This window comes from Curtobacterium flaccumfaciens (genome assembly GCF_004361695.1).
GTDB lineage: Bacteria > Actinomycetota > Actinomycetes > Actinomycetales > Microbacteriaceae > Curtobacterium > Curtobacterium flaccumfaciens_B.
Genome location: NZ_SNVW01000006.1, coordinates 54,966 through 110,865, shown reverse-complemented (window position 1 = coordinate 110,865; position 55,900 = coordinate 54,966). Strand labels below are relative to the sequence as shown.

The following is a 55,900-nucleotide window of genomic DNA, read 5'->3' as shown; positions in this document are numbered from 1 at the left end:
GTCCTCCTCGGACTGGTTGCAGTATCGGTCGGACGACGGATCGTCCGGCGCCCGGAGCGGATGCCCCGTGCCTCGGTGCCGATGGGCGCGAGCCCTGGCGGAACCGGAGTCGAACGTACCAGCCACCTGGGACGAAACCCGCCGACTCGCCCGGATTTCCGGGGTTGTCGGGGTACCAGTGGGGCAGAAGTGACCGATGTGACGAAGATGTCCCCCGAAACGGACCGGGAACCACGAACGCCCCGTCACCACTGGGGTGACGGGGCGTTCGGTGGAGTGGTGCTTACCAGGAGCTCTTCGTGATGCCCGGCAGCTCGCCACGGTGGGCCATGTCGCGGAAGCGGACACGGCTGATGCCGAACTCACCGAGGTGGCCACGGGGGCGGCCGTCGATGGCGTCACGGTTGCGGTAGCGGACCGGCGACGCGTCGCGCGGAAGCTTCTGCAGACCGACACGGGCGGCCTCACGCGACTCGTCGGTGCCGTTCGGGTCCACGAGGGCCTTCTTCAGCTCGAGACGACGCTCGGCGTAGCGCGCGATGATGACGGCACGCTGGTTGTTCTTCGCGATCTTGCTCTTCTTCGCCATGCTTAGCGCTCCTCACGGAAGTCGACGTGCTTGCGGATCACCGGGTCGTACTTCTTGAGCACGAGACGGTCCGGGTTGTTGCGACGGTTCTTCTTGGTCACGTAGGTGAACCCGGTGCCTGCCGTCGAGCGGAGCTTGATGATCGGACGAACGTCCTGACCCTTCTTGGCCATCAGATCTTCTCCCCACGGGCGAGGAGATCCTTGACGACGGACTCGATGCCACGTGCGTCGATCACCTTGATGCCCTTCGCGCTGAGCGTGAGCGTGACGTTACGACGAAGCGAGGGCACGTAGTACGTCTTCTTCTGCACGTTCGGGTCGAAGCGGCGCTTCGTCCGGCGGTGCGAGTGCGAGATGTTGTGACCGAAGCCGGGAACGGCGCCGGTCACCTGGCACACTGCTGCCATGGTTTCCTCCTGAGGTACCGTGCGACCGATCGGCCGCACCCAAGTTCACTTGCCTGGCACGCACGCGCACGGCCACGAAGTGGCGATGCGAGGGGGTTGTGCGCGCCGCCCAGGCCCGCGGACCCTGTCGAAGAGGCCGTGAGCACCGCGCGACCGCGGCGTACGCGACGGTCGGAGGGCTTGGAACAACGGGTCTGCCACGCGTGCGCGGCGGACCAGGGGACAACACTACGCGAGGACCGGGCGTGTCGCAAGACGACGGGCCTGGAGGCACGCCCCACGCCCACCCCATCGGCCGCCGTGGCCGCGTGGTCGCGCCCACCGCCCCGTCGAGGGTACCGGCGCTACGGCCCGTCGGTCGGCTTCGGCGCGAGCGCCTGCACCATGAGCGCGCCGAGCTGCTCCGGCGCCGTGAACATCGGCCAGTGCCCGGTCTCGAGCCCGACGATCGCGAGGTCCTCGGTCGCGACGAGCTCCGCCGCCCAGGTCTGGTGGTCGGCCACCATCGTCGCCAGGTCCGTCGCCGGGATCTCGCACGTGATCACCGTCGCCGGGATCGCGTGGCGGGCCGCGTCGGAGTAGTGGAACCGGTCGGACGGCACCGCGGCGGGCTCCGGGATCGCACGGTGCTCGAACGCCTCGCGCAGCTCCGGGGTCATGCCACGGACGGTCGCCGGTTCCCAGACGTCCCACGACGGCAGCGGCACGACGCCGTCGACGACCGGCAGCTCGTCGTTGACGCAGCCGCCCTCGGGCCCCGGAAACGTGTCGACGTAGAGCAGGTGCGCGACGAGCGACGGGCGCTGGTCGGCGGCCATGTACGCGATCGGGCCGGCACCGGAGTGCCCGGCGAGCACCGCCGGGTCGGAGGGCGTCGCGACGTCGTCGAGCTTCTCGACCAGCGCGGCGACCTGCTCGTCGAGCGTGTCCCCGTCGCGGGTCACCGCCTCGACCGAGTGACCAGCGGCGCGGAGTGCCGGGGCGACGTCGTCCCACGCGCTCGCGTCGAGCCAGAATCCGGGCACCAGGATGACGTGCATGCCGCGGACACTACTCGTCGTCACCGACACCGGTGGGGTCCGAACGGCCCTCGCGCCAGGCGTCCGGACACCGTGTCTCCAGCCACTCGGCGAGCTCGGGGTAGCCGCGGTACACGGTGAAGACCGTGAACAGCTTCCGCCGCCGGGCGTTCCGCGCCGTCAGGCGGGTGAAGGTCGGGCCGCGGCCGGTGGACTGCAGCACGAAGCAGAGACTGACGACGTCGGCTGCCTCCACGCGACGGGTCCGCCCGAGACCGACCCGGACGTCGAGGTGGTCGTCGTACCCGCACACCCGCGAGCGCACGAGCAGCAGGCCGCACAGCACGAGCAGGCCGCCGAACCCGCAGAAGAAGAACACCGAGAAGCCGGCGTAGAGCAGCGCGGTGGGCTTGCCGGAGAACGCGTCCCCGAGTGCGGTCACGATGCCGACGAGGACCACCGCCCAGCCGAGCACCTCGAAGCCGAGGCCGTGCCAGCGCGGTCGCCGCACGACGAACAGCGGCTGTGCGTCCGTCCGCGATGCCGTGCCGCCCCACGTGGTGATGCTGTCGCTCATCCGTCCCCCTCGGTGAGACCGTACCGGTCGGGGTCGGCGCTAGTCGGCCTCGACCCGGCCGCCGGTGCGCGCAGCGGTGCAGTCCGCGCACTCGCCGAAGATGTCGACCACGTGGCTGGCGTTCGTGAAGCCGTTCGCGGCGGCGACGTCCTGCGCCCAGCGCTCGACCGGGTCCGCCTCGATCTCGACCGTGCGGCCGCAGTTCCGGCAGATCAGGTGGTGGTGGTGCTTGTCGGTCGTGCACGCCCGGTACAGCGACTCGCCGTCCTGCTGCAACGAGTCCGCGTCGCCCTCGGTCGCCAGGTCGGAGAGCGCCCGGTAGACGGTCGCCAGCCCGATCGTGGAGCCGTCGTCCCGCAGGTGCTGGTGGAGCGCCTGCGCGCTCACGAACCCCTCGGTGCTCGACAGCGCGGTGCGCACCGCCTCGCGCTGCCAGGTGTTCCGCTTCGGCTTCTGCACGGCGTTCATGCGGTCACTCCTTCCTTGCGGCCCGCGTCCGAGGACGGGTCCGGAGATGCGGACTGGAGGCGCGGTGCGCCCCCGTCGTGCTGGTCGCGGTCCGCGATCCGGTCGCGTCCACGGCGGTCCCGCCGCCCGCCGACGATGCGGCAGACGACCCAGATCACGAACGAGATCGTCGTCACGTACGGGCTGATCGGGAGCCCGCCGCCGAGCGCGAGCAGGATGCCGCCGACCACCGAGGCGACGGCGAACACCGTCGACAGGATCGGCACGACGACCGGGTGCGAACTGAGCCGGAGCGCGGCCGCCGCCGGGGTGACGAGCAGCGAGAGCACCAGCAGGGCACCGACGATCTGCACGGACACCGCGGTCGCCAGGCCGAGGGCGAGCATGAACACGAGCGCCAGGGTCCGCACCGGGACGCCGGCGGCCGCGGCCACGTCGGGGTCGACGGACGAGAACATCAGCGGGCGCCAGATCACCAGGAGGGTCGCCACGACGATCGCGGCGATGACGATGAGGAAGGTCAGCTGCGGGTTGTCGACCGACACGATCTGCCCGGTGAGCAGCCCGAACTTGTTCGCCGCCCGGCCCTTGTAGAGCGCGAGGCAGAGGATGCCGAGTCCGAGCCCGAACGGCATGAGCACGGCGATGATCGAGTTCCGGTCGCGGGCCTTCGAGCCGAGCAGCCCGATGAGCAGCGCCGCGAGGACCGATCCCACGAGTGACCCCGTGACGACGTTGACGCCGAGCAGCAGCGACGCGGACGCCCCCGCGAAGGAGAGCTCCGAGATGCCGTGCACCGCGAACGGCATGTTCCGGGCGACCACGAACGGGCCGATCAGCCCCCCGACGATGCCGAGCACCGCGCCCGCCCAGATCGAGTTCTGCACGAGCACGACGAGCTCGCCGTAGTCCTGGAAGGAGAAGATCGTCGACCAGACGTCCATCAGATCCGCCCTTCGTCGGGTGCCGGTGCGTGCGGGTCCGGGTCGCAGTGGTGGTCGTGCGCGGCTTCGTTCGCACCGACGATGACGATCCGGCCCATCGTCCGGACGACGTCGACGGGCGTGCCGTACAGGTCGCTGAGGACGTCGGCGCGGAGGACCTCGTCAGGGGACCCGATCCGGAACCGACCGCCGGCGATGTAGAGCACGCGGTCGACGACGTCGAGGATCGGGTTCACGTCGTGGGTCACGAACAGCACCGCGGCGTCCTGCTGCCGACGCTGCCGGTCGATGAGCTCGGTGACGCCGCGCTGGTGCCGCAGGTCGAGCGAGATCAGCGGTTCGTCGCAGAGGAGCAGCGCGGGGTCGGCGGCGATGGCCTGCCCGACGCGGGTGCGCTGCTGTTCGCCGCCGGACAGCTCGGCGACCGGGGCGTCCGCGAACGCGGTCGCGCCGACCTCGTCGAGGATCCGGTCGATCCGGGCGCGCTCCGTGCGGGTCGCGGGCAGGATCCCCCATCGCGAGCCGGTGACGCCCTGCGCGATCATGTCCCGCGCACGCAGCGGGGTGCCGGCGTCCATGAGCCGCTGCTGCGGGATGTAGCCGATCTTCCGGTGCCCGCGGCGGACCGGCTGGCCGAGGAACGACATCGTGCCGCTCGTCAGTCGCTGCTGGCCGAGGACGGTGCGGAGGAGCGAGGTCTTGCCTGCGCCGTTCGGCCCGAGCACGGCGACGAACTCGCCGGGCGCCAGGTCGAGGTCGAGGTGCGACCAGAGTCGGCGTGCCCCGTACGAGAGCTCGGCGTCACGGAGTTCGAGCACGGCGGAACCGCCACTGCCGCGCTGGGCAGTGGCGGTCCGCTCGGAGGTCCGGGGGGAGACGGTGGTCACTTCTGGAGCGCCGCCTGCACTGCGTCGATGTTCGCCTGCTGCCACGAGACGTAATCCTTCCCCTTCGGGAGCGTCTCCGTGACACCGACGACCGGGATGCCCGCGTCGTCGGCGGCCTTCTTGACCTGTTCGGTCTCCGGGCTCGAGGTCTGGTCGTTGTACGCGAGGAGCTTGACGGTCTTGTCCGAGAAGAGCTTGAGGGTGTCGTTGAGCGCGCTCGGCGGGACGTCGTCGCCTTCCTCGATCGCCTCGGAGAAGGCCTCGGGGGTGACGTTGTCGAGCCCGATCGCGTCGAAGAGGTAGCCCGGCACCGGCTCCGTGTACGCGACCTTCTCGCCGTCGTACGTCTTCTTGAGGTCGGCGGTGTCCGACTCGAGTGCTTCGAGCTTGGTCGTCAGAGCGTCCGCGTTCTTCGTGAACGTGCTCTTCTCGGCGCCGTCGAGCTCACCGAGGTGCTCTGCCACGTCGGCGACGAGCTTCACCATCGTCGGGTAGCTGTAGAAGACGTGCTCGTTGAACTCGGCGTCCCCGCCCTTGTCGAGCCCGGAGAGCTTCACGACGTTGATCGTGTCCGCCTTCGTCTTCGAGGCGTCGGCGAGCGTCGTCATGAAGTCGTCGTACCCGCCGCCGTTCTCGATGAGCAGGTCGGCCTTGGACACGGCGAGCTGCGTCTTCGCGCTCGACTCGAAGGAGTGCGGGTCCTGCGACGGGTCGTTCAGGATGCTGGTGACGGCGACGTGGTCGCCACCGATCGACTCGACGATCGAGCCGTAGACGTTCGTGGAGGCGACGACGTTGATCGTGCCGTCGCTCGAGGCGCCGCCGGACGAGGGCGAGGTCGCGCAGCCCGTCAGGACGAGCGCAGCGGCGCCGGCGACGAGCGGGAGGGCGATGAGGCGGTTGTGCATGTGCTCGAGCGTAGGGCTAGTTGATAACGGTTGTCAAAACCAGTATCAACCGGCGGACAGACGGGAGGCGCGGTGCCGGCTGGCACCGCGCCTCCTGTCCGGAAGGACTCGCGTCTACGGCTTGGTGGCCGCGTCGATCGTGTTCTCGGCGATCGTGTCCTCTTCACGCCCGGGGGTGCGGAGGTTCCACTTCTTGATCACGAAACTGAACAGGAAGTAGTAGACCACCGCGTACCCGAGGCCGATCGGGATGAGCCAGATCGCCCCGTCCGCCTTGCCGAAGTTCAGCACGTAGTCGATCGCACCGGCCGAGAACGAGAACCCGTCGTGGATGCCGAGCGCGTTGACGAGCGCCAGCGACGTCCCCGTGAGCAGGGCGTGGATGATGTAGAGCGGGAACGCCACGAACATGAACGAGTACTCGAGCGGCTCGGTGATGCCGGTCACGAACGACGTGAGGGCAGCAGAGATCATGATGCCGCCGACGAGCTTGCGGTTCTGCGGCTTGGCGTTGCGCCAGATCGCGAGTGCACCGGCCGGCAGCGCGAACATCATGATCGGGAAGAAGCCGGTCATGAAGGTGCCAGCAGTGGGATCACCGTGGAGGAAGCGCGCCACATCACCGTGCCAAACTCCGCCATCAGCGCTGAAGCTGCCGAGCTGGAACCACGGGAAGAAGTTGAGCAGCTGGTGCAGCCCGATCGGGATGAGCATCCGGTTGACGAATCCGAAGATGCCGCCACCCACGACCGGGTTGTCTGCGACGGCCGTGCCGGCCGCCGTCAGGGCGATGTCGAAGTACCGGTACACGAACGACATGAGCACAGCGATGATCAGTGCCGCGACCGCAGTCAGGATCGGCACGAGACGACGTCCGGAGAAGAACCCGAGGAAGTCGGGCATCTTGGTCCGGTGGAACCGCTCCCACAGCACCGCTGAGACGAGGCCCATCACGATGCCGCCGAGCACACCGAAGTTGATCGTGGCCTGGTCCCCGTTGGCGTCCTTCACCCCGGCCAGCACGATCGGGGACATGACCTTCCACACCTCGTACATGACCATGTACCCGACAACGGCGGCGAGGGCAGTGGTGCCATCCGACTTCTTCGCCCACCCGATCGCAATCCCGACCGCGAAGAGCAAGGGCAACCAGTTGAAGACACCATTACCCGCAGCCGAGATGACCCCCGCCCATTGACCAAATCCAGGGATAGCACCGAGCAGGTCCGGCTGGCCGATTCGAAGCAGGATGCCGGCGGCGGGCATGACCGCGATCGGCAGGAGCAGGCTCCGTCCGAGGCGCTGCGCGTTCGCGAACAGCCTGGACTGCTTCTTCGGCTTCTTCTTCTCCGGCACGTCCGTGGCAGTGGTGGCGCTCATCGGATGTCCTCTCGTCATTGGGTGGAGCTGTCGGGGTGAGTGAGTTGAGTCGTGCAGCCAGCGCAGGTAACCTCGGCGGTGTTCGCCAGGTCCGGTCCTGTCCGGTCATGACCAGTTCCGTAGTCTGAACCGAGACCGGTCCGGTGTCAACCTGGTTCGAGAACCCGTAACGAGGAGGAAACGATGGCCGACATCAAGGCAGCCGACATCATCGCCGCGCTGGGTGGCGCCGACAACATCGAAGAGGTCGAGGGCTGCATCACGCGCCTCCGCGTCGAGGTGGAGGACGGCGACCTCGTCGACAAGGCCGCACTGCAGGCCGCGGGCGCCCAGGCCGTCGTCGGTGGCGGCACCGGCTGGCAGGTCATCGTCGGCACCGTCGCGGACAACCTCGCGCAGGACATCCAGGACGAGCTGTGACGAGCGTCCGGACCCCGTTCGGCGGCCCGGTCGTCTCGCTCGCCGACGTGCCCGACCCGGTCTTCGCCGGGCAGCTCGTCGGTGCGGGCGTGGCGGTGGACCCGACCGGCGTCGAGGGTGCGGTCACCGCGGTGGCCCCCGTCGACGGCTCGATCGTGAAGCTGCACCCGCACGCGTTCGCACTGCAGGGCGCAGCGGGGACCGACGTCCTCGTGCACGTCGGCATCGACACCGTGAAGCTGTCGGGCGAGGGCTTCGAGCTCCTCGCGGCCGAGGGCGACACCGTCAGCGCCGGGGACCCCGTCGTCCGGTTCACCCCGTCGGTGATCTCGGCCGCCGGCTACTCCCCCATCTGCCCCGTCGTGGTTCTCGGCTCCGCACCGGACTCGATCCCGCAGGACACGGTCGGCACGACCGTCCGCGATGGCGACACCCTCTTCGAGGCGTAAGCACGGCAGTAGGACCCGGCCCCGCTCGTCGTGACCCGACGGGCGGGGCCGAGTCGCGCCTCCAGGCAGACCGTCAGGCGACCGCCTGCGAGGCCGTGACCTCCATCTGCACCCGGTACCGGTCCGAGCGGTACCACGACCGCGTGTGCTCCACGGGGCGCTCCCCCGCGTACGACACCCGGTCGAACTCCAGCACCGGAGCCCCCGTCTTCGTGCCGAGCAGCGTCGCCACGTCGTCCGCCGCCGGGTTCGCCGCCACGGTCTGCTGCGCGCGGTCGATCGGCGTGCCGTACTCCGTCGCGATGATCGAGTAGACCGAGCCGGACAGGTCGTGGTCGAGCAGGCCCGGGAACGCGTCGGCGACCAGCCACGCGTCGTCGATCGACACCGGTGCCCCGTCCGCCATCCGCAGCCGCTTCACGTGGAAGGCCGTGACGTCGGGGTCGAGCCGCAGCGCCGCGGCGGTGTCCGTCGGCGGGACCCGCTCCTCGCGCACGAGCACGACGGTCGTCGGGACGTGACCCATGGCCCGCATCTCCTCGGTGAACGACGCGAGGTGGAGTGTCGACTGCACCGGACGGTGCGCCACGAAGGTGCCCTTGCCGCGGACGCGCTCGAGGTAGCCCTCGTTGACGAGCTGCCCCAGGGCCTCGCGGACCGTGATCCGCGAGACCCCGTACTCGGCGATGAGCTGACGCTCCGAGGGGATCGCCGCACCGGGGGCGAGTCGCGACGTCGCGAGCTCGAGGAGGATGCGCCGCAACTGCTGGTGCTTCGGTTCGGCACCCTCGGTGATGCGGCTCGTCATGCGTCCCTCGTGCTCCGTCGCTGGTCCTGGGTGGTGGTCATGCGCGGACATGACCAGTTCCCATCACAGTAGCGAGTCCCCCTCCGAACGCCAATGCACATGACAAGATGACGGCCGTGACAACCGTGGTGATCGTCGACGACGAGACGCTCGTCCGTTACGGCTTCGAGCTCATCCTCGGCGCCGCGCCGGACATCGAGGTGGTCGCCACCACCGGGGACGTCGACGCTGTGCAGGTCATCCGTGCGCACACGCCAGACGTCGTCCTGCTCGACGTGCGGATGCCGCGGGTCAACGGGCTCGAGGTCCTGCGCGAACTGCAGACCCTCACCGACCCACCCGCGGTCGCGATGCTCACGACGTTCGACACGGACGAGTACGTCGGCCAGGCCATGGAGCTCGGCGCCGCCGGCTTCCTGCTCAAGGACACCGACCCCGAGGGCCTCGCCGAGTACGTGCGGGTGCTCGCCCGCGGTGGTGTCGTCCTGGCGCCGGGCGTCGACCGCGCGCGGCTCTTCGCGGGACGCTCGTCGGCGGCCACCCCACCTCCCGCGCTCTCCGACCGCGAGCACGCCGTCCTGCGACTCGTCGCCGACGGTGCGAGCAACCCGGACATCGGGCAGCGGCTCGGCGTGAGCACCGGCACCGTCAAGGAGGACGTCCGCGCCCTGCTCGCTGCGTTCGCCGTGCCCACCCGGGTCCAGCTCGCGCTGCGCGCAGCCGAGGCGGGACTCCTCGATGGCTGACCGCATGGGCAGCGATGTGCGGGACGCCGGGCGCTCGACGGCCTCGCGCGTCGGCCGTGTGCTCACCGCGACCGACGGGAGACTCGACCGCCTCGTCGACGTCGGCCTGCGCTGGGCGCGCACCCACCGTGCACCCTGGTGGCTGGTCGACGCGCTGTTCGTCGCCGCCGCCGTCGCGGACGCCGTGCTCGACATCTCGGGCGCGACGACCGTCGAGACGTGGCTGTCGCTGCTCGCCGCCGCCGCGCTGCTCCTGCGCCGCCGCTTCCCGGTGCTCGCGTTCGCCCTGACGGTGCCCGGGCTGTTCGTCGGGTCCGCGGTGGTCGCCGCGAGCATCGCCCTGTTCACCCTCGGCGAGCGCACGAACCGCCGGTGGTTGATGCTCCTCGCGGCCCTCGTGCAGTTCGTCGGGTTCGGCGGCTTCGTCGGGCCACCGCAGACCCTCGACGAGATCGTGGTGTCGGTCGTCTACGCCCTCATCTTCGCCCTCGGGCCGCTCGCCGTCGGGCTGCTCGTGCAGACCCGGGCGCGGCTCACCGACCAGCTCGTGGAGTCCCGGCGGGCCCGTGAGGACGAACGCCGTCAGGCCGCGGCGGTGGCGCTGTCCCGCGAGCGGGCGCTCCTGGCGCGGGAGATGCACGACGTGGTCTCGCACCAGGTCACCCTGATCGCCGTGCAGGCCGGGGCGATGCAGATGGCCGGGCGTGACGAGGCCGAACGCGGGTTCGCGCGGACGATCCGGCAGCTGTGCGTCGTCACCCTGCAGGAACTGCGCGAGATGGTCCAGGTGCTCCGTGCCTCCGGTGGCACCGACCGCGAGATCGCCCCGCAGCCGGTGCTCGCCGACCTGCCGCGGCTCGTCGCCGAGAGCGGCCTCGAGACCAGCTGCACGGTCGATCTGCCGAACACACTCGCGCAGCCGCTCCAGCGCGCCGTGTACCGGTTCGTGCAGGAGGGCCTGACCAACGTCCGCAAGCACGCCCCCGACGCCACCGTCCGGGTGAGCGGACGGATCCACGGCGAGCACGTGCTCGTCGACGTCGTGAACGGCCCGGCGCGCTCGGACCGCCTCGAGCTGCCCGGGTCGGGCCTCGGGCTGATCGGCCTCGGGGAGCGGGCATCGCTCCTCGGCGGGAGCATGGAGTCCGGACCGCAACCCGACGACGGGTTCGCCCTGCACCTGCGGCTGCCCGTCGAGCACGTCCCCGCCGCGCGACTCGTCTGACGTCGGGCCCTGCACCTCCGGGTCATCCTGCGGGCCAGCGCCGGTGGCCGATCGGCCATCGTGGTTCACGCCGCGGGTCGATGACGCGGGGCGCGCGATCCGGTGCAATGAGATCGTGGCACCTGTAGCGCTCCTCGGACGACTCCGTCGCTTCCCGGTCTCCGTCGCCGTGACCGTGGCGGCGGTCGCGCTCGTCGTGACCGCTCGGATGGCCCACGCCGAACCGGACTTCCCGCACCACCCGCCCGTCGCCTGCCTGGCGTTGGCCGCCGTGGCGCTGACGACCGTCCTCGCCGAACGCTCCCTCGGCTCGGTCCGGACGCTCGTGATCGGCATCCTGGCACCGACGCTCGGCGTGCTCGGGACCCTGCTCACCGTGACCATCGGCTCGGCGCTCGGCGAGGCCCACGCGGAGTTCGCGGTCGGCCAGCCGCTCTTCGCCCCGTCGATCGTCGCCGCGGCGCTCCTCGGTGCCGCCTCCGCGGCGATGCCGGCGCAGCACCGGTGGCGGACGCGTGCGGCCCTCTGGACCGTCGTGCTCACGCTGGTGCTCTTCGCCGGTCACGGGTCGGACCTGGCACGTGCCCTGGCGACCCTGCTCGGGACCGCAGCCGGCGCGTTCGTCGTGCGCCGCGCCTCCCGTCCGGATCCACGCGCCACCCGCGACACCGTCAGCGCACGCACCTGGGTCGTTGCGACGCTCATCGCCCTCGGCGCGGGCACCCTGGTGACCCTCGTCGTGCCGGACCCGGACGGCGTGCTCTCGCTCTTCGCCGACGCCATGAGCGACCGCGCCGTCGTGGTCGTCGGGCTGCTCCTGCTCGCATCGGCGTGGCTCGTGCAGCGCGGACGGCGGGCCGGGATCGTCCTGGCCGTGGGCGTGCTCATCACGCTGACCGCCGTGCTGGCCGACGTGTTCCTCATCGAGCCGATGACCGACGACGCCGTGCAGTGGCAGGGTCTCGGGCTCGACGCGATCGAGTGGCAGGTCACGCTGCTCGGCGCGTGGCTCGTACCCGCCGTCGTCCTGCTCGTGGTGATCGCCCTGCGCGGCACGCTCGTCCGCGCCCGGTTCCGCGCGGCCGGCGGCTCACGGGACGACCTGGTCGGGATGCTCCGCGACGGCGACGCCGGCACGCTCGGGCACATGGGCACCTGGCGCGGGAACGCCACCTGGACGCACCCGGGCGGCCTCGGTGCCGTGGCCTACCGCGTCCGCGGCGAGGTCGCACTCACCGTCTCGGACCCGGCGTGCGCCGCAGCCGACCGTGCCGAGGTCGTGGCCGCGTTCACCGCCTTCTGCGAGCGCAACGGCTGGGTGCCGGCATTCACGAGCGTGCACGAACCGGTGCGCGAGATCCTCGCGGCCGAGGGGTGGACGGCGCTGCCCGTCGGCGTCGAGTCGGTGCTCGACGTCCGCACGTTCGACCTGCGCGGCAAGAAGCGGCAGGACCTGCGGACGGCCTCGAACCGCGCCGACCGCGAGGGCGTCCGCGACGAGTGGACGACCTTCGCAGCGCTCGGCGACGACCACCGTGCCGAGGTCGAGGCGATCTGCACCCGGTGGGCCGCCGACCGACGGCTGCCGGAGATGGGCTTCACGCTCGGCGGCTTCCGCGAGCTCGACGACCCCGACGTGCGGCTCCTGCTCGCCGTCGCAGCGGACGGGCACGTGACCGCGGTCACCAGCTGGCTCCCCGTGTACGAGCACGGCACGCTGACCGGCTACACGCTCGACGTGATGCGCCGCGGCGAGGACGGCATGCCCGGCGTGATCGAGTTCCTCATCGCCCGGACCGCCCTCCGCGCCCGCGACGCCGGGCTGACCACGATCAGCCTGTCCGGGACGCCGCTCGCCGCGCACGCCGGCGCCGGTTCGCTCGTCACACGGGGGTCGCTCCTCGTCGCCCGGGTGCTCGAGCCCGTGTACGGGTTCCGGTCGCTGCAGCGCTTCAAGGAGAAGTTCGGCGCCCGCCACGAGCCGCTCTGGCTCGTGGTGCCCACGCCGCTGCACGTGCCGAGGGTCGCGCGGGCGCTGGCGAGTGCGTACGTGCCGGGGCTCCGGCCGAAGCACCTCTGGGCGCTCCGGCAGGCGCACCGAGCGGCGGCCGACCGCGCCGTGGTCCGCTCGTGAGTCCCACGGAGTGGTTGCTCGCGACGCAGCTGCAGGCGCCGTCGAAGCTGGTGCCGGCCGACGCCGCGTTCGCGGTGCTCGGCCTCGTGGTGCTCCTACCGGCGCTGCGGCGCGTGCGCGACCGGAGTGCCTGGCGCTCCGTCGGTCTGCGGGCCGCGGTCGCCGCGGGATCGGCCGTCGCGGTGCTCGTGGTGTGCTGGGTCCTCAGTGACGTGCTCAACGTGTTCGGGGTCGCGCTGAGTCCCGTGACGCGGATGTGGGTCGCGGTCGCCGCCGCTGCCCTCGGGCTGGCGGTCACCGGCATCGTGCAGGGCGGTCGCTGGCGCCGGGTGCTCGCCGCCGTGCTCGTCCCCGCCGCACTGCTCGTGCCGGCACTCGGCGTGAACGTCGAGTTCGCCAAGTACCCGACGCTCGGCACCGTGGTGCAGACCAACCCGTACCCGGCGCTCGACCTCGCCGCCGCCCCCGCCGCCACGCTGCCCGCCGTCGGCGAGGTCCGCACCGTCGACGTGCCGGGCACACGATCGGGCTTCCCGGCACGTCCCGCCGTCGTCTACCTGCCGCCCGCCGCGCTCGTGCGGGACCCCGCTCCGCTGCCCGTCGTGCTCGCCTTCTCCGGCCAACCCGGGGCACCGAGCGACATGTTCACCGCCGGGCAGATGGGCACCGTCCTCGACGCCTACGCCGCCGCGCACCACGGTCGGGCGCCGATCGTGGTCTCGGTCGACCAGCTCTCCGCGCCCGGACGGAACACGATGTGCGTGGACTCACGACTGGGGAACGCGGCGACGTACGTCACCGAGGACGTCCCCCGCTGGCTCACCTCGCACCTGCCGGTGACCACCGACCGTCGGGCCTGGGGACTCGTCGGGTTCTCGCAGGGTGCGACCTGCGCCATGCAGTTCGTCACCGGCGCCCCCGACCGCTACGGGGCGGCGCTCGCGATCTCGAGCGAGCTGCAGCCGATCGACCAGAACCCCCGGCACAGCGCGGACCAGGCGTTCGGTGGCTCGGTCGCGGCCTGGAAGCGAGCCGCGCCGATCGCGCAGATGCGGGCGAACGGGCTCCACGGGGACGCGCTGTGGCTCACCGCGGGGTCGGCGGACAAGGAGTTCAGCGAGAACGCGCGCACCCTCGGGGCGGCCGCGAAGCGGGCCGGGGCGGCGACCACGATCGCGTTCGCCCCGGGGAGCGGGCACGACTGGAACACCGTGCAGTGGTCGATGCGCGAGGAGCTGCCGCACGAGGCCGACGTGCTGTTCGGGGCGCTGCGGTGAGGCACTTCGTCGTCGGTGTGGTCGCGTTCGTCGCGGTGCTGCTGCTGAGCCTCGGACCGGTCGTGCTCGTGCCGCTCGCCGGACTGCTCCTGGGGCTCTGCGCCGTCACCGCCGGGGCGATGCCGAGTGGTCCGGGAACGCCGGGAGCGCCGTCCTCAGGCGTTGGCGACGAGCCAGGCCCGCTGCGTCCGTGACAGCGCTCGGTCTGCCCAGACCTGACGCTCGACGCCGTCCGGCAGCGTCGACGACGTCGCGCCCTGCCACACGAGCGAGAGCCCGACACGGTCGAGCACCGCGGCCGACGCCGGGTTGTTCGTCAGCACCCGGCCGGTGACCGGGACCTCGGGCGCGACGTCGCGCGCAGCGGCGAGGGCAGCGCGAGCGATCTCCGTCGCGTAGCCGTTCCCCCACGCCGAGGGCGCCAGCCGGTACCCGAGGTTCCAGACACCGACGGCCGTCATGTCGACGCCGCCGACGCCGAGGAACGCGTGGTCCGCAGCCGAGCGCACGGCCCACGAACCGAGGCCGTGCCGGGCACGCCCACCGATCTTGCGCTGCACCAGGTCGACGGTCGAGGCCCGCACCGTGTGCCGCCCCGCGGGCAGGTGGGTCCACGTGCGCGCGTCGGAGAACACCGCGTGCACGTCGTCGATGTCGGCGGGGGTGAGCGGGGTGAGCAGGAGGCGATCCGTTCGGATCTCCTGCGAGGGCATCAGGAGCTGGTGGACCATGGGGAGATCATCCCGCCGCCCACCGACATCCGGGTGAACACCGCGCGACGAGTGCGGGCATGGTGCGGACCTCCGCACCGGGGGACTTTTTCATTCCTCGGCGACTTTCACTGCACAGTGAAAAGGTGCCGATGGCTGAAAAGGCCATCGGGGCGGCGCGCCGGGTCTGAGTTTCACGGCGGTCGCCGCGGGCAGCCCGCTCGCCCCCGGCACGCTGGCGCTCGACGCTGTCCTGGCCGTGCGGCTCTTCGCCGCCGGCCTCGCCGGCGCCGCGGCGACGCAGGACGGCTAGTCGAGCAGGAGCGCGGGCTCCTCGAGCACCGACGCCACGTCGTGCACGAAGCGCGACGCCACGTCACCGTCGACGACCCGGTGGTCGAACGACGCACCGATCGTCGTCACCATGCGCGAGCGCACCTCGCCGTCGACGACCCACGGCTTCGCCTTGATGGTGCCCATCGCGACGATCGCGACCTCGCCGGGGTTGAGGATCGGGGTCCCGGTGTCCATGCCGAACACGCCGATGTTCGTGATCGACACCGTGCCGTTCGCCATCTGCTTCGGCGTCGTCTTGCCGTCACGGGCCGTCAGGGTCAGCTCCTCGAGCGCCTGCGCCAGCTCGAGCAGCGACATGTCCTGCGCGTCCTTGATGTTCGGCACGATGAGCCCGCGCGGGGTCGCCGCGGCGATGCCGAGGTTCACGAAGTGGTGGACGATGATCTCGCGGTCGGTCCAGGTCGAGTTCACCGAGCGGTTCCGGCGGACGGCCCAGATGACGGCCTTCGCGACGATGAGGAGCGGTGAGACCTTGACGCCGGCGAACGTCGGCGAGGACTTCAGGCGCTTGACGAACTCCATCGTGCGGGTCGCGTCGACGTCGACGAAGAGCGACACGTGCGGTGCGGTGAACGCCGAGGTGGTCATCGCGGTCGCGATGGCCTTGCGGACGCCCTTGACGGGGATCGTCTCGCTGCGGACGTCGCCCCACTCCGGCGTCTCGATGTTGCGGAAGACGCTGGCCTGCTTGGCGTGCCGGATGACGTCGTCGCGGGTGACCTCGCCCGCGAACCCGGTCGCCACGATCTCGGTCAGCTCGACGCCGAGGTCCTTCGCGAGCTTCCGGATCGGCGGCTTCGCCAGGACGTTCGTGGCGACGCTCTGCTTGCGCGCGGGTGCGGAGCCCTGCGCGGTGATCGCCTCGGCGGTGCTGTCCTCGCCCGGGTCGACGGCGGCTTCCGCTGCCGCCGCGGCGTCCACACTGGAGGCGCGGCTCGCCTCGGCCGCGAGTGCTGCGGCCCGGCGCGCGCCCGGCTTGCGACGGGACGGGGACGAGGTCGCGGAGCCGTAGCCGACGAGGACGGCGCCGGAGGACTCGTCGGTCCCGACGACGGAGGCGTCGACGGCGACCGGCTGCACGGGGGCCGCCGCCGGGGCGGCGACGGGGGCCGGGGCGGCTGCAGCAGGAGCAGGAGCAGGAGCCGGAGCGGGAGCAGGCGGGGCTGCCGGGGTCTGCGCGACCGGGGCCGCGGGGGCGGCCTGGGCGGGCGGGGTGGCCGTGACCACGGGCGAGGTCGGGACGCTGTCGGCGACGGGGGTCGCGCCTCCCGGACCGCCGATCGCCGCACCGGACGCGACCGACGCGTCGGACTCGACCCGGATGATCGGCTTGCCGACCTCGACGGTGTCGCCCTCGGACACGAGCAGCCCGGTGACCTTGCCCGCGAACGGCGAGGGCAGCTCGACGAGGGACTTCGCCGTCTCGATCTCGACGAGCACCTGGTCGACCGTGATCTCGTCACCGATCGCGACGCGCCACTGCACGATCTCGGCCTCGGTCAGGCCTTCGCCCACGTCGGGCAGGGGGAATTCGGCGGCGGCCACTACGGCTCCTTCGCGGATCTGGACGGCTCGGTCAGTGGGGTCAGTATGCGAGGGCGCGGTCGACGGCCTCGAGGACGCGGTCGGCGTCCGGCAGGTGCAGGTGTTCCAGCTTCGACACCGGGAACGGGACGTCGAACCCGGAGACCCGCAACGGCGGCGCCTGCATCGTGTAGAACGCCCTCTCGGCGACCGTGGCGGCGATCTCGCTGCCGACGCTCACGAAGCCCGATGCCTCTTGCGCGATGACGAGCCGACCGGTCTTCCGGACCGAGGCGAGCAGCGGCTCCCAGTCGATCGGGGAGATCGACCGGAGGTCGATGACCTCGCAGCTGGTGCCCTCGGACTCGGCGAGCTCGGCCGCCTGCATGAGCGTCGCGACCATCGCGCCGTGCCCGACGAGGGTGACCTCGGTGCCGGTGCGGGCGACACGGGTGGTGTGCATCGGCACGTGGCCGTCGACGAGGTCGACCTGCCCCTTCGGCCAGTAGCGCGACTTCGGCTCGAGGAAGACGACCGGGTCCTTCGAGGCGATGGCCTCTTGGATCATCCAGTAGGCGTCGTTCGGCGTGCTCGGGCTCACCACGCGGAGGCCCGGCGTGTGCGCGAAGTAGGCCTCCGGCGACTCCTGGTGGTGCTCCACGGCACCGATGTGCCCGCCGTAGGGGATGCGGATGACGACCGGCAGCGACATGTGCGCCGGCAGTCGGTTCGCCATCTTCGCGAGCTGCGAGGTGATCTGGTCGAAGCCCGGCCAGACGAAGCCGTCGAACTGGATCTCGACGACCGGGCGGTAGCCGCGCAGGGCGAGGCCGATCGCGGTGCCGATGATGCCGGCCTCGGCGAGCGGGGTGTCCCGCACGCGCTCGGGGCCGAACCGGTCCTGCAGGCCCTCGGTGATGCGGAAGACACCGCCGAGCTGGCCGATGTCCTCGCCCATCAGCAGGACCTTGTCGTCCGCCTGCATCGCGGCGGCGAGCCCGGCGTTGAGCGCCTTCGCCATCGTCAGGGTCGGGGTGGGGTCGCTCGGGACCTCGCCGGCGCCCGGGTGGGAGCGCAGCGTGTAGTCGAAGAGCTGCTCGGTGGTGCTCATGCGTGGGCGCCCCCTTCGTAGCCGGCCTCGTAGCGTTCCAGCCAGGCCTTCTGCTCGGCGATCAGCGGGTGCGGTTCGCGGTAGACGTTGTCGAACATGACGTCGACGGACGGCGGCGTGAGCGCGACCGTGCGGCGGCGGACGTCGGCGGCGATGTCCTCGCCCTCTTCGTCGAACGCGGCGAACTGCTCGTCCGTGACGCCCTTCGAGCGGAGGTACGCGGCCGAACGGACGATGGGGTCGCGGCGGACCCAGTCCTCGAGCTCCCCCTCGGCGCGGTAGCGGCTCGGGTCGTCGGAGCTGGTGTGCGCGCCGATGCGGTAGGTGTCCGCCTCGATGAACGCCGGACCCTTGCCGCTGCGGGCGTGGTCGGTCGCCACGACCGAGGCCGTGTACGACGCCAGGATGTCGTTGCCGTCGATGAGGACACTCGGGATGCCGAAGCCGCGCGGGCGGTCGACGAGCGGCGTCGGCGACTGCACGGACACCGGGACCGAGATGGCCCAGTGGTTGTTCTGCAGGAAGAACACGACGGGTGCCTGGGTGGAGGCCGAGAATACGAACGCCTCGTTCACGTCGCCCTGGCTGCTCGCGCCGTCGCCGAAGTAGACGATGGAGCAGGCGTCGCGGTCCGGGTCGCCCGTACCGACGTCGCCGTCGAGCTTCTGGCCGAGTGCGTACCCCGTGGCGTGCAGGGTCTGCGAGCCGATCACGAGCGTCGAGATGTGGGTGTTGCCACGCTGGTCCGGGTCCCAGCCGCCGTGCGTCTGGCCGCGGTACATCGCGATGATCTCCATCGGCTCGACACCGCGGTGCATCGTGACGGCGTGTTCGCGGTACGAGGGGAACACGTGGTCCTGCGCACGGAGGGCGAAGGCCGAACCCGTCTGGGCGGCTTCCTGTCCGTGGCTCGGGACCCAGAGGCCGAGCTGTCCGGTTCGCTGGAGGTTGTGACCGGCGTGGTCGAACCGACGGGTGAGGACCATGCGGCGGTGCATCGCCAGCAGGGTCTCGTCCGGGATCGCCCGCGCGGCGGCGGCGAACTCGGCGTTCTCGTCGGTCTCCACGAACCGGCCCTCGGTGTCGAGGAGCCGGACGGTGGTCGTCGCGGGGGCCGCGGCGCGGAATGACATGCGGGCCAGCGTAGCGGCAGCGACTACCCCGCTGCCTGGAGGTCCCCCACAAGTGCACGGGCGGTTTCGAGGAGCGTTTCCACAGCCTCGTGCTCGCCGATCGAGATGCGGATCCCCTCGGGCGCGAAGGCCCGGACGATGATGCCGGCGCGCTCGAACGCCTCGGCCGCGACCGCCGTACCCGCGCCCGTCGGCAGCCAGACGAAGTTGCCCTGCGCCTCCGGCACGGCCCATCCCTGCTCCCGCAGCGCCGCGACGATCCGGTCGCGGAGCGCAGCGAGTTCGGCGACCCGCTCGAGCAGCTCGGCCTCGCGCTCGAGGCTCGCGAGCGCCGCCGCCTGGCCCTGGGCCGTCACCGACAGCGGGATCGCGCAGGCACGTACGGCGTCGAGCACGTACGCCGGGCCGAGGGCGTACCCGACGCGGAGTCCAGCGAGCCCGTAGGCCTTCGAAAAGGTGCGGAGGACGACGAGGTTCGGGTAGCGCTCGAGCAGCGCGGCACCGCGGACGGCCGTCGGGTCGGTCACGAACTCGGCGTACGCCTCGTCGAGGACGACCAGCACCGAGGACGGCACCGCCTCCATGAACGCCTCGAACTCGGGCCCGGTCACGATCGGCCCGGTCGGGTTGTTCGGCGTGCAGACGATCACCATGCGGGTCCGGTCGGTCACCGCGGCGGCCATCGCGTCGAGGTCGTGCCCGCCGTCCGGGCGGTTCGGCACCTGCACGCTCGTGGCGCCGGCGACCGTGACGACGCCGGGGTAGGCCTCGAAGGACCGCCAGGCGTAGACGATCTCGTCGCCCGGGCCGGACGTGGCCTTCGCGAGCTCGTGCAGGATCGCGACGCTGCCGGGGGCGACGTGGACCTCGTCGACGGTGAGGCCGAAGCGGTTCGCGAGCACGGCGCGGACGGCGAGGGCGGTGGCGTCGGGGTACCGGTTGAACGCGGTCTGCGCCTGCACGGCCTCGACGACACCGGGGAGCGGCGGGAAGGGGTTCTCGTTGCTCGACAGCTTGAAGGCGTCGGCGGCCGCCTGGCGTCCCTGCTTGTAGGCGGGGAGGACGGCGATCTCGGGCCGGATGTGCACGCGCGCGTCAGTCACGGGACCAGGCTACCGGCGGGGAGGACCGCGATGCCGTGCCCTCCCCAGCGCCGGAGGGCATCATGGGGGCATGCGATTCCTCGTCCGCCTCGTCGTCAACGCCGTTGCGCTCTGGCTCACCACGCTCATCGTGAGCGGCGTCTCCGTCACCCCGTTCGGCGACGGCGGCACCCTCGCCACCGTGCTGACCTACCTGCTCGTGGCGTTCGTGTTCGGTCTCGTGAACGCGGTCATCGGCACGCTCATCCGGATCGTGGCGTTCCCGCTCTACATCCTGACCCTCGGACTCATCTCGTTCGTCGTCAACGCGATCCTGCTGCTCATCGTCGCCGGCATCTCCGACGCCTTCGGGTTCGGCCTGAACGTCGAGTCCTTCGGCTGGGGCATCGTCGGCGCCTTCGTGCTCGCCGTCCTCGCCTGGCTGATCGGGCTCTTCACCCGCCCGGTGCTCAACCGTCAGCGCGCGTGACGCGAGCCGACGACGCGTCCGGCACCGCGCCTCCAGACCGCACCACCGACGCGACCACCGACGCGACGACCGTCGCGGACGTCCCCGTGCTGCGCCATGATGTCCCCATGACCACGGACGCCGGCGCCCCGTTCCGCGTCTCGTTCGTCTGCAGCGGCAACATCTGCCGCTCCCCCATGGCCGGCATCGTGTTCGCGCAGCTCGCCGCCGACGCCGGCATGGCGGAGCGCTTCCAGGTCGAGTCCGCGGGCACCGGCGACTGGCACGTCGGCGAACCCGCCGACGAGCGCACGATCGCGGCACTCGCGGCACGCGGATACGATGGGAGCAGGCATCGCGCCCGTCAGTTCGACCCGGACCGGTTCCCGGACCTCGACCTGGTGGTCGCACTCGACCGCTCCCACGAACGCATCCTGCGCTCGTGGGCCCCGACCATGGACGACGCCGCGAAGGTGACGCTCCTGTTGCGGTACGACGACGCCTGGCCCCAGCAGACCGACGTACCGGATCCGTACTACGCGGACCGGCACGAGTTCGACCGAGTGCTCTCGACCGTCGAACGGGCCTGCCGGGCGCTCTTCCGCCAACTCGAGCCGGCAGTCCGTCAGGGAGCCCCATGACCCCCCTTCCCCCGCAGCCGATCAGCCCGCTCGACGGGCGGTACTACCCGATCGTGCACACGGTGGGCGAGCACCTCTCCGAGGCCGGCCTCAACCGCGCGCGCATCGTGGTCGAGGTCGAGTGGCTCATCTTCCTGACCGACCACGCGATGTTCACCACGTCGCCGCTCAGCGTCGACGACAAGGCCGCACTCCGCCGGGTCGTCGAGACCTTCGGGCAGGACCAGATCGCCGAACTCGCCGAGATCGAGGCGACGACCCGCCACGACGTCAAGGCGGTCGAGTACTTCGTCCGTCGCCGGCTGTCGGAGCTCGGGCTCGACGCGATCGCCGAGCTCACCCACTTCGCCGCGACGAGCGAGGACGTCAACAACCTGTCGTACGCGCTCACCGTGCGCGACACCGTCGAGCAGGTCTGGCTCCCGGCGTTCAAGGCCGTGCTCACGGTGCTGCGCGCCATGGCCGACGAGCTGAAGAGCGTCCCGATGCTCTCCCACACGCACGGCCAGCCCGCGACCCCGACCACGCTCGGCAAGGAGCTCGCGGTGGTCGTCTACCGCCTCGAGCGCGTCCTGGCGCAGATCGAGGGCGGCGAGTACCTCGGCAAGTTCTCCGGCGCGACCGGCACCTTCTCGGCGCACCTCGCCGCCGACCCCGAGGCCGACTGGCCCGCGCTCTCCCGCGAGTTCGTCGACGGCCTCGGCCTGACGTGGAACCCGCTGACGACGCAGATCGAGTCGCACGACTGGCAGGCCGAGCTGTACGACCGGGTCCGCCACGCGAACCGGATCCTGCACAACCTGGCGACGGACGTCTGGACCTACATCTCGATGGGGTACTTCACGCAGATCCCCGTCGCGGGTGCCACCGGCTCGTCGACGATGCCGCACAAGATCAACCCGATCCGCTTCGAGAACGCCGAGGCGAACCTCGAGATCTCGTCGGCGCTGTTCTCCACGCTGTCCGAGACCCTCGTGACCAGCCGGCTGCAGCGCGACCTCACCGACTCCACCACGCAGCGGAACATCGGCGTCGCGTTCGGGCACTCGCTGCTCGCGCTCGACAACCTCCGCCGCGGACTGGGCGAGGTCTCGGTGAACGAGACCCGGCTCGCCGAGGACCTCGACCACAACTGGGAGGTGCTCGCCGAGGCCATCCAGACGGTCATCCGCGCCGAGGTCACCGCCGGGCAGTCGAACATCGAGGACCCGTACGCGATGCTCAAGGAGCTCACGCGCGGCAAGCGCATCGGGCAGGCGGATCTCGTCGCGTTCGTGAACGGCCTGGACATCTCGTCCGGGGCGAAGGCGCGGCTGACGAACCTGACGCCGGCGACCTACACGGGGCTGGCCGACGAGCTGGTCGACCACCTCGACGTCTGAGCCCGCGCGGACCCCCTGAACGGGGGTCGCGTCGGACGGACAGGAGTTCGTCGGAGGGGTGTGAGGATTCCCCGAACCGAGATAGGTTCACCGTGGAACGACTTCGGGGGAACGGTCACCACGCCCGCCCGTCGAGGCGGCCGCGACCCGATTCCCCGGGTCGATCACCCACAGGAAACGGATCTGCAGTGAAGCGCTCCCGAATCATGACCGTCGCGGCGGCAACAGCCGTCGTCGCCGGCTCGACCTTCTTCAGTGCGGGGATGGCCACCGCCGCCCCGGACTCCGCCACGGCGACCTGGGTGAACACCACCGCCGCCCTCGGGCAGGAGACCAGCGCCGGCTACCCGGCGACCGGGTGGTTCTACGGCGACACCGCCCCGGCGACGTCCGGCGTAGCCGCGTTCTCCGCCGGCGGCGTGAACCTCACCGGCCCGACGCAGCTGCTCACCACGACGAGCGAGCCGGGCGTCGACCTGCAGGACCTCGTCACCAGCGCCGACTTCGTCTCGACCGGGTCGGTCAACTTCCAGATCCCGATGTTCCTCAACACGGGTGGCGCGTCCGGCGCGGACACGAACTTCACGACGCTCCGCCCGGCGGACTTCGGCGACGGTGACTTCGTCGACGGCGGCGGCCGCTGGCTCAGCTCCGCCGCGGTCGGCACGATCCCCGCCGACACGGCCGCGAACCTGTCCGACTTCGAGGCGCAGATCACGGCGACCTCGCCGAACGCCGAGATCATCGGGTACGGGTTCATCACGCCGCCCGCCTCGACCGGTACCGTCCGCGCCGTGCAGTTCGGCGGCGACACCACCTACTTCACGCCGACCCCCAAGGGCACGTACCAGCCGACGTCGAGCACCGTGAGCGCCGTCACGACCAAGGGCGTCCACGTCGTCGGTTCCGGCTTCTTCCCGGGCGAGACCGTGGCCGTCGGCTTCGTCGCGGCCGGATCGCAGTCCGGTGGTCCGATCGACAGCCTCGCGCTGACCGCTGACGCGAACGGTGCGATCGACGCCCAGCTGGTCATCCCGGCTTCGGCCGTCCCGCGGGCCGGTACGTACACCCTCGCCCTCGTCGGTGAGTCCTCGGGGATCGTCCTGCGGAACGAGTACGTGGTGACCGCCGACCCGGCCGCTCCGGTGACGAGCACGCCGGTGCCGACGGCCCCGGTGCCCACCCCGGTCCGGACCGCCGCCACGTTCGCGGGCTGACCACCGCAGCAGTGATCGACTCGATCCGCCGGACGGGCCTCCCGTCCGGCGGATCGCCGTGTCGGTCGTCCGCCCCACCATCCCCGGAAGGCCGAACCGCCCCGTGATCCGCCGCACGTCCTCCGCCGTCGCCGTCGCCGTCACGCTCGCCGTGGGGATGGCCCTGGTGGGTTGCTCCGCCGCGAAGGCGCCGACCGCCTCACCCACCGGGAGCGCGACCTCGACGGCTCGCTCGACCGGGCTCCCGAAGCCGACGCGCACGCCGTCGGCCCCGGCGACCGGCTCGGCTGCACCGACCGCCCCGATCTCCGCCCCTGCGACCTCGACGGTGGCGACCGCGACTGGGTCCTCGGTGGCGGTGGCCTCCACGCCCGGCGGGCCGACCACGACGACGCTGCCGAACCCGCAGTCCAACGGGTCCCCGCAGGTCTTCCACGTGGTCGGGCAGCAGGACGGGTGGGTCCACGTGGCGCTCGCCCAGCGGCCGAACGGCAGCACCGGCTGGGTCCGGTCGTCCGCCGTCACGCTCGCCACCACCCCGTACGCGCTCGTCGCGACCACGGAGGCGAACACGCTCGTGCTCTACAAGGACGGCACTGCGCAGCAGACCTACTCGGTCGCGACCGGCACCGGTGGCACGCCGACACCGCACGGCTCCTTCTTCCTCACCGAGCTCCTCGCGCCGACGAACGCCGGCTACGGCCCGTACGCCTACGGCCTGTCGGCGTTCTCGGACGTGCTGAACTCGTTCGGCGGCGGTCCGGGCCAGATCGGTCTGCACGGCACCGACGACGCGTCGAGCATCGGGACAGCGGCGAGCCACGGCTGCATCCGCATGCACAACGCCGACATCAGCGCACTCGCGAAGCTCCTGCCGCTCGGCACCCCCGTCCAGGTGCGCTGACCGCTCCGACGGTCCGGCCTGGAGGCGCGGCGCGGCCCCGCCGCCAGCCGCACCCCCGTCAGGCGGTGACGTCCAGTGCCTCGGCGACCAGCGCCTCCAGGACGGTGCGGACGCCGGGGCGGACCGCACGGTCCGGGCGCACCAGCGCCTCGATGCGGCGGCCCGCCCGCACGTCCGCGAGTTCGGCGAGGTGGAACCGTCCCGGCGCGCGCGTGCCCGACGTGTACCGCGGCACGAGCGCGACACCGTGCCCGGCCGCGACCAGGTTCTCGATCACCGGCAGGTGGACCGTGCGGAACCCCACGCTCGGCGGGGTGTCCGTCGCCGCGGCCATGGCGGTGAGCACCCGGTCGATCGGGTAGCCCTCCGGCACGCCGATCCACTCCTCGCCCACGACGTCGTCGATGCGCACCCGTGCGCGGGACGCCAGGCGGTGCCCGAGCGGCAGCGCCACGTCGAGCGGTTCGCGCAGGAGCGGCACGGTCTCGAGTGCTGCCCGCCCGGCCGGCGGCGCCCCGTCCGGCCGGTGTCCGATCACGACGTCGTGGTCGGCCGCGAGCGGGCCGAACTCGTCCTCGCTGACGTCCACGTCGACGAGCACGAGCTCGATCCCCGGGTGCTCCCGCATCCGGGTGAGGAGCCCGGGCAGCAGGAGTTCCGCCGCCGACGGGAAGACGGCCAGGTCGACGCGACCGGTGGCACCGCCGAGGTGCTCCCGCCACGCGGCGTCGACCTGCGCGATGGCCGTCGCCACACCGCCCGCGAGGCCCGCGAGGACCCGCCCGTCCTCGGTCAGCCGGACCCCGCGGCCGACGCGTTCGACCAGGGTGACGCCAACCTGGCGCTGCAGGGTCTGCAGCTGCTGCGAGACGGCGCTGGGCGTCCGGTGCGTGGCCGCGGCGACGGCGGTGACGCTGCCGCGCTCGGCGAGTTCCCGGAGCACGGCGAGCAACTGAACGTCGAAGGCGACCATGCAGGGAGGCTACAACGTCGGTGGAGAACTCTTCGCTGGTGCTGCACGGTACCGGTGCGTCACGCTCGTCGTGTGCTCCCCCGTGATCGTCTCCTCGCCGTGGTCGTCGCCGTCGTCTGGGGCCTCAACTTCCCCGCGACGGCGATCGCGCTCGAGCACTTCCCGCCGTTCCTCCTCGCAGCGATCCGGTTCACGCTGCTGGCGGTGCCGACCGTGTTGCTCGTGCCGCGGCCGCGGATCCCGTTCGGCCGCCTGCTGCTGGTCGGCTTCGGCCTGGGGGTGCTGCAGTTCGCGTTCCTGTACCTCGGCATGGCCGCCGGGCTGCCGTCCGGTCTCGCCTCGCTCGTGCTGCAGGCCTCGGCGCCGTTCACCGTCGTGCTCGCCGGGGTGTTCCTCCGCGAACGCCTGACCGGCCGGCAGGTGATCGGTGTGACCATCGCGGTGTGCGCCCTCGCGGCGATCGCCGTGCACCGGGCGCAGGCGGCGGCGCTGCTGCCGGTCGTGCTGGCCCTGTGCGGCGCCCTCGGCTGGGCGATCGGCAACGTCGCGACCCGGCGCGCGGGGGCGTCCAACCCGCTGCACCTGACGCTGTGGTGGTCGATCGTGCCGCCGATCCCGATGGCCGTGCTCTCGTTCGTCGTCGAGGGGCCGGATCGGATCGGGCAGGCGCTCGGCACGGCGTTCACCGCGGCGGCACTGCCGGCGGACCTCGGGCTGCTCTACATCGTGCTGGTCGCCACGCTCGTCGGCTACGGCATCTGGTCGCGGCTCATGGCCGCGTACCCGTCGAGCACCGTCGCGCCGTTCTCGATGCTCGTGCCCGTCGTCGGGGTGCTCGCCTCGTGGCTGGCGTTCGGCGAGGTGCCGGACCCGGTCGAGATCGTCGCGGGTGTGGTCGTCGTGGCCGCCGTGCTGTGGTCGTCCCGCCCGCCCCGCCCGGTCGCCGCCGGTGCCCCCGCGCCGGCGGTCGGTGCCGCCGCGCCCGTGCCCGCGCCCGTGCCCGCGGCGGCGCCCGCGCCCGCGCTCAGCCCCGGTGCTGGCGACGCTCCGCGATGATCCCGGCGAGCGCCCCGCGCAGGTGCGGGTACCGGAACTCGTAGCCCGCCTCGACCAGGCGCGTCGGCACGACCCACCGGCTCTTCAGCACGAGTTCGGTCTCGGTGCGGATCGCGAACGACCCGATCTCGAGCATCCACCGCCACGTCGGGATCCCGAAGCGGCGCCCGACGGCGTCGCGGATGGTCGCCATCACGGTCCGGTTGTCCGAGGGGTTCGGGCTCGACACGTTCACGGCGCCGTCGAGGTCGTCGTGGTCGCGGACGAACCGGATCGCCCCGAGCACGTCGGCGATGTGCACCCAGCTGAACCGCTGGCGTCCGTGGGTGTGCCGGTCGTGGTGGTACGTCCCCGCCCGCAGCCGGGAGCGCGTCGGGAACCACGGCCCGTCGTACTGCGGCCCGCCGAGCCCGGCCTGCGCCAGGCGGAGCAGCGGCACGAGGGCACTGCCGTCGCCGAACACGATCGCCATCCGGAGCGCGACGCGGCGGGTCCGGGGCAGGTCGGCGGAGAAGAGGGCGTCCTCCCACGCCTTCGCCACCGAGACCGAGAACCCCTCGCCGAGCTCGCCGGTCGCTTCGTCCTGCGGGCGGTCGTCGGCGTGCCGGTAGATCGTCGCCGTCGAGGCGTTGATCCACAGCGGCGGCGGGTGCTCGCTCGTCCGGATCGCCTCGGCGAGCTCCAGCGTGGTGTCCACCCGCGAGCGGACGATCTCTGCCCGGTTCCGGCGCCCGTACCGGCAGTTCACGCTCTTGCCGGCCATGTTCACGACGATCGCGGCACCGTCGACGAGTTCCCGGATGCGCAGGGTGTTGCCCCACACGGCGTCGCCCGTCCGGCCGATCGTGACGACCTGGTACCCCTCGTCGCGGAAGGCATCCCGCAGGTACTGCCCGACGAAGCCGCTCGCCCCCGCGATCACGACGCGGCCCTTCTGGTCGCTCATCTCATCCCCTGTCCTGTGTCCGGCGCGATCTCGTACCGGAACGCCCCCTCGTACCGGTACAGCGTGCCGAGCACCGGTGCCGAGAGCACCAGGGACACGCGCTGCCGGTCCGCATCGTCATCGAATCGTTCCTCGAGCGTCACACGCGGGGACGCGACGGCCGGGAGGCGCACCTCGCGTCCCAGCACACGGAACGTCACGCACGTGGAGACCAGGCGCAGGGCGCCCGCGTCCGGACCGGTGCCGTCGACCTCCGTCCGCAGGCGCGCGCTGACGCGCCCGCGGCGACCGAGGTGGTCGACCAGGCCATGCGGTTCGGCGGTGATGGCGTCCACCATCGTGCGGGTTCCCGAGCGGAACCGGAAGGTGCGGTGCGCGCGGACAGCGACCCTCCCCACCCGCTCGGCCGTCCCGCCGCTCCGCGACGCGCCGGTACCGGCGGGCGTGGGCCCTGCCTCCAGGCCGGCCGCTCCACGGCGGACGTGAGCCGGGCGGTTCTCGACGGTGAAGGGCACGTCCCGTTCCCACACCGGGAACATCACGTCGTCGCGCGCGAACCACGCGAGGACCGGCCACAGCCACCGGCGTGGGGTGCCGACCACGGTGAAGACGCCCTCTCCGCGGCCGACGTGGCCCGGCGGGATCGGGCCGAAGTACGTGCGGAGCCGCGGGTGCAGGCGGGCCAGCACGTCGGGCGGCGTGCTCAGCTCGTAGGGTGACCGGGTCACGCTCCCGATCCTGGCATGTCGAGGGGCCGGAAACCTACGATGGTGGGCATGGGACACGACCACGGGGCAGTGCACGCGCACGGGCACGCTTCGGAGCGCGCGCTCCTCATCGCGTTCTGCATCTCCGCCGGCATCCTGCTCGCCGAAGTCATCGGTGCGGTCGTCACCGGGTCGCTCGCGCTCCTGGTCGACGCGGGGCACATGGTGGTCGACACGGGCGGGCTCGGCATCGGCCTCGTCGCCACCCGGCTCGCGCGGCGCAGCCCGACGGCGCAGCGCACCTGGGGGTTCCAGCGCGCCGAGGTGCTCGGTGCCACCGCCCAGGCCGCGATCCTGCTCGCCGTCGGCGTCTACGTCATCATCTCCGCGGTGCAGCGGCTGTTCGTGCCGGAGGAGATCCACTCCGGGCCGCTGCTGGTGTTCGGGATCATCGGGTTGGTCGGCAACCTCGTGGCGTACGGGGTGCTGCTGCGGGCCTCCGGTGAGACCTTCACGTCGCGGGCCGCACGACTCGAGGTCCTCAACGACACGCTCGGGTCCGTCGCGGTGATCGGCGCTGCGATCGTCCTGATGACCACCGGGTGGGAGCGGGCCGACTCGATCGCCGCGATCCTGATCGGGCTGCTCATCCTGCCGCGGGCGATCCGGCTGCTGCGCGAGACCGCGAACGTGCTGCTCGAGTCGACGCCGCCCGGGCTCGACCTCGACGCCGTGCGCGGGCACATCCTCGAGCTCGACCACGTCATCGCCGTGCACGACCTGCACGCGACGCTGGTGGCCACGGGGGTGCCGAACCTGACGGCGCACGTGGTGGTGGACGACCACTGCTTCTCGACCGCGCACGCTCCCCGGATCCTCGACGAGCTGCAGCAGTGCGTGGCGGAGCACTTCGACGTGCCCGTGGAGCACTCGACGTTCCAGCTCGAGCCGGTGTCGCACCGGCGGCACGAGCACGAGGTGCACGCGTAGGTCGCGCGGGGGGCGCTCGGGGATTGTCGACGCGGAACGACACTGTCGACGTCGTACGACTTCGAGGGAGTCGTTCGTTGCGGAGCGCCGAACACCGCGTCTGCAAGGGACGACTCCGTGCACGTCGTACGACGTGGGTGTTGTCGTTCGGCGTCGCCGCGCGATCGGCCCCGGTCAGCAGCCGTCGTCGCGCGTGGGGTAGGCCGTGATGACGCGCTCCGTGGTGGCCGACACGATGACCTTCACGAAGGGCTCCGCGTCCGGCCGTGATCCGTCGTCGAACCGCACGGGTGCCGCGTAGCAGACCTTGCCGTCGCCGGCGTCCTGCGGGTACCCCGTGCGCGGCGTCTCGAGCACGGTGCGCACGGCGGTGAGCATCGCGTCGTCCCAGTCCCGCGAGCCGTGGCCCGTCACGACGTCGTCCCAGTCCTGGGTGTGGCGGACGCGGATGTGCTCGTAGCCCTGCCCGGAGTTCCCGCACTGCAGCACGACGGCCCCGAGCGCGGCGGTGTCGTAGCGGGCGACCGCCGTGCGGCTGTCGGTGCCGCAGCGGTCGAGGACGTCTCCGCCGGGCAGGTCGGGCCCGTCGACGGTGATCGTCACGGTGCCGTCGGCGGCGGTGCCGTCCCCAGCGGCGGCACTCGGCGTCACGGTGGCGGCACCGGCGCCGATCACGGGGTCGTCGGCGCCGCGCTGTGCGGTGAGTGCGACCCCGCCGGCGACGAGGCCGGCGGCCAGGACGGCAGCGACCCCCGCGAGGACGGAACGGCGGCGCTTCTGGGACACGCGCCCAGTATGCCGGACGGGCACCGTGCCTCCAGGCCCGCGGGCGAACTCGTGAGGGAGCAGTGATCGTCGGGTCCGGAGTGCGGACTCGACGATCTCTGCTCCCGCGACGGGGCGACGGGCGACGCGGCGACGGGCGACGCCGGCGACAGGCGCGACCGGGCGGCGGGGCGGGCGCTATGCCCGCGCGGCCAGGCGCGTCCCCTCAACCAGGGCGAGCACCACCACGAACACCACGTACGCGAGCAGCACCGGCAGCGTGGGGAGTACGAGCAGCGCAGCACCGACGGCCACGACCGGCACGGTCAGCCCGGCGTAGGCGATGAGGAACGTCGCCGCGAGGACGCCACCGCGGCGCTCCGGTCCGACGAGGGACGCGGCACGCGAGATCGACGCCTTGAAGAGCAGCCCGACGCCGGCACCGGCCACGACCCCGCCGCCGATGAAGCCGGCGACCTGCAGCAGCACGGCCGCGACGGCGAGGACCACGAGGCCGCCGACGAGCAGCACCAGGCCGAGTCGGATCTGCGCCCGCTGCGACAGCCGGGCGAACACGATCTGCGACAGGGCACTGGCCGCGAAGACGCCGAACGTCGTCGCGCCCGCTGCCAGCCGGTCGGTCACGTGGAACGTCGTGCCGAGGAAGCTCGGCGCGACCGAGGTGAAGAGGCCCTGCACGGCGAGCGCGGCGAACGCGGCGGTGCCGGCGGCCCAGAACGCACGCGACTCACCCTCCGGCGCCTGCAGCCGCTGCGGCCGGTACGCGACCGGCGAGGACGGACGATCGACGGTCTCCGGGACGGCCAGGACGAGCACGAAGGCGACGGTCAGCGCGACGACGAACACCACGTAGGGGACCATCAGCGGCTGCCCGACGAACTCGGCCAGCGCACCGCCGACGAGCGCCCCGAGGGACAGCCCGCCGAGGTTGACGGCGCCGGCCACCACGCTCGCGCCCGCGGCGGAGGACGAGGCCCCGGTCGCGCGGACCCGCAGTTCCCCGAGGTGCGCGGTCGCGGTCGCCGTCAGCAGTCCGACGCCGAGGCCGGTGACGAGCCGAGCGACGATGAGGCCGCTGACGTCGTTCCAGACCAGGAACAGCACGGCGGCGACGAGCTCGAGCGCGATCGACACGAGGATGAGCGGCCGACGACCGTGCACGTCGCTGAGGTGTCCGGCGAGGAACAGCGCCCCGACGACACCGACGCCGTAGGCCGCGAACACCACGGTGGTCGTGAACGTCGGGAAGCCGTCGCGCGCCTGGTAGATCACGTAGAGGGGTGCCGGCACGGTCGCGAAGGCCATCACCGAGAGGAACGCGAAGGCGACGGCCCAGAAGCCGAAGCCGTGACGACGCCGCGTGTGGGTCCGGCGTCCGCGGGGAGCGACGACACGGTCGCTCGCCGATGCCGGAGCGGCGACGGCCGGCGCGGCAGTGGAGGCGGGGACGGTGCCCGTCGGGGTCTCGGTGACGGTTGACATGCTCCGATGATCGCGCTCCGCGAGCATCGAGTCCAACGGATGCTCTTGATGTCGACCATCGATCCGGTCGATACTCGGGGGATGGAGACCCGACTGCTCGAACAGTTCGTCACCGTCGCCGCCGAGGGCAGCGTCACCCGCGCCGCCGAGCGCCTCTGGGCAGCGCAGTCCACGGTGTCGGCGGGGATCGCCTCGCTCGAACGGAGCTTCGGAGTCCGGCTCTTCGACCGCACCGGTCGGCACCTCGTCCTCACCGCGGCCGGCGAGGACCTCCTCCCCCACGCCCGCACCGTGCTCGAGTCCCTCGACCGGATGCGCGACCTCGCGACGGCGGAGGACGCCGACCTCCGCGGCCGGGTCCGCCTCGGGATCTTCACGAGCATGGACATCGTCGACCTCACCGGGGTCCTCCGCCGGTTCCGCCAGAGCCACCCACTCGTCACCGTCGAGCTGATGACCTCGCCGTCGGGGACGACCGGCCTCGTGCAGGACCTGGTCGCGGGTCGGCTCGACATCGCCTACACGGGACTGCCCGGTGTCCCGAGCGGCGTGGACGTGCAGCCCCTCCGGGAGATGCCGTTCCGGGTCTTCCTGGCACCCGACCACCGCTTCGCGGAGCGTGTCTCGGTCTCGCTCGCCGAACTCGCCGACGAGCCCTTCATCGACACCGCGCACGGCTTCGGCAACCGGATCATCCTCGACACCGCACTCGAACGGCTCGGGATCCGGCGCCGCATCGTCGCGGAGATGAACGACATGCCCGCGGTCGTCCGGTTCGCGTCGGCCGGGCTCGGGGTCGGGGTCGTGCCGGACTCCGGGGTGCGGCACGACGGCGTGGTGCTCGAGCTCGAGGACGAGGTGGAGCCGCTCCGCATCGGCCTCGCGATGCGGACGAGTCCGGAGCCGAACCGCGCGGTCCGCGCGCTCGCGCGCGACATCGTGGCGGCGCGCGTCCGGATCTGATCGTCGCGGTGGTCGCAACCCACCGACGGACTGGAGGCGCGGGTCGTCCCCGCCACGCGCCTCCAGGCCGTCAGTCCCCCCAGATCTCCCCGACGACGGCGTCGAGCAGTCCGTTCGTCGGGAAGTTGGTCTGCGTGATCACGATGAACGTGTCACCACGCAGGAAGTACGTCGCGACCCGGTCGACCGGGTACGGATCGGCGCGGACGGAGCCCTGGCACATCCGTCCGCCGTTCCGGTCCTCGCACCGCAGCGAGCTGGTCGCGAGCACGTCCGCCGCGCCCGGACCAGCTGTCCCGATCGCGATGCCGAGGCCGGTGACATCGGCCTGCGGGTCCATCCAGCTGCACAGTATGGTCGCCGCCCCGCCCGTCCAGGTGTTGTCCGCGGAGTCGCTGCCGGTGCTGCTGTCCTCCGTGTTGGTGGTCTCCGTCACGGGGGTCTCGCCGAAGAACCGGTCGTAGTCCTCGGCGGGGACGGTGTCCCGGCAGGTCGTCGGGATCGCGGCGACCGTGTTCGGCGACGGGGTGGGCCGTGGCGTCGGGCTCGCCGTGATCGGGGCGGACGTCGGCGTCGTTGCGGACGGAGCCGGCTCGGGCTCCTGCGTCTGCACCGGCGCGGCGACCTGCTCGTCCTGCTGCGCGAGCGTCAGGGCGACGGCACCCGTCGCGGTGCCCACTGCGAGGAGCGCGACGACGCCGATCACCAGGCCCGAGCGACCACGACGTCGCTTCGGACGCGGGGCGGCACGCTCGAGGACGTTCCGCTTCATCGAGACGAGCATGCGCTGCAGGTCGTCTCCCTCGGGAGGTTCAGTGTTCATCGTGCATCACCGCCTTCTTGAGTCGACGTCGGTTGCGGGAGACCCGCTGGGTGACCGCTCCCACGGTCAGGCCGAGGATCTCGGCGGCCTCGGCGTAGGAGTGCCCCTCGAGGAGGCACAGTTCGCAGATGCGCCGGTCGGTCTCGGGGAGCGCGGCGATCTCGGCACGGACCCAGCGGAGGCGTTCACGGGCTTCGTCGTGGTCCTCGGGGGCCGGGAGGTGTTCGGGCAGCTCGTCGCTCCGGTGCTTGGCGCGCTTCCGGCCGGCGTTCAGGGCGTGGTTGCGGCAGACGACCAGGAGCCACGGGAGCATCGTGTCCGCGGGCAGCTCGAGCGTGGCCGCGCGCTGCCAGAGGGTCAGGAACGAGTCCTGCACGATCTCCTCGACCTCCATGCGGTCGGCAGCGATCGCCCAGGCGTACCGGGTGAGGGTGGCGGCGTAGCGGTCGAACGCGCGGGCGAGTGCGCCCTTGTCGCCCTGTGCCATCGCACGGACGATCGCCTCGTCCGTCTCCGTCGTCGCGTCCACGTTCCACCTCCTTCACTCAGAGGTGTCGGCAGGGCGCGTGATCCTGACAGCGCCGTGTCGGAATCGTGACCGCCGGGCGTGTCGGGGCGGGGCGCCGGCCGGGTGGGGTGCCGGGTGGTTCCGGGCGTACCGGGTTGTTTCGGGCGTACCTGGTCGGAAGTTCAGGGTCAGGACGCCCGTTTCCACCAGGTACGCCGGCGCGCTCGCCCGGCGACGTCGCCCGGGGCAGTGGGTCAGGCGTCGAGCAGGTGCGCGATGCCCGCGACGGAACGCTTCGCCGCCGCCGAGGTCGACACGAACCCGACCACGACGATCCCCACGCCGATGCCGAGCACGATCCACCACATCGCGTGCGTCGCCACCGCGAACCCGGCTCCGACGGTCGCGACGGCACTCGCGCCGGTGACCGTCCCCGCGAGCGCGACGCCGAGCGAGACCCCGGTCTGCCGACTCGTCGAGGCGACGGCCGCGGCCGAACCCGACTGCGCGCGGGGCATCCCCGAGACGGCGGTGTTCGTGATGGGGGCGTTCACCATGCCGAACCCGAATCCGAACAGCACGAAGGCGACGACGAGCACCCACATCGGGGTGTGCGCGTCGATGGTGGTGAGGATCGCCCCGGCGCCGCCGACGCCGATCCCCGCGAGGACGAGCGGGACCCGGGTGCCGACCGACCCGACGAGCCGTCCGGACACCGGCGACACCACCATCGTCGCGACGGCGGCGGGCAGGGTCCAGAGGCCGGCCTCGAACGGGGACATGCCGCGGACCTCTTGCAGGTACAGGGCGTTGAGGAACAGGAAGGCGCCGTTCGCCCCGAACGCGGCGATCGCCGTGACGACGGCGGACGAGAACGGGATGCTCCGGAAGAACCGGACGTCGACGAGCGGCTGCGCACGACGACGTTCCACGGCCACGAACACGACGAGGGACGCTGCCGCCACGACGAAGAGACCGAGCGCCGCCGGTGACGTCCAGCCGAGGCGCGGGCCCTCGATGAGGCCGCCGACGAGGGTCGCGAGGAGCACGATGACGAGCACCTGCCCGAGCGGGTCGAGGCGACGCGGCGTCGGGGACTTCGACTCGGGGACGAACAGGAAGGTCAGGACGATCGCCGCGATGCCGATCGGCACGTTGATCCAGAAGATCGCGCGCCACCCGACGGAGTCCGTCAGCGCACCGCCGACGAGCGGCCCGAGCCCCATCGACACCCCGACGACCGCACCCCAGACGCCGACCGCGCGGGCACGTTCCTTCGCGTCGTCGAACGTGGCGGTGATGATCGACATCGCGACCGGGTTCATCATCGACCCGCCGACGGCCTGCAGCATGCGGAAGACGACGAGCCAGCCGACGGTCGGAGCCAGGGAGCACAGCAGCGAACCCACGGTGAACAGCGCGAGGCCGATCTGGAACGTCCGGCGCCGGCCGATCCGGTCCGCGGTGGAGCCGGACAGCAGGAGCAGGCTGGCGAGGACGAGCGTGTACGCGTCGATGGTCCACTGCAGGCCGGAGATCGTGCTGCCGAGCTCACGGCCGATCGACGGCAGTGCGACGTTCACCACGGTGGCGTCCATCGACACGATGAACAGGCTCATGCAGCAGACCGCGAGGATCAGGTACCGGTGGCGGTACCGGCCCGGGAGGTCCGGGTCGCCCTGCTCCGGGCGACGCGACGGCAGCGTGCGGGCGCTGCCCGACTCAGTGGAAGTCGTCGCCGTCTCCTTCACCCGGGGTCTTGTGACCACCGAGCATGTCGTTGTCGTCCTGGTCGCTCGTCGACGCCAACTGCAGCATCGCGAGGACCACCACGACGACGATGAACGCGACGCCGAGGAAGATCACGGCGAGCTGGAGCTCACGGGTCGAGAAGAGCACGACGAGGCCGGTGAAGACCGCGACGATCGCGGAGATCCCGAGGAGCTCGACCGGGCGCAGGCGGTCGCGACGGCTGGGGGTGGTCATGCGTGTGGTGCTCCGTCCGGGGCGGCGGCCGGGACGGCCGTTCCCCACTTGTGCGAGAGGCCGGCGATCACGTGGAAGACCGCCGTGATGGCGAGGTACGCGCCGAGCAGTCCGACGAGGACGATCGAGGCGTCCAGGATGCCGGAGACCCGCTCGACACCGCCGAGCTGCTGCGAGTAGTCGGGGGGTGTCACGAGGAAGGCGACGGCGAGCAGCAGGGTGAGGCCGCCGATCGTCGTCCAGTCGCGGGCGAACGGCGACCGGCGACGAGCGCGGAGGCCCTGCGTCAGCTCGAGCGCCCCGGTGAGGACGGCCCAGGCGACGATCACGGTGATGAACGCAGGCAGCCCGAAGCCGTTCAGGGTGAAGCCGGCGACCGCCGCGAGCAGCGTGATCACGGCCTGCGCGAGGGTGGTCCGACGTGAGCGGCCGTCCGCCGCGAGGCGTGTGGCACCCGCGAGGAGCAGCACGAGCCCGTCCACGACCGCGAACCCGCCGAACAGCAGCAGGCCGTAGCCAGCGGCGTGGTTGGACGAGAAGGTGATGACGAGGGCCACGATCGCGGCTGGGACGGCCCGGAGGACGGGGATCGGCCAGTACCGCGCGCGCTGGCCGGAGTCGTCCACGGAGTCGGACACGAGACCTCTTTCGGGCATGCGGATCGTGGTTCGATCCTACCGCCGGACCATCGGACGGCTGACCGCTCGCGCAGTCCGGCCGCTGAGGATGCTCGAACCAGCAGTCGCACCGGCACCGGTAACAGCACCGGTACCGGCACCGGCACCGTGCGGTGGGACGGCGACTGCAACGCCGTCCCACCGTGCGCGGCGGACCGAGCCCCGCGTCAGTCGCTGTCGGTCAGCGCCTGTCGTCCAGCGGAGCGGGCTCGGGCCCGCCGCCGTGCCAGCCACCAGCAGGCACCACCCGCAGCGACAGCGATCCCGCCGACGGCCGCGAGGAGTCCGAGGTCCTCCGCGCCGGTGTACGCCAGCGCACCCGTCCGACCGGGCCCGGGGCTGCCCGCGCCGTCGCCGCGGTCGCCGGGACCGCCATCGCCGGCACCACCGTCACCCGGGCCGCCGCCTCCGGGGCCCTCGTCGCCGGGCCGACCGTCACCCGGCCCGCCGTCACCGGGCCCGCCGTCGTCCGGGCCGCCGTCGTCCGGCACCACGACCTCGATCACCACGGCCGGCGAGGGATCACCGCCGTCGGGGTCGGTCGGCGAGGTCGCGGTGGCGATGTTCACGACGTCCGATCCGTCACCGACGTACTCCGGGTCGAGCACCGCCCGGATCCGGAACGCGGTCGACTCCCCGGCGGCGAGCGCCGTCCCCGACGAGCACGTCACGACCTGCCCCGCGGCGGAGCACCCGTCGTCCGATCCCACGAACCGCATCGCCGTGGGGAGTTCGTCGACCGCGCCGACGTCCTGCGCGACCTCGGGCCCGCGGTTCCGTGCGGTGACGAGGTACTCGACCTGGTCACCGGGTGCGACGCCGGTCGACGGCGTGACGGACTTGTCGGTCTCGACGTGCGCCGAGGGCCCGGGGTCGGGGTCGTCCTCGACCACGGCGCTGGCGGTCGAGACGTTGTCCGCCTCGTTGACGTCGGCCATCGACGGTGCCGGGTCGATCCGGGCGGTGCTGTCGAGCGTGCCGGACGCGTCGTCGGGGAGCGTTCCAGTGATCGTCACCGTCGCCGCACCGCCGCGTGGCAGGTCGACCGGCACGTCGACGTCGCCCGTGCCCGACGGTGTCCCGCACGCGGTGCCGTCCCCGGCGGTCGGCGCGCAGGTCCAGCGGACGTCCTGCAGGGCGTCCGGCACGGCGACGTCGAGAGCGCTCGGAGCGGACGGGTTCACCCCGACGTTCGTGGCCGTGACCGCGTACTCGACCGAGCTGCCGGCGGCGACGGTGGGCGGCAGGTCGTGCGTGACCGCGAGGTCGGCCGGCTGCCAGACGCGGAGCGCGTCGACCTCGTGCACGTTGACGTACGAACCGGTGGCCGCTGCGAACCCGAGCCGGAGCGTGTCCGGCAGCGGACCCTGGCCGGCACCGTGGAGCGGGACGCGCTCGAGGACCGGTCGGAGGCCGTCCCCGGCGTCGAGTCGCACGGTGACGAACAGCTCGCCGGCGTCCCCCGGCTGCAGCGTCACGCGCACCGTGCGGGTCCGTGGCCCGTCGGTGGTGGGGCCGCCGGGAGCCTGTGCGCCCTCGACGTACCGGTAGCCGGTGACACCGTCGCCCGCGCCGCGCACGACCACGGACTGCGCCCGGGCTCCGGGGCCGGACTGGTTGAGCGGCAGGGAGAAGTTGCCGTAGTGGTCGAGGGCGATGCCGGCGAACCCGCCGGGCATGCCGGGGAGGTCGCACGGCACGCCACCGCCCTGGCTCGTGCTGGACCGGCACGCGTAGCCGAGCGCTGCGCCGTACGCGCCGACGCCCTGCTCTGCCGCACCGTCGGAGAGCGACAGCAGCAGCCCGTCCGCGCCCGGGTTGCCGATGTCGTTGTGCATCGCGTACCGGAACTCGATCTCGAGCCCACGGTCGGACGGGAACGTGTCGTCGGTCGACCACGAGCCGGCCTGGTCCTGGACCTGGTCGGTCAGGCGCAGACGCCCGTCGGCCACCATCGCGTCACCGCTCAGCGAGCCGCCGGCCGCCGAGTCGAACTGGTTGACGTAGGGGAAGCCGAGTTCGGCGGCGGTGGACGGGGCGGGGACGAGCGCCGGCCCGGCGAGGACGCCGAGGGCGGTGAGGACGCTGGCGACCGCCGCCGTCCGACGCACCGTGCGGGACCGGGCGGGCGGGCGGCCCGTCGCTGGGGTGTTGGGTTCTCTCATGCCCCGATCGTCGCGATCGAGGGGTGCCCGTCAGGCGGACGCGGGCCGATCTGTGGAACGCTCGCCCGCGCCTCCAGGCTGTGGAGGAACCAGCGCACGAACCGACGGCCGACACGGCGCGCGCACACGTCCGCGCACCCGCGGGCCGCACGCACACGCGCACGCGCACGCGCACGCGCTCGCGCTCGCGCACCCAGGCGGCCTCAGGCCACCCAGACCGTCGTCTCCCCCGGCAGGACACCGTCCCCGAGCGGCCCGGACGCGACGACGACCGTGCCCGCCGGCATCGGGACCGGTTCGACGCCGAAGTTCGTGACCGAGCGCCAGCCGTCGTGCCGGGCGAACGCGACCACGCGGGACCGCGCCCCGGAAGCGCCGTCCGTGTCGATCCAGCTGAGCGACTCGCCCCGCTGCAGCCGCCGCCGCGCCGCGATCGCCGCCCGGTAGAACGTCAGTGTCGACGCGGGGTCACCGTCCTCCGCCTCGACCGACGACGCCCCGAAGTCCGCCGGCTGCGGCAGGTGCGGGGCCACCGAACCGAACCCGAAGGACGGCCCCGAGGTCGTCCACGGGATCGGCACCCGGCAGCCGTCGCGCCCCTTGACGGTGTGTCCGGTGCGGATCCACTTCGGGTCCTGCAGTTGGTCGTGCGGGATGGCCGCGGCCTCCTGCAGTCCGAGCTCCTCACCCTGGTACACGTACGACGACCCCGGCAGGGCGAGCACGAGCAGGGTCGCCGCCCGCGCCCGCCGGAGCCCGCGCTCCGCGTCGAGTGCGGGCACGGTGCCGTCGGTCATCAGCCAGGCGTCGGTGTCCGCGCCGGTCGGCAGGCCGTACCGGGTGGCGTGCCGCACCACGTCGTGGTTGGACAGCACCCACGTGCTCGACGCCCCGGACTGCTCGGACATCGCCAGGTTCCGCTGGATGATGCCGCGGAACGCTGCGGCGTCGAAGGGTGCCTCGAGCAGGTCGAAGTTGAACGCCTGGCCGAGCTCCGTGGGCCGCGCGTAGAGGACCCGGCGCGGTGCGGGAGCCCACGCCTCGGCGACGGCCGCACGGGGCGGGTCGTACTCGTCGAGCACGCCCCGCCACGTCGCGAAGATCTCGTGCACCTCGTCGCGGTCGTACAGCGGGTCGGAGCCGTCGAGCGGCAGCGCCTTCTCGTCGGAGGGGCGGTACGGCGTGGACAGGTCCTTCGCGAGCCCGTGCGCGACGTCCACGCGGAACCCGTCGACGCCGCGGTCGGACCAGAAGCGCAGGGTCCGCTCGAAGTCCGCGCGGACCTCCGGGTTCTCCCAGTCGAGGTCGGGCTGCTCGGGTGCGAACAGGTGCAGGTACCACTGTCCGCTCGCGCCGTCCGCGACGCGCGTCCAGGCGCTCCCGCCGAAGTTCGAGACCCAGTCGCTCGGCGGCAGGGCACCGTCCGGGCCGGCACCGTCGCGGAAGACGTACCGCGCCCGCTCCGGCGACCCGGGCGGCGAGGCCAGCGCAGCCCGGAACCACTCGTGCTGGTCGGAGGTGTGGTTCGGCACGATGTCGACGATCACGCGGATGTCGTGCTCGTGCGCCGTCCGCACCAGCACGTCGAGCTCGTCGAGGGTCCCCAGCTTCGGGTCGACGTCGCGGTAGTCGTCGACGTCGTAGCCCCCGTCGGCCAGGGGCGAGGGGAAGAACGGCGACAGCCAGATCGCGTCGACGCCGAGCGACGACAGGTACGGCACGCGGCTCGTGATCCCGGCGACGTCGCCGAGTCCGTCGCCGTTCGTGTCGGCGAAGCTGCGTGGGTACACCTGGTAGACGACGGCGTTGCGCCACCAGTCCGGATCGGTGGTGCGGGGCGTGCTGGCTGGCGTGCGGAGCGGACTCACGTCGTCAACCTACCCACGGCTCGCTGGATCCGGGACGGACGCCCGGGAATAGCCTCGGGGTCGATCGCATTGGTTGTCGCTGACACCTTTCCGTCACAGAACAGAAGGATCCCCATGACGAACGTCCTCACCCTCGTCGGCAGCCTCCGCGCCGAGTCGATCAACCGCAAGCTCGCCGAGGCGGCCGAGCACCACGCCCCGGAGGGCATCGAGCTCACCACGTTCGACGGCATCGTCGACCTGCCCTTCTACAACGAGGACATCGACGGCGAGACCCCGCCGGCCTCGGCCGTCGCGTTCCGTGCGGCGATCGACGCCGCCGACGCGGTGCTCCTCATCACCCCGGAGTACAACGGCACGATCCCGGCTGTCCTGAAGAACGCGCTCGACTGGGCGTCGCGTCCGTTCGGCGCGTCCCCGATCTCGGGCAAGCCGCTCGCCGTCATCGGCTCGGCGTTCGGCCAGTACGGCGGCGTCTGGGCACACGACGACGCCCGCAAGGCCGCCGGCATCGCGGGTGCGAAGGTCCTCGAGGACGTCAAGGTCGCCATCCCGCAGTCGGTCGTCCGCTTCGCGGAGACCCACCCGCGCGAGGACGCCGAGGTCACGCAGCTCGTCCAGGGCGCGCTGACGGCGCTCGCCGAGGCCGCCGCCTCCGACGAGCAGGTCGCCGCGTAGGCGCGTCGCGTCACGTGAGCAGCTGACGGACTGGAGGCACGGTGCGGGCCCGCACCGTGCCTCCAGTCCGTCGGGTGGGAACGCAGCGAACGGGCGCTCCGGTCTTCCTCGACGGCCTGACGGGGAGCCGGGTTACGCTGAGCGCATGTCCACGCAGGAGATCGCGGAAGCGTCCGGGTACTGGTTCCCCGATGACGACGCGACCCAGCGCGGCGTCTCCGTGCTGAACGCCCTGCGCCGGTACCGCGCCGCCGAGACCGCCATGCGTCGACGCACCCGCGACTCGATGGGCATGGGCGAGACCGACCTGCTCGCCGTCCGCTACCTGCTGCAGGCGCAGCGAACCGGCCGGGCGGTCAGCCCGAAGGACCTCGCCGCGTACCTCAAGATCTCGTCGGCCTCGACGACGATCCTGATCGACCGACTCGTGAAGTCGAACCACGTCCGCCGCGACCCGCACCCCACCGACCGCCGCGCGCTCGTCATCGCGCCGACGACCGAGACCGACGACGAGGTCCGCGCCACCCTCGGCGTCATGCACCGACGGATGATGTCGATCGCCGAGGGGCTCTCCCCCGCCGACGCACGGGTCGTCGCGGTGTTCCTCGAGCAGATGCGCACCGCGGTCGACCAGGTCGACCCCGCGCCCACACCCGCGCCCACCCCCGCACACTGAGCAGCACCGAGCGGCACTGAGCAGCGCCGGGCACCCCCGCGGGGGACGGCCCGCTGAGCGGACGTCCTGCCGCACCGCGTAGACCGGACTGGTACTGGTCACCAATGCGGAAGGAGCCGATCATGCACGCATCGGACAAGCTCGCCAAGAACCTCCAGGCGGTCCTCGTGGACCTCATCGACCTCCACCTCCAGGGCAAGCAGGCCCACTGGAACATCCTCGGGACGAACTTCCGGGACCTCCACCTCCAGCTCGACGAGATCGTCGACGCCGCACGTGAGTTCGCCGACGACACCGCGGAGCGCATGCGTGCGCTCTACGCCGTGCCGGACGGCCGCTCGAGCACGGTCGCTGCGTCGAGCCACCTCGACCAGTTCCCGGAGGGCGAGGTCACCACGCACGACGCGATCGACCTCGTGACGCTCCGCCTCTACCAGGCGACCGGCACGATGCGCAACGTCCACGACGAGGTCGACGACGAGGACCCGACGACCGCGGACCTGCTCCACGGCTTCATCGAGCGCCTCGAGCAGCTCGCGTGGATGGTCTCGGCCGAGAACCGCGCCCCCAGCACGCCGCTCGCCTCGGCCACCACGCCGGCCGTCGCGGACGCCTCGGCACACGCGTAGGCGGCCGCATGGACCTCGGGATCCAGGGCAAGACCGCGCTCGTCTTCGGCGGTGACTCCGGCATCGGCTGGAACACCGCCCGCATCCTCCTCGCCGAGGGTGCGACGGTGGTCGTGACCGACCTCGACCAGGCGCGCCTCGACAACAGCGCGGACCAGCTCGACGCAGCGCCCGGCAGGCTGCACGCCTTCGCGGCCGACGTCCGGAGCGCCGAGAGCCTGGCGGACCTGCACACGAAGGTCCGCGACGCGGTCGGCGAGATCGACATCCTGGTGCAGTCCTCGGGCGTCACCGGTGCCCAGGGGCTGTTCCACGAGATCGACGAGGACGGCTGGAAGGAGACGATCGACATCGACCTGATGGGGCCGGTCCGCATCACGCGCGAGTTCATCGCCGACCTGCGGAACGGCGGCTGGGGTCGCATCGTGTACCTCGTCTCCGAGGACGCCTCGCAGCCCTACGACGACGAGCTGCCCTACTGCGCCGCCAAGGCCGGGGTGCTGTCGTTCGCGAAGGGGCTGTCCCGCTCGTACGCGTCCGAGGGGCTGCTGGTCAACACCGTGAGCCCCGCGTTCATCCACACGCCGATGACCGACGCGATGATGGATAAGCGCGCGAAGGAGACGAACCAGACGTTCGACCAGGCGATCGAGTCCTTCCTCGACGAGGAGCGTCCGTACATGGAGCTGCACCGCCGGGGTGAGCCGGAAGAGGTCGCGAACGTCGTCGCGTTCCTCTGCTCCGACCTGGCGAGCTTCGTCAACGGGTCGAACTACCGCGTCGACTCCGGCTCCGTCGCCACGATCTAGGGGGATCCATGACCGACTTCCGGTACCTCATCGTCGGCGGCGGGATGGTCGCCGACGCAGCCGCGCGCGGCGTCCGCGAACTCGACGCGGACGGCTCGATCGGCATCATCAGCGAGGACGTCGACCCGCCGTACGCCCGACCGGCCCTGTCGAAGAAGCTCTGGACCGACCCGGACTTCAGCTGGGACGAGAAGGTCGACCTGCACACCGAGGAGACCGGGGCGACGTTCGTCCTCGGCACCGCGGTGACAGCGATCGACCGCGCAGCGAAGACCGTCACCACGAGCGACGGCGCGACGCACGGCTACGACCGGCTGCTCCTCGCCACGGGCGGCAAGCCCCGCGCCCTGCCGGGTCTCGACCCGTCCCCGCGCGTGCTCGACTACCGCAGCGCGACGGACTACCGCCGACTGCGCGAGCTCGCCGATTCCGGTGCGCACGTGGCCGTCGTCGGCGGGAGCTACATCGGCACCGAGATCGCGGCGGGCATCGTCCAGAACGGCGCACGCGTCACGCTGGTCGACCCCGACCGGGTCGTCGGTGGCCGGATGTTCCCGGACGGCCTCGCGCGGGCGTTCCAGCAGCGGTTCGTCGACCACGGGGTCGAGCTCCGGACGGGGCGTCGGGTGGAGTCGGGGACCCAGACCGGTGACGGCGTGACGCTGATGCTGGACGACGGGTCCACCGTCGAGGCCGACGCCGTCGTCGTCGGGCTCGGCATCGAACCGGCCACGCAGCTCGCCGCCGACGCCGGACTGACCGTCCGCGACGGCATCGTCGTCAGCTCGACGCTGCTCACCGACGACGACTCGGTCTTCGCAGCCGGCGACGTCGCGGAGTACCCGGACCGGATCCTCGGCACGCGACGCGTCGAGCACGTCGACAACGCGCAGCAGCAGGGTCGGCAGGCCGGCCGCAACCTCGCGGACGCCGACGAGACGTACGACCACACGCCGATGTTCTACTCGGACGTCTTCGACATGGGCTACGAGGCGGTCGGACAGGTCACCACGAAGCTCCGCACGGTCGAGGACTGGCAGGAGCCCAACGTCACCGGCGTCGTCTACTACCTGGACGACGACGACACGGTCCGCGGGGTCCTGCTCTGGAACGTGTGGGACAAGACCGACGATGCCCGCAAGGTCCTCGCGGAGGCGAACGCCCTGACGGTCGACATGTTGCGGGGCCGCATCACGGCCTGACGACGCGACGGTCGCCGCCGCGTCCGCGGCCCTGGACGCGACTGCCTGGAGGCCCGGTGCCGGTTCCGAGAACCGGCACCGGGCCTCCAGTGCGTTGCGTCCAGGGCGTCCACTCAGCCGGCCTTGCGGGCCTCCGGTGCGACCTCGTCCACGATCTCCCGGCGGTCCGCCGGGTCGACCGGCAGGTCGTCGCCGTCCGCCATCGCGACCGCGTGGGCGGACTTGGCCGCCTCGAGCGTCTCGTCGTCGTTCCGCGCCATGCCGAACAGCTCGACGAACCGCGACTTCACGAGCAGCCAGGCGTCCTTCGGACCGAGGCGTGCCAGGTCCGACGCGGTCGAGTCGTCACGGACCCGCTGCAGTGACGAGACCCCGCGGTCCGGCAGCGCACCCGCGACGTGGGCGACCGCCAGGCGAGCCACGGCGTCCGCCTGGGCGTGCATGACCGAGTGCGCCCCGTCGACGACCTCGCGGAGGACCGCGTACGGGAACACCCGCGCCAGCCGTCGCACCCAGTCACGGGGCACCATCGCGTCGTACTCGCCCCGCACGATCAGCGTGCGCGCCTGCACGTGTGCCGCGCGCTCCTCGATCGGGAACGCGATCATCTTCGGGAGCACCTTCGAGAACCAGTGCCAGCCGCACAGCGCGTAGGCCGTGATGCCGTGCCAACGCACCGCTGCCGGTTCGTGCAGGGTCGACCGGAGGAACCGGAACGCCGACTGCCGGACGGTGCGCGCCGTCGAGTCGACGACCGGGCTGATGAGCACGAGGTCGGAGATGTCCGGGCGGCGGGCGGCGACCTCGGTGACCACCTGGGTGCCCATCGAGTGGCCGACCAGCACCGGGTCGACGAGCCCGAGGTCGGCGATGACCTTCTCGACGGCGTCCGCGTAGCGCTCGATCGACACCGTGCCCCGGAAGCGCGGGACCCCGGCGAACCCGGGCAGGTCGAGGGCGTGCACCGGGCCGTTCTCGTTGAGGTGCGGGGCGAGCCGCTCGTAGTACGTGGCGGCGATCCCGAGGCCCGCGACCAGCAGGAACGCCCGCTCGCCGGGTTCACCGATGGAGCTCACCCGGACGTAGGTGCCGTCGACGGCGACCCGGTCGACCTCGACCGTGACGTCGGCGTTCTCCGCCGCTGCGAGGCCGCTCGCCGGGTCCGGGGTGGCTGCCGTGTGCTCGTCGTTCACGTGGACTCCTCGGGTCGGACGGTCGCCCAGGATACCCGCGGACCCCGTCGCCGTGCCCGTCCCGCCCCGTCAGCCGCTGAAGGTGTTCGCGGGGAACCCGTGCACCCGCGTCGGGACGGCCAGCACCGCACCCGAGTGCGGCGACTGCTCGAGCTGCTCCTCGGTCAGGTTCTCGCGCGCCGTCCCGATGAACAACGTCGACGTGTCCGGGCCCCCGAACGCCACCGAGGTCACGTTCGGCGTGGGCAGTTGCACCGTCTCGAGGTGCGACCCGTCCGGGCCGTACCGTTCGACGCGCCCACCGCCGTAGACCGCGCTCCAGAAGCAGCCCTCGTCGTCGCGCACCAGGCCGTCGTGCGCCGCCCCGACGATGAACGGCTCGAGTTCGCCGAGCTCCCCGTCCGGACCGTACGACGCGCGGTAGATCGTCGACGCGCTCGTGTCCGTGACGTACATCACAGTGCCGTCGTCCGACCACTCGATGCCGTTCGTGACGCCGAACCCGCCGCGGAGCAGCCGCGTGGTGCCGTCCGCCTCGACCGAGTACAGCGCCCCGTCGGGATCGCCGGTGGTCAGGTTCATGCTGCCCACCAGGAAGCGGCCGAACGGGTCGCACTTGCCCTCGTTGAACCGCATGCCGGCCGTCGCGTGCTCAACCCGGGCGATCTCGCGCTCGACGACGCCGTCCGGGTCGGTGACGACGACCGTGTCGCCGAGTGCGGCGACGAAGCCACCGCCGGCACGGGGCTGGAAGCTCGCGAGCGGTGGGGGCAGGGGCACGCTGGACACGACCGTGCCGTGCGCGTCCGAGGTGTTCAGGGTGCCGAGGGTGATGTCCGTCCACCGGAGCCGGTCGGCCGCGGGGTCCCACACGATGCTCTCGACGAGGACGGCTCCGGCGTCGGAGAACACGGTCACGGGTCCGGTCGTCGCGCTGGTGCTCATCGCACCGGTCTACCGGCCCCGGCTCCGCACCCGCTCAGGCGCGTGCGCGGCATCGGGGCGGCCTCAGAGGCGGGCGTACCGCGCGCGGAAGAAGCTGTAGACGCCGAAGGCCAGGAACCCGATGCCGATCGCCACGAGGACGAACACCCCGCCCGGCATGCTCCGCAGCGCGTCGAACGCCCCGTCGAGACCGGTCGCCTGGTCGGGGTCGCTCCGGAAGCCGGCGACCGCGATGAGCACGCCGACGATCACCACGGCGATCCCCTTGAGCACGTAGCCGACGACCCCGAGCACGGTGACGACCCGCTCGACCTGCTGCGGCGGGCGCACGAGCTGCTTCCAGAACGAGCGCCGGCAGCCGATCACCACGAGGCCGATCCCGATCGCGATCGCGACGGCGGCGACCAGCAGCAGGAGGAACACCCCGCCCGGGGTCGCGAGCGCCTTCGCCGCCGCACTCCGGCTCGACCCGCTCGAGCTCTTGCCGGCGCCGAGGGCGTACGACGCGGCCGAGTACGCGATCACCCCGTAGACCACGGCCTTGCCGATGTTCTTCAACCGGTTGCCCCAGGCCCGGGCGCTGTCGGTCCGCCCACCGACGACGGCTTCGACGACGAGTCGGATGGTCAGCGCCGCGGTGCCGATCGCGACGAGCCAGAGCAGCACGACACCGCCGGGGACCTCCGCGATCTGCTGCAGCGCTCCGGACTGGTCCGTCTCCCCGCTCGACGACGCGTTGCCGACACCGAGCAGGATCGCCAGGTACCCGATGAGCAGGTGGACGACACCACTCCCGACGAACCCGCCGCGAGCGGTCAGCTCGAACCACCGGCTGTCGGCCACTCGCTTCGCTTCGCGTCCGGTCTTCCGGGCCGCCTGTTCCGCCTGCTCACTCACCCCATCGAGCGTGCCCGACGGAGCGCGCTGTGTCCGGCAGGGGGCCGTGGTCCCGGCCGCCTGTCGGACGGGAGGCGCGGCGCGGGCCCGCCACGCGCCTCCAGTCCGGCGTGTCGCTGGTTCTCCACAGACGGGAGGCGCGGCGTCCGTCGTCCACGAGGGGTACGTCCGCCTGATGGTCGCGCCCGTTGCCGGGGCAGGCTGGGTGCATGACCGAACGGACCCGAGACACCCCCGACGCGACCGAGAACGAGCAGCGCACCGACGGCTACGTCCCGCTCCGCTCCTACGGCGCGATCGGGGACGGGCGCACGGTCGCCCTCATCGCGCTGGACGGCCGGATCGACTGGCTGCCGATCCCGTCGATGGACTCGCCGCCGGTGTTCGCGAGCATCGTCGACGCCGAGCACGGCGGCCACGTCGCACTCCGGCCGGTCGACCCGCGGGCCGAGGCATCCCGCACCTACATGCCCGGGACGAACGTGCTCGTCACGACCTGGACGACACCCGACGGTGCAGCCACCGTGACGGACGCGATGGTCACCGGCGTCGCCGGCCGCCTGCCGTGGGCCGAGGTCGCCCGGTGCGTCCAGGGCGTCCGGGGCACCGTCGAGATGGAGTGGGCGGTGATCCCCGGCACCCTGCTGCAGACCGCCGAACCGAAGCGCCTCGACACCGCGAACGGCGCGGTGATCGGCATCGACGGCATCACGATCGCGATCGTCGAGCAGGGGTTCGAGCCGGTGCACGACGACGGCCCGAGGTTCTCCGGGCGGTACCGCACCACCGAGGGCTCGAAGCACATCCTGACGATCGTCGGGACCCACGACGAACCGATCTTCATGCCGCGGCCGGAGAGCGCACTCGCCGCGATTGATCGCACGATCGCGAACTGGGCCACCTGGTCCGAGGAGTTCTCGTACGACGGCCCCTGGTCGGACGCCGTGCAGCGGAGCGCGCTCGCCCTGAAGCTGCTCATCTACTCGCCCACCGGGGCGATCGCGGCGGCGCCGACGACGAGCCTGCCCGAGGACCGGACGGGCGGCAAGAACTGGGACTACCGGTTCGCCTGGGTGCGCGACCTGTCGTACACGGTGCACGCGCTCGCCCGGTTCGGGCTGCGCGAGGAGACACACGCCGCGGTGTCCTGGGTGATGCGCACCATCGCCGAGCACGACGAGGACATGCCGATCTTCTACGAGCTGGACGGCTCCAAGAGCGACGGCGTCGAGGAACGGGACGTCCCGGGCTGGAACGGCATCGGCCCGGTGACGATCGGGAACCGCGCCGGCGACCAGCTGCAGCTCGGCGTCTGGGGCGACGTGTTCGAGATCCTGCGGCAGTACGTCCGCGCCGGCAACGTCCTCGACCGGAAGACCGCCGCCGTGCTGCAGGAGCTCGCCGACGACGCCTGCCACCGGTGGGAGGAAGCGGACTCGGGCATGTGGGAGCTCGAGGACACGCAGCACTACGTGTCGAGCAAGATCGGCTGCTGGCAGGCGCTCGACGCTGCGGTCGAGCTGCACGACGCCGGCATGATCGACGGACCCCGCGACAAGTGGGTCGAGAACCGCGAGCTCATCGAGCAGTGGGTGGCCGAGAACGGCTGGGACGAGGAGCGCGGGCACTACGTGATGTACCCGGGGTCCGACGCGCTGGACACGTCGATCCTCCTGCACGCGATGAGCGCGTTCGACCGGGGCCCCCGGATGCAGTCCACCATCCGGGCGGTCGAGGAGCAGCTGCAGCGCGGCCCGCTCGTGTACCGCTACTCGGGCATCGAGGACGAGGAGTCGCCGTTCGTCGCGTGCTCGTTCTGGCTCGCCGCCGCCATGGCGTGCGTCGGTCGGGTGGACGACGCCCGCACCCTGATGGACGACGCGGTCGCGCAGGGGAACGACGTCGGCCTGTTCAGCGAGATGATCAGCGAGGACGGCTCGTTCATGGGCAACCTGCCGCAGGGGCTGTCGCACCTGGCGCTCATCCAGGCCGCGCTGACGATCGAGGAGGTCGCCGAGGAGTCCTGAGCGACGACGTCGGACGTCGGGCGCATCATGGTCTGACGATGAACGACGTCGACGCACGGATGGACCGGCTCCGGAGGGCCGCCCGCTACCGGTACCAGCAGCTCGTGGAGAGCGAGATCGAACGCGGCTCCCTCGACCCGGACGAGGTCCGCGAGGAACGTCGGCTGCTGAAGGCCGCCGACGTCGCGGCGCACGCGCGGGCGCAGATCGAGGAAGCCGAACGGCGCGGGGTGTTCGAGGGGAACCCGTACCATGGCAAGCCCCTGCCGGGGAACGACGGCCAGCACGACCCGGACTGGTGGATCAAGTCGAAGATCGAGCGCGAGGACATCCGCGGCATCGCCCCGCCGGCCCTCGCCCTCCGGACGGAGGACGCCGAACTCGACGACGCCCTCGACGCCCTGACGGTGGAGACCGACGTCCGTGACGTGCTCGAGGACTTCAACGCCCGCGTGAAGGAAGCCCGTCGGCAGCTGCTCGGTGGCCCACCGGTCGTGACCCCGTTGCGCGAGGTCGACGACGAGGTCGCGCGCTGGCGGGACCGGCGCGAGGAGCGCTTCGCGGCGGCCGCGCGGGCGGCGGCGGAAGCCGCAGCGGAGTCGGCGAACCGGCCGCGTCGGTGGTGGCGCCGGCGTCGGTGAGGTGATCCGCGCCTCCAGGCCCCCGCGCACCGGACTCGGACAGCGCAGAAGGACGGCACCACGCGATCGCGTGGTGCCGTCCTGTCCCTGGCGGAGTGGTTACTTGATCTTGGCGGTGATGGTCGCGACGCCCACGAGGAGGTTGGCCTTGACGGCGTCGGTCTTGAAGGTGCTGTTGAGCAGCTTCGCGGCGTCCGCGGAGACGTGCACCGTGGTGCCGGTCAGGATCGCGTTGTCACCCTCGAGCTGCAGCGGCTTGAGCGTGCCACCGTGCAGGGAGAACAGGTACGCGTTCGCGACGGCGACCTTGCCGTTGACCAGGACGTCACCGTAGAGCTTCGACGAACCCGGGTTCACCACGAAGTTCTCCAGCGTCACCGTCGTGTCACCGGCGGAGAGGGTCAGCCCCGAGTCGTCGTGGTTCAGCAGGCCCTGCACGTACGGACGGTAGTTGCCGTCGGGCGACCAGTACGTCACCGAACCCGACGTGATCGGGAACGACACCGAACCATCGGCGAGCTTGGCGTTGCCGGACACACCCGGGGTCAGCTTCAACGCGGTCAGCGCGTCCGTGAAGCCCGAGTCGAGCTTCACCGCGGTGTCGCCACCGAGGACCTCGGGGACCGAGGCGACGGGGCCGGGGATCTTCGACGAGCTCGACGACACGGTGTGCACGGAGCCGTCGGCCTGCGCGGCCGAGACACCGAACGCTGCACCACCGAGCACGAGCGCGCCGGTCGTGGCGAGGGTGATCGAGGTCTTGAGTGACTTGCGCATTGGTCTTCAGTCCTTTGCTGTGACGGGCACTCCGGCTGGCGGCCGAACGACGCTTCTGTGCGCACGCTGAATACCGGCCGAATCCGACCGGAGAGCGCCCTGGGCGTTTGCCCTTGTGCACTGCATTCGGCACCCCCTCGGAAACGGTTTGGAAGTCGTCGAGAAGTTTTTCGGGCGCGCTCCCTGGGACGGCGCGGGTCGGTCCTCCGTAGCGTGGGGGCATGTCCACCGCACGCACCACGAGCACCGACCGGATCCGCGCGATCGACGCCTGGTGGCGCGCCGCGAACTACCTCACCGTCGGGCAGATCTACCTGCTCGACAACCCCCTCCTCACGCGCCCGATCGACCCCGACGACATCAAGCCCCGGTTGCTCGGCCACTGGGGCACCTCGCCGGCGCTGAGCCTCGTGTACGCGCACCTCAACGCGCTCATCACCGAGACCGACCGCGACCTGCTGTACATCTGCGGCCCGGGGCACGGCGGGCCCGCGATGAACGCGAACGCGTGGCTCGAGGGCACGTGGGGCGAGCTCTACCCGTCGATCACGCCGGACCCGGCCGGGCTGCAGCAGTTCTTCCGGCAGTTCTCCTTCCCCGGTGGGATCCCGTCGCACGCGGCCCCGGAGACCCCGGGCTCGATCAACGAGGGCGGCGAGCTCGGATACTCCCTCGCGCACGCGTACGGGGCGGCGCTCGACAACCCCGACCTCGTCGTGGCGTGCGTCGTCGGCGACGGCGAGGCCGAGACGGGGCCGCTCGCTGCCTCGTGGCAGGCGCACACCTTCCTCGACCCGGTGCACGACGGGGCGGTGCTGCCGATCCTCAACCTCAACGGGTGGAAGATCGCGAACCCGACGGTCCTCGCCCGCATCCCCGACGAGGACCTCACCTCGTACTTCCGCGGGCTGGGGTACGAGCCCGTCGTGGTCGACTCCGCCCGGGTCGGCGACGACCCCTTCGCCGTGCACGCGCTGTTCGACGGCGCGCTCCGCCGCGCGATGGCGACGATCGACGACATCCAGGCGTCTGCCCGTGCGCAGGCCCAGCGTGCGGCCGCGGGACAGCCGGCCGGTGCATCCGACCTGCGCCCGCGGTGGCCGATGATCGTGCTCCGGACCCCGAAGGGGTGGACCGGACCGAAGGAGGTCGACGGGCAGCAGGTCGAGGGCACCTTCCGTGCCCACCAGGTCCCGCTGCCCGGGGTGCGCGAGAACGATGCACACCGCCGGCAGCTCGAGGAGTGGATGCGCTCCTACCGCCCGGAGGAGCTCTTCGACGAGGACGGCCAGCCGATCGGCATCCTCACCACCATCCGACCGAGCGGCGACCACCGGATGAGCGCGACGCCGCACGCGAACGGCGGCCGGATCCGCACCGCGCTCGACCGCCCCGCACTCGCCGAGTTCGCCGCGGAGGTCGGCGGGACCGCGAGCGCCACCGGCACCCTGGGCCCGTGGCTCGCCGCGCTCATCCAGCGGAACCCGTCGACGTTCCGCCTGTTCGGCCCCGACGAGACGATCTCGAACAAGCTCGATGCGGTGTTCGACGTCACGACCCGGGTCTGGCGCGCGCAACGCGGCGTCGGTGACGAGCACCTCGGTGCGCAGGGCCGGGTGACCGAGGTCCTCTCCGAGCACCTGCTCGAGGGCATGCTCGAGGGCTACGTGCTGAGTGGACGGCACGGACTCCTCAACACCTACGAGGCCTTCGCCCACATCATCGACTCGATGGTCGGCCAGTACGCCAAGTGGCTCGAGTCCTCGACCGACATCGACTGGCGGGCACCGGTGTCGAACCTGTCGATCCTGCTGTCGTCGCACGTCTGGCGGCAGGACCACAACGGGTTCTCGCACCAGGACCCGGGGTTCCTCGACGTCGTCGCGTCGAAGCAGCAGGACCTCGTGCGGATCAAGCTGCCGGCGGACGCCAACACGCTGCTCGCCGTGGCCGCGCATGCCATGGAGACGACGGACCGCATCGAGGTGATCGTCGCGGGCAAGCACCCCGAGCCGGTGTTCCTGTCGCTCGAGGACGCCGTCGCGCACGTCGACGCCGGCGCAGGCGTCTGGGGCTGGGCGGGCACCGAGGACGCCATCGGTCGTGCGGACGTCGTGCTCGTCTGCGCCGGCGACGTGCCGACCGTCGAGACCGTCGCGGCCGCCGACATCATCCGGAAGCACGCGCCGGATGTGGGCGTGCGCGTCGTGAACGTCGTCGACCTGCTCGCACTCGGTGACCCGCGGAAGCACGAGCACCCGATGCGGGACGAGCGCTACGACGAGCTGTTCCTGCCCGGCACCCCGGCGGTGTTCGCCTTCCACGGCTACCCGTCGCTCGTGCACCAGCTCACCTACCGCCGGAACGGGCACGACGACCTGCACGTCCACGGGTTCCTCGAGCGGGGCACGACGACGTCGCCGTTCGACATGCTCATGCGCAACGAGATGGACCGGTTCGCGCTCGCCCACGACGCCCTCACCCGGGTCGACGCCGATGCCCACGAGGAGCTGCTCGGCAAGCTGTCCGAGGCCCGTGACGCCGCCCGCGAGTACGCCTACAGCAGGGGCGAGGACCACCCGTCGGTGGGCGGGTGGGAGTTCGCGGGGTGGCCGCAGGACGAGCCGGCCTCCGGTGGGACCGGTGGCGACCCCGGCTTGGGTGAGACGGAGGGGGCGGCGCCCGGTCGGTAGGGTCCCTCCTCCACAGCCTGGAGGCGCGGATCGCCCTCCACAGGACCGGTCACGCTCGTCGCGTGGCCGGTCCTGCTGCGCGAGGGTTGCGGCATGGACGGAACATGGGCCGCGGTGACCGGCGCAGTCATCTCGGCGATCGGTGCGTGCGGCGCGGTCGCGGCGCTGGTCGTCACGGTGCGCGAGGGGCGCGCAGCACGGCGGAATACAGAGTTCTTGGGGCACCGGGACATGTGGTGGCAGCGTTGGTCGTGGGTCGCCGACCGAGCGACGTCGGACGACGACTCGGGTCGCGCCGCCGCGTCCGTGATGGCCGCTGCCCTCGTGACCCGTACGTGGACGACCGAGGACGACACGTGGATGTTCCACGCGCTCGAGCGGTTCTCCGCGCAGCAGGCACCGGGCGACAAGACGAACGAAGGGAACGGCGATGATCTCGAAGATGGGTGACCAGGAGTTCAAACGGCGACTCGAACTCCGCGAACTCACCACCGCACGGCTGCTCGCCAGCGCGCACTACGGGCCGATCCTCCGCGCCCAGGGCGCTGAGGAGGAACTCGAGCAGATGCGGATCGAGTGGCGCGAACGGCAGGAGCGGGCCCGCGCACGGAAGCTCCGCGAAGAGGCGTCCTTCGCGGACTGACCGGCGGCGTGCCACGCTGGACGGGTGACCGATCTCGTGCTCCCGGCGCCGACCCCGTCCACTGTCCCGACATCGACGGGCGGGCGCTTCCCCGTCCGTCGGGTGTTCTGCGTGGGCCGCAACTACGCCGCGCACGCGCGCGAGATGGGACACGACCCGGACCGCGAACCGCCGTTCTTCTTCACGAAGCCGGCCGACGCCGTGGTGCCGGATGACACCGACACCCCGTACCCGACGATGACGGAGCAGCTCGAGCACGAGGTCGAGCTGGTCGTGGCGATCGGGACCGGCGGCAGCGAGATCACGGTGGACGACGCCCTCACGCACGTGTGGGGCTACGCCGTCGGCATCGACCTGACCCGCCGCGACCTGCAGGCCGAGGCGAAGCGGCTCGGTCGGCCGTGGGACACCGCAAAGGGGTTCGACGCCTCGGCACCTGTCGGCGTGATCGTCCCGGCGGCCGACGTCGACCCGACCGTGGGCGCGATCGAGCTCCGGGTGAACGGTGCCCTCCGACAGTCCGGCGACCTGGCCGACCAGATCTGGTCGGTGGCGGAGACGATCGCCGAGCTGTCGCGGTTCGTGGCACTCGCACCGGGCGACCTCCTGATGACGGGAACGCCCGAGGGGGTCGGTGTCCTCGAACGGGGAGACGTCCTCGACGGCACGATCGCGGGCGTCGGCTCGGTCCGGACGCGCATCGTCTGATCACCTGCGTTTCACGGGTGTGTCCCCGTGCTGGGAGCGCTCGCAGGCGCAGCGGGTAGCAATGTCTCGACGCTGCTGGGGGAACGGCGGCGTCTGACCAAGGGGACACACCGGGCGCGACGGGGCGTGTGGACGTGTCCGGACAACGGAGGTGTGCCGTGCAGGAACACGACCTGCTCGCGACGTCCTGGACCTGGGCTGGCACCGCACCGATCGACGAGCGCATCCGCGCCGTCGGGGCCGCCGGCTTCGCAGGACTGTCGCTCTCGCTCGGTGACCTCCACGAGGTCCGGGCGACCATCGGCTTCGCCGCACTCCGCCGGGTGCTCGACGGTGCCGGCATCGTCTGGGTGCAGCTCGGGCCGCTCGAACGCTGGTGGACGTGCGCGAACCGGACGCCCGACCAAGAGGCGGATCGCGGCGTCGTTCTGGAGGCCGCCGCGATGCTCGGCGCGTGGCAGGTCGTCACCCGGGCCGACACGACGCTCCCCGGGATCTCCCCCGCCGCCATGGTCGACGACTGGGTCGACCTCGCCGGACAGGCCGCGAAGGTCGGCGCCCAGCTGGTGCTCGAGCCGGAGCCGTGGTCCAATCTGCCGACGGTCGAGCGGGCCTCCCGGTTCGTCGCCGCGGCCGGGCACCCGAACGGCGGGCTGCTCGTCGACGCCATGCACGCCCTCCG

General features: G+C 71.9%; 57 protein-coding genes and 1 pseudogene (1 of these 58 running past the window's edge). 26 read left to right on the top strand and 32 right to left on the bottom strand.

What is annotated here, in order from left to right; translation table 11 throughout:
- Window positions 1-283: 283 nt before the first annotated feature.
- The 10 genes from rpsN to EDF64_RS10420 all read right to left on the bottom strand — a co-directional run bounded on the left by rpsN (window position 284) and on the right by EDF64_RS10420 (window position 7,181).
- Window positions 284-589 carry a 30S ribosomal protein S14 gene (gene rpsN, locus EDF64_RS10465; protein ID WP_071293225.1) on the bottom strand — a complete coding sequence of 102 codons (306 nt, stop codon included), beginning with the start codon at window positions 587-589 and terminating at the stop codon, window positions 284-286.
- A 2-nt stretch (window positions 590-591) separates the two neighbouring features.
- Window positions 592-762, bottom strand: a complete 171-nt coding sequence (rpmG, locus tag EDF64_RS10460; RefSeq protein ID WP_022908193.1) for a 50S ribosomal protein L33 — start codon at window positions 760-762, stop codon at window positions 592-594.
- Window positions 762-998, bottom strand: coding sequence for a 50S ribosomal protein L28 (gene rpmB, locus EDF64_RS10455; protein WP_027464952.1), 237 nt, complete (start codon window positions 996-998; stop codon window positions 762-764). Before rpmB ends, rpmG begins: the two co-directional genes overlap by 1 nt.
- 344 nt (window positions 999-1,342) lie before the next feature.
- Window positions 1,343-2,038, bottom strand: coding sequence for an alpha/beta fold hydrolase (locus EDF64_RS10450; RefSeq protein ID WP_133519927.1), 696 nt, complete (start codon window positions 2,036-2,038; stop codon window positions 1,343-1,345).
- A 10-nt stretch (window positions 2,039-2,048) separates the two neighbouring features.
- On the bottom strand, window positions 2,049-2,594 hold the full coding sequence (locus EDF64_RS10445) for a hypothetical protein (protein WP_133519926.1): 546 nt from the start codon (window positions 2,592-2,594) through the stop codon (window positions 2,049-2,051).
- A 39-nt stretch (window positions 2,595-2,633) separates the two neighbouring features.
- The gene (locus EDF64_RS10440) at window positions 2,634-3,062 is read right to left on the bottom strand and encodes a Fur family transcriptional regulator (protein WP_133519925.1); all 429 of its coding nucleotides are present in this window, start codon (window positions 3,060-3,062) and stop codon (window positions 2,634-2,636) included.
- Window positions 3,059-4,006, bottom strand: coding sequence for a metal ABC transporter permease (locus EDF64_RS10435; protein WP_133519924.1), 948 nt, complete (start codon window positions 4,004-4,006; stop codon window positions 3,059-3,061). The genes EDF64_RS10440 and EDF64_RS10435 overlap by 4 nt, the downstream gene beginning before the upstream one ends.
- Window positions 4,006-4,893, bottom strand: a complete 888-nt coding sequence (locus EDF64_RS10430; protein WP_208108883.1) for a metal ABC transporter ATP-binding protein — start codon at window positions 4,891-4,893, stop codon at window positions 4,006-4,008. The genes EDF64_RS10435 and EDF64_RS10430 overlap by 1 nt, the downstream gene beginning before the upstream one ends.
- Complete coding sequence (locus EDF64_RS10425) at window positions 4,890-5,801, bottom strand: metal ABC transporter solute-binding protein, Zn/Mn family (RefSeq protein WP_133519923.1); 912 nt, start codon at window positions 5,799-5,801, stop codon at window positions 4,890-4,892. Before EDF64_RS10425 ends, EDF64_RS10430 begins: the two co-directional genes overlap by 4 nt.
- Before the next feature lie 114 nt (window positions 5,802-5,915).
- On the bottom strand, window positions 5,916-7,181 hold the full coding sequence (locus tag EDF64_RS10420) for a PTS transporter subunit EIIC (RefSeq protein ID WP_133519922.1): 1,266 nt from the start codon (window positions 7,179-7,181) through the stop codon (window positions 5,916-5,918).
- 180 nt (window positions 7,182-7,361) lie between these two features.
- Between EDF64_RS10420 and EDF64_RS10415 the strand changes: the two are divergent.
- Window positions 7,362-7,601 (top strand): annotated as a pseudogene (locus EDF64_RS10415) (PTS transporter subunit EIIB); the annotation flags it as partial.
- On the top strand, window positions 7,598-8,050 hold the full coding sequence (locus tag EDF64_RS10410) for a PTS sugar transporter subunit IIA (RefSeq protein WP_133519921.1): 453 nt from the start codon (window positions 7,598-7,600) through the stop codon (window positions 8,048-8,050). The pseudogene EDF64_RS10415 and the gene EDF64_RS10410, both read left to right, overlap by 4 nt.
- 73 nt (window positions 8,051-8,123) lie before the next feature.
- On the opposite strand, the gene EDF64_RS10405 is transcribed toward EDF64_RS10410, so the two are convergent.
- On the bottom strand, window positions 8,124-8,858 hold the full coding sequence (locus EDF64_RS10405) for a GntR family transcriptional regulator (protein WP_133519920.1): 735 nt from the start codon (window positions 8,856-8,858) through the stop codon (window positions 8,124-8,126).
- Between the two features lie 107 nt (window positions 8,859-8,965).
- On the opposite strand from EDF64_RS10405, the gene EDF64_RS10400 reads away from it, so the two are divergent.
- The 4 genes from EDF64_RS10400 (at window position 8,966) to EDF64_RS10385 (ending at window position 14,240) form a co-directional block, all read left to right on the top strand.
- Complete coding sequence (locus tag EDF64_RS10400) at window positions 8,966-9,604, top strand: response regulator transcription factor (RefSeq protein WP_133519919.1); 639 nt, start codon at window positions 8,966-8,968, stop codon at window positions 9,602-9,604.
- Entirely contained in the window at window positions 9,597-10,829 is a 1,233-nt protein-coding gene (locus EDF64_RS10395) for a sensor histidine kinase (RefSeq protein ID WP_208108881.1), read from the top strand. Before EDF64_RS10400 ends, EDF64_RS10395 begins: the two co-directional genes overlap by 8 nt.
- Before the next feature lie 115 nt (window positions 10,830-10,944).
- Window positions 10,945-12,963, top strand: a complete 2,019-nt coding sequence (locus EDF64_RS10390) for a bifunctional lysylphosphatidylglycerol flippase/synthetase MprF (protein ID WP_133519918.1) — start codon at window positions 10,945-10,947, stop codon at window positions 12,961-12,963.
- Complete coding sequence (locus EDF64_RS10385; RefSeq protein ID WP_133519917.1) at window positions 12,960-14,240, top strand: alpha/beta hydrolase; 1,281 nt, start codon at window positions 12,960-12,962, stop codon at window positions 14,238-14,240. Before EDF64_RS10390 ends, EDF64_RS10385 begins: the two co-directional genes overlap by 4 nt.
- Window positions 14,241-14,395: 155 nt before the next feature.
- Here the strand turns inward: EDF64_RS10385 and EDF64_RS10380 are convergent, their stop codons facing one another.
- From EDF64_RS10380 to EDF64_RS10360, 5 genes are all read right to left on the bottom strand, one after another.
- Window positions 14,396-14,971: a GNAT family N-acetyltransferase gene (locus tag EDF64_RS10380; protein WP_133519916.1), complete on the bottom strand. Its 576-nt coding sequence runs from the start codon at window positions 14,969-14,971 to the stop codon at window positions 14,396-14,398.
- Window positions 14,972-15,259: 288 nt separating this feature from the next.
- Window positions 15,260-16,852: a dihydrolipoamide acetyltransferase family protein gene (locus EDF64_RS10375; RefSeq protein WP_133519915.1), complete on the bottom strand. Its 1,593-nt coding sequence runs from the start codon at window positions 16,850-16,852 to the stop codon at window positions 15,260-15,262.
- Between the two features lie 40 nt (window positions 16,853-16,892).
- Complete coding sequence (locus EDF64_RS10370) at window positions 16,893-17,852, bottom strand: alpha-ketoacid dehydrogenase subunit beta (protein WP_133520013.1); 960 nt, start codon at window positions 17,850-17,852, stop codon at window positions 16,893-16,895.
- Between the two features lie 86 nt (window positions 17,853-17,938).
- Window positions 17,939-19,075, bottom strand: coding sequence for a thiamine pyrophosphate-dependent enzyme (locus EDF64_RS10365; protein ID WP_133519914.1), 1,137 nt, complete (start codon window positions 19,073-19,075; stop codon window positions 17,939-17,941).
- Window positions 19,076-19,098: 23 nt separating this feature from the next.
- Window positions 19,099-20,178 (bottom strand): histidinol-phosphate transaminase, encoded by a 1,080-nt coding sequence (locus tag EDF64_RS10360; RefSeq protein ID WP_133519913.1) that lies wholly within the window; start codon window positions 20,176-20,178, stop codon window positions 19,099-19,101.
- Between the two features lie 70 nt (window positions 20,179-20,248).
- Between EDF64_RS10360 and EDF64_RS10355 the strand changes: the two genes are divergently transcribed.
- The 5 genes from EDF64_RS10355 to EDF64_RS10335 all read left to right on the top strand — a co-directional run bounded on the left by EDF64_RS10355 (window position 20,249) and on the right by EDF64_RS10335 (window position 24,770).
- Entirely contained in the window at window positions 20,249-20,647 is a 399-nt protein-coding gene (locus EDF64_RS10355) for a phage holin family protein (protein ID WP_133519912.1), read from the top strand.
- Window positions 20,648-20,754: 107 nt separating this feature from the next.
- Window positions 20,755-21,267 (top strand): low molecular weight protein-tyrosine-phosphatase, encoded by a 513-nt coding sequence (locus EDF64_RS10350; protein WP_133520012.1) that lies wholly within the window; start codon window positions 20,755-20,757, stop codon window positions 21,265-21,267.
- Window positions 21,264-22,649, top strand: a complete 1,386-nt coding sequence (gene purB, locus EDF64_RS10345) for an adenylosuccinate lyase (RefSeq protein WP_133519911.1) — start codon at window positions 21,264-21,266, stop codon at window positions 22,647-22,649. Before EDF64_RS10350 ends, purB begins: the two co-directional genes overlap by 4 nt.
- A 188-nt stretch (window positions 22,650-22,837) precedes the next feature.
- Window positions 22,838-23,866 carry a hypothetical protein gene (locus EDF64_RS10340; RefSeq protein ID WP_133519910.1) on the top strand — a complete coding sequence of 343 codons (1,029 nt, stop codon included), beginning with the start codon at window positions 22,838-22,840 and terminating at the stop codon, window positions 23,864-23,866.
- 103 nt (window positions 23,867-23,969) lie between these two features.
- Window positions 23,970-24,770 carry a L,D-transpeptidase gene (locus EDF64_RS10335; protein ID WP_243736336.1) on the top strand — a complete coding sequence of 267 codons (801 nt, stop codon included), beginning with the start codon at window positions 23,970-23,972 and terminating at the stop codon, window positions 24,768-24,770.
- A 58-nt stretch (window positions 24,771-24,828) separates the two neighbouring features.
- Here the strand turns inward: EDF64_RS10335 and EDF64_RS10330 are convergent, their stop codons facing one another.
- Window positions 24,829-25,743 (bottom strand): LysR family transcriptional regulator, encoded by a 915-nt coding sequence (locus tag EDF64_RS10330; protein ID WP_133519909.1) that lies wholly within the window; start codon window positions 25,741-25,743, stop codon window positions 24,829-24,831.
- A 72-nt stretch (window positions 25,744-25,815) separates the two neighbouring features.
- Here EDF64_RS10330 and EDF64_RS10325 point away from each other — a divergent pair, with 72 nt between their 5' ends.
- Window positions 25,816-26,799 (top strand): EamA family transporter, encoded by a 984-nt coding sequence (locus EDF64_RS10325; protein ID WP_133519908.1) that lies wholly within the window; start codon window positions 25,816-25,818, stop codon window positions 26,797-26,799.
- Here the strand turns inward: EDF64_RS10325 and EDF64_RS10320 are convergent.
- Together EDF64_RS10320 and EDF64_RS10315 are read right to left on the bottom strand one after the other, a co-directional pair.
- Window positions 26,768-27,745 carry an epimerase gene (locus EDF64_RS10320; RefSeq protein WP_133519907.1) on the bottom strand — a complete coding sequence of 326 codons (978 nt, stop codon included), beginning with the start codon at window positions 27,743-27,745 and terminating at the stop codon, window positions 26,768-26,770. The genes EDF64_RS10325 and EDF64_RS10320 overlap by 32 nt on opposite strands.
- Window positions 27,742-28,473, bottom strand: a complete 732-nt coding sequence (locus tag EDF64_RS10315; RefSeq protein WP_133519906.1) for a DUF4166 domain-containing protein — start codon at window positions 28,471-28,473, stop codon at window positions 27,742-27,744. The genes EDF64_RS10320 and EDF64_RS10315 overlap by 4 nt, the downstream gene beginning before the upstream one ends.
- A gap of 48 nt (window positions 28,474-28,521) precedes the next feature.
- Between EDF64_RS10315 and EDF64_RS10310 the strand changes: the two genes are divergently transcribed.
- On the top strand, window positions 28,522-29,442 hold the full coding sequence (locus EDF64_RS10310) for a cation diffusion facilitator family transporter (RefSeq protein WP_133519905.1): 921 nt from the start codon (window positions 28,522-28,524) through the stop codon (window positions 29,440-29,442).
- A gap of 174 nt (window positions 29,443-29,616) precedes the next feature.
- On the opposite strand, the gene EDF64_RS10305 is transcribed toward EDF64_RS10310, so the two are convergent.
- Together EDF64_RS10305 and EDF64_RS10300 are read right to left on the bottom strand one after the other, a co-directional pair.
- Entirely contained in the window at window positions 29,617-30,228 is a 612-nt protein-coding gene (locus EDF64_RS10305; protein ID WP_133519904.1) for a hypothetical protein, read from the bottom strand.
- Window positions 30,229-30,405: 177 nt separating this feature from the next.
- Window positions 30,406-31,710: an MFS transporter gene (locus EDF64_RS10300; protein ID WP_133519903.1), complete on the bottom strand. Its 1,305-nt coding sequence runs from the start codon at window positions 31,708-31,710 to the stop codon at window positions 30,406-30,408.
- A 48-nt stretch (window positions 31,711-31,758) separates the two neighbouring features.
- Between EDF64_RS10300 and EDF64_RS10295 the strand changes: the two genes are divergently transcribed.
- Window positions 31,759-32,673: a LysR family transcriptional regulator gene (locus EDF64_RS10295; RefSeq protein WP_166645684.1), complete on the top strand. Its 915-nt coding sequence runs from the start codon at window positions 31,759-31,761 to the stop codon at window positions 32,671-32,673.
- A gap of 70 nt (window positions 32,674-32,743) precedes the next feature.
- Here EDF64_RS10295 and EDF64_RS10290 read toward each other — a convergent pair whose 3' ends face one another.
- From EDF64_RS10290 to EDF64_RS10260, 7 genes are all read right to left on the bottom strand, one after another.
- The gene (locus EDF64_RS10290; protein WP_133519901.1) at window positions 32,744-33,496 is read right to left on the bottom strand and encodes a hypothetical protein; all 753 of its coding nucleotides are present in this window, start codon (window positions 33,494-33,496) and stop codon (window positions 32,744-32,746) included.
- A complete protein-coding gene (locus EDF64_RS10285; protein WP_133519900.1) occupies window positions 33,486-34,025 on the bottom strand; it encodes an RNA polymerase sigma factor in 540 nt (179 codons plus the stop codon). The genes EDF64_RS10290 and EDF64_RS10285 overlap by 11 nt, the downstream gene beginning before the upstream one ends.
- Before the next feature lie 233 nt (window positions 34,026-34,258).
- Entirely contained in the window at window positions 34,259-35,707 is a 1,449-nt protein-coding gene (locus EDF64_RS10280) for a DHA2 family efflux MFS transporter permease subunit (RefSeq protein WP_279512732.1), read from the bottom strand.
- 19 nt (window positions 35,708-35,726) lie between these two features.
- On the bottom strand, window positions 35,727-35,990 hold the full coding sequence (locus tag EDF64_RS10275) for a hypothetical protein (RefSeq protein ID WP_133519898.1): 264 nt from the start codon (window positions 35,988-35,990) through the stop codon (window positions 35,727-35,729).
- On the bottom strand, window positions 35,987-36,628 hold the full coding sequence (locus EDF64_RS10270; protein WP_133519897.1) for a DUF308 domain-containing protein: 642 nt from the start codon (window positions 36,626-36,628) through the stop codon (window positions 35,987-35,989). Before EDF64_RS10270 ends, EDF64_RS10275 begins: the two co-directional genes overlap by 4 nt.
- A 206-nt stretch (window positions 36,629-36,834) precedes the next feature.
- Window positions 36,835-38,832, bottom strand: coding sequence for a lectin-like domain-containing protein (locus EDF64_RS10265; protein WP_133519896.1), 1,998 nt, complete (start codon window positions 38,830-38,832; stop codon window positions 36,835-36,837).
- A 203-nt stretch (window positions 38,833-39,035) separates the two neighbouring features.
- Window positions 39,036-40,700, bottom strand: coding sequence for a glycoside hydrolase family 13 protein (locus EDF64_RS10260; protein ID WP_133519895.1), 1,665 nt, complete (start codon window positions 40,698-40,700; stop codon window positions 39,036-39,038).
- Between the two features lie 114 nt (window positions 40,701-40,814).
- On the opposite strand from EDF64_RS10260, the gene EDF64_RS10255 reads away from it, so the two are divergent.
- The 5 genes from EDF64_RS10255 (at window position 40,815) to EDF64_RS10235 (ending at window position 44,694) form a co-directional block, all read left to right on the top strand.
- Window positions 40,815-41,378, top strand: coding sequence for an NADPH-dependent FMN reductase (locus EDF64_RS10255; protein ID WP_133519894.1), 564 nt, complete (start codon window positions 40,815-40,817; stop codon window positions 41,376-41,378).
- A 145-nt stretch (window positions 41,379-41,523) separates the two neighbouring features.
- Window positions 41,524-42,054: a MarR family winged helix-turn-helix transcriptional regulator gene (locus EDF64_RS10250; RefSeq protein ID WP_133519893.1), complete on the top strand. Its 531-nt coding sequence runs from the start codon at window positions 41,524-41,526 to the stop codon at window positions 42,052-42,054.
- A 122-nt stretch (window positions 42,055-42,176) separates the two neighbouring features.
- Complete coding sequence (locus EDF64_RS10245; RefSeq protein WP_133519892.1) at window positions 42,177-42,683, top strand: Dps family protein; 507 nt, start codon at window positions 42,177-42,179, stop codon at window positions 42,681-42,683.
- 8 nt (window positions 42,684-42,691) lie between these two features.
- Complete coding sequence (locus tag EDF64_RS10240; RefSeq protein WP_133519891.1) at window positions 42,692-43,492, top strand: SDR family NAD(P)-dependent oxidoreductase; 801 nt, start codon at window positions 42,692-42,694, stop codon at window positions 43,490-43,492.
- Window positions 43,493-43,500: 8 nt separating this feature from the next.
- A complete protein-coding gene (locus tag EDF64_RS10235; RefSeq protein WP_133519890.1) occupies window positions 43,501-44,694 on the top strand; it encodes an NAD(P)/FAD-dependent oxidoreductase in 1,194 nt (397 codons plus the stop codon).
- 113 nt (window positions 44,695-44,807) lie between these two features.
- Here EDF64_RS10235 and EDF64_RS10230 read toward each other — a convergent pair whose 3' ends face one another.
- The 3 genes from EDF64_RS10230 to EDF64_RS10220 form a co-directional block, all read right to left on the bottom strand.
- A complete protein-coding gene (locus tag EDF64_RS10230) occupies window positions 44,808-45,887 on the bottom strand; it encodes an alpha/beta fold hydrolase (protein ID WP_133519889.1) in 1,080 nt (359 codons plus the stop codon).
- A 69-nt stretch (window positions 45,888-45,956) separates the two neighbouring features.
- The gene (locus tag EDF64_RS10225; RefSeq protein ID WP_133519888.1) at window positions 45,957-46,832 is read right to left on the bottom strand and encodes an SMP-30/gluconolactonase/LRE family protein; all 876 of its coding nucleotides are present in this window, start codon (window positions 46,830-46,832) and stop codon (window positions 45,957-45,959) included.
- Between the two features lie 63 nt (window positions 46,833-46,895).
- Entirely contained in the window at window positions 46,896-47,729 is an 834-nt protein-coding gene (locus tag EDF64_RS10220; RefSeq protein WP_133519887.1) for a DUF1206 domain-containing protein, read from the bottom strand.
- Window positions 47,730-47,938: 209 nt separating this feature from the next.
- On the opposite strand from EDF64_RS10220, the gene EDF64_RS10215 reads away from it, so the two are divergent.
- The gene (locus EDF64_RS10215; protein ID WP_133519886.1) at window positions 47,939-49,756 is read left to right on the top strand and encodes a glycoside hydrolase family 15 protein; all 1,818 of its coding nucleotides are present in this window, start codon (window positions 47,939-47,941) and stop codon (window positions 49,754-49,756) included.
- A gap of 38 nt (window positions 49,757-49,794) precedes the next feature.
- Entirely contained in the window at window positions 49,795-50,397 is a 603-nt protein-coding gene (locus tag EDF64_RS10210; protein WP_133519885.1) for a DUF1992 domain-containing protein, read from the top strand.
- 99 nt (window positions 50,398-50,496) lie between these two features.
- Here the strand turns inward: EDF64_RS10210 and EDF64_RS10205 are convergent, their stop codons facing one another.
- The gene (locus tag EDF64_RS10205; protein WP_166645665.1) at window positions 50,497-51,174 is read right to left on the bottom strand and encodes a hypothetical protein; all 678 of its coding nucleotides are present in this window, start codon (window positions 51,172-51,174) and stop codon (window positions 50,497-50,499) included.
- Window positions 51,175-51,395: 221 nt separating this feature from the next.
- Here EDF64_RS10205 and EDF64_RS10200 point away from each other — a divergent pair, with 221 nt between their 5' ends.
- The 5 genes from EDF64_RS10200 to EDF64_RS10180 all read left to right on the top strand — a co-directional run.
- The gene (locus EDF64_RS10200; protein WP_133519884.1) at window positions 51,396-53,867 is read left to right on the top strand and encodes a phosphoketolase family protein; all 2,472 of its coding nucleotides are present in this window, start codon (window positions 51,396-51,398) and stop codon (window positions 53,865-53,867) included.
- 93 nt (window positions 53,868-53,960) lie between these two features.
- Window positions 53,961-54,317 (top strand): hypothetical protein, encoded by a 357-nt coding sequence (locus EDF64_RS10195; protein ID WP_133519883.1) that lies wholly within the window; start codon window positions 53,961-53,963, stop codon window positions 54,315-54,317.
- Window positions 54,298-54,510, top strand: a complete 213-nt coding sequence (locus tag EDF64_RS10190) for a hypothetical protein (RefSeq protein ID WP_133519882.1) — start codon at window positions 54,298-54,300, stop codon at window positions 54,508-54,510. The genes EDF64_RS10195 and EDF64_RS10190 overlap by 20 nt, the downstream gene beginning before the upstream one ends.
- 24 nt (window positions 54,511-54,534) lie before the next feature.
- Window positions 54,535-55,218, top strand: a complete 684-nt coding sequence (locus EDF64_RS10185; RefSeq protein WP_133519881.1) for a fumarylacetoacetate hydrolase family protein — start codon at window positions 54,535-54,537, stop codon at window positions 55,216-55,218.
- A 158-nt stretch (window positions 55,219-55,376) separates the two neighbouring features.
- Window positions 55,377-55,900: the 5' portion of a sugar phosphate isomerase/epimerase family protein gene (locus EDF64_RS10180; RefSeq protein ID WP_166645683.1), read on the top strand. It continues 460 nt past the right edge of the window; the window shows 524 of its 984 coding nt (coding positions 1-524); its start codon is at window positions 55,377-55,379; the stop codon falls past the right edge of the window.

Excerpts from the sequence above, each read along its gene's own strand:
- rpsN (WP_071293225.1), bottom strand. The coding sequence starts at position 589 with ATGGCGAAGAAGAGCAAGATCGCGAAGAACAACCAGCGTGCCGTCATC.
- rpmG (WP_022908193.1), bottom strand. The coding sequence starts at position 762 with ATGGCCAAGAAGGGTCAGGACGTTCGTCCGATCATCAAGCTCCGCTCG.
- rpmB (WP_027464952.1), bottom strand. The coding sequence starts at position 998 with ATGGCAGCAGTGTGCCAGGTGACCGGCGCCGTTCCCGGCTTCGGTCAC.
- EDF64_RS10450 (WP_133519927.1), bottom strand. The coding sequence starts at position 2,038 with ATGCACGTCATCCTGGTGCCCGGATTCTGGCTCGACGCGAGCGCGTGG.
- EDF64_RS10445 (WP_133519926.1), bottom strand. The coding sequence starts at position 2,594 with ATGAGCGACAGCATCACCACGTGGGGCGGCACGGCATCGCGGACGGAC.
- EDF64_RS10440 (WP_133519925.1), bottom strand. The coding sequence starts at position 3,062 with ATGAACGCCGTGCAGAAGCCGAAGCGGAACACCTGGCAGCGCGAGGCG.
- EDF64_RS10435 (WP_133519924.1), bottom strand. The coding sequence starts at position 4,006 with ATGGACGTCTGGTCGACGATCTTCTCCTTCCAGGACTACGGCGAGCTC.
- EDF64_RS10425 (WP_133519923.1), bottom strand. The coding sequence starts at position 5,801 with ATGCACAACCGCCTCATCGCCCTCCCGCTCGTCGCCGGCGCCGCTGCG.
- EDF64_RS10420 (WP_133519922.1), bottom strand. The coding sequence starts at position 7,181 with ATGAGCGCCACCACTGCCACGGACGTGCCGGAGAAGAAGAAGCCGAAG.
- EDF64_RS10405 (WP_133519920.1), bottom strand. The coding sequence starts at position 8,858 with ATGACGAGCCGCATCACCGAGGGTGCCGAACCGAAGCACCAGCAGTTG.
- EDF64_RS10400 (WP_133519919.1), top strand. The coding sequence starts at position 8,966 with ATGACGGCCGTGACAACCGTGGTGATCGTCGACGACGAGACGCTCGTC.
- EDF64_RS10395 (WP_208108881.1), top strand. The coding sequence starts at position 9,597 with ATGGCTGACCGCATGGGCAGCGATGTGCGGGACGCCGGGCGCTCGACG.
- EDF64_RS10380 (WP_133519916.1), bottom strand. The coding sequence starts at position 14,971 with ATGGTCCACCAGCTCCTGATGCCCTCGCAGGAGATCCGAACGGATCGC.
- EDF64_RS10370 (WP_133520013.1), bottom strand. The coding sequence starts at position 17,852 with ATGGCGAAGGCGCTCAACGCCGGGCTCGCCGCCGCGATGCAGGCGGAC.
- EDF64_RS10365 (WP_133519914.1), bottom strand. The coding sequence starts at position 19,075 with ATGTCATTCCGCGCCGCGGCCCCCGCGACGACCACCGTCCGGCTCCTC.
- EDF64_RS10355 (WP_133519912.1), top strand. The coding sequence starts at position 20,249 with ATGCGATTCCTCGTCCGCCTCGTCGTCAACGCCGTTGCGCTCTGGCTC.
- EDF64_RS10350 (WP_133520012.1), top strand. The coding sequence starts at position 20,755 with ATGACCACGGACGCCGGCGCCCCGTTCCGCGTCTCGTTCGTCTGCAGC.
- purB (WP_133519911.1), top strand. The coding sequence starts at position 21,264 with ATGACCCCCCTTCCCCCGCAGCCGATCAGCCCGCTCGACGGGCGGTAC.
- EDF64_RS10330 (WP_133519909.1), bottom strand. The coding sequence starts at position 25,743 with ATGGTCGCCTTCGACGTTCAGTTGCTCGCCGTGCTCCGGGAACTCGCC.
- EDF64_RS10320 (WP_133519907.1), bottom strand. The coding sequence starts at position 27,745 with ATGAGCGACCAGAAGGGCCGCGTCGTGATCGCGGGGGCGAGCGGCTTC.
- EDF64_RS10310 (WP_133519905.1), top strand. The coding sequence starts at position 28,522 with ATGGGACACGACCACGGGGCAGTGCACGCGCACGGGCACGCTTCGGAG.
- EDF64_RS10300 (WP_133519903.1), bottom strand. The coding sequence starts at position 31,710 with ATGTCAACCGTCACCGAGACCCCGACGGGCACCGTCCCCGCCTCCACT.
- EDF64_RS10295 (WP_166645684.1), top strand. The coding sequence starts at position 31,759 with ATGTCGACCATCGATCCGGTCGATACTCGGGGGATGGAGACCCGACTG.
- EDF64_RS10290 (WP_133519901.1), bottom strand. The coding sequence starts at position 33,496 with ATGAACACTGAACCTCCCGAGGGAGACGACCTGCAGCGCATGCTCGTC.
- EDF64_RS10275 (WP_133519898.1), bottom strand. The coding sequence starts at position 35,990 with ATGACCACCCCCAGCCGTCGCGACCGCCTGCGCCCGGTCGAGCTCCTC.
- EDF64_RS10265 (WP_133519896.1), bottom strand. The coding sequence starts at position 38,832 with ATGAGAGAACCCAACACCCCAGCGACGGGCCGCCCGCCCGCCCGGTCC.
- EDF64_RS10255 (WP_133519894.1), top strand. The coding sequence starts at position 40,815 with ATGACGAACGTCCTCACCCTCGTCGGCAGCCTCCGCGCCGAGTCGATC.
- EDF64_RS10250 (WP_133519893.1), top strand. The coding sequence starts at position 41,524 with ATGTCCACGCAGGAGATCGCGGAAGCGTCCGGGTACTGGTTCCCCGAT.
- EDF64_RS10245 (WP_133519892.1), top strand. The coding sequence starts at position 42,177 with ATGCACGCATCGGACAAGCTCGCCAAGAACCTCCAGGCGGTCCTCGTG.
- EDF64_RS10240 (WP_133519891.1), top strand. The coding sequence starts at position 42,692 with ATGGACCTCGGGATCCAGGGCAAGACCGCGCTCGTCTTCGGCGGTGAC.
- EDF64_RS10235 (WP_133519890.1), top strand. The coding sequence starts at position 43,501 with ATGACCGACTTCCGGTACCTCATCGTCGGCGGCGGGATGGTCGCCGAC.
- EDF64_RS10225 (WP_133519888.1), bottom strand. The coding sequence starts at position 46,832 with ATGAGCACCAGCGCGACGACCGGACCCGTGACCGTGTTCTCCGACGCC.
- EDF64_RS10215 (WP_133519886.1), top strand. The coding sequence starts at position 47,939 with ATGACCGAACGGACCCGAGACACCCCCGACGCGACCGAGAACGAGCAG.
- EDF64_RS10210 (WP_133519885.1), top strand. The coding sequence starts at position 49,795 with ATGAACGACGTCGACGCACGGATGGACCGGCTCCGGAGGGCCGCCCGC.
- EDF64_RS10205 (WP_166645665.1), bottom strand. The coding sequence starts at position 51,174 with ATGCGCAAGTCACTCAAGACCTCGATCACCCTCGCCACGACCGGCGCG.
- EDF64_RS10200 (WP_133519884.1), top strand. The coding sequence starts at position 51,396 with ATGTCCACCGCACGCACCACGAGCACCGACCGGATCCGCGCGATCGAC.
- EDF64_RS10195 (WP_133519883.1), top strand. The coding sequence starts at position 53,961 with ATGGACGGAACATGGGCCGCGGTGACCGGCGCAGTCATCTCGGCGATC.
- EDF64_RS10190 (WP_133519882.1), top strand. The coding sequence starts at position 54,298 with ATGATCTCGAAGATGGGTGACCAGGAGTTCAAACGGCGACTCGAACTC.